The organism is Lysobacter sp. yr284 (assembly GCF_900107375.1).
GTDB lineage: Bacteria > Pseudomonadota > Gammaproteobacteria > Xanthomonadales > Xanthomonadaceae > Lysobacter.
This window is the reverse complement of record NZ_FNPT01000013.1, coordinates 18,004-74,449: the sequence shown is the minus strand read 5'-3', so window position 1 is coordinate 74,449 and position 56,446 is coordinate 18,004. Positions and strand designations below refer to the sequence as shown.

At 72.0% G+C, this 56,446-nt stretch carries 53 protein-coding genes and 1 pseudogene (1 of these 54 cut by a window edge); 16 read left to right on the top strand and 38 right to left on the bottom strand.

Features of this window, described 5'->3' with window-relative positions:
* Positions 1-543, bottom strand: the beginning of a protein-coding gene (locus BLV01_RS17650; RefSeq protein WP_175486064.1) for a DUF1302 domain-containing protein. 1,314 nt of this gene lie to the left of the window's left edge; only the first 543 of its 1,857 coding nucleotides appear in the window; the start codon lies at positions 541-543; its stop codon lies beyond the left edge, outside the window.
* A gap of 230 nt (positions 544-773) precedes the next feature.
* Between BLV01_RS17650 and BLV01_RS17645 the strand changes: the two genes are divergently transcribed.
* Positions 774-2,090, top strand: coding sequence for an MFS transporter (locus BLV01_RS17645; RefSeq protein WP_091802833.1), 1,317 nt, complete (start codon positions 774-776; stop codon positions 2,088-2,090).
* A 7-nt stretch (positions 2,091-2,097) separates the two neighbouring features.
* Here the strand turns inward: BLV01_RS17645 and BLV01_RS17640 are convergent, their stop codons facing one another.
* The 3 genes from BLV01_RS17640 to ubiH are packed head-to-tail and all read right to left on the bottom strand — an operon-like array spanning position 2,098 to position 4,931.
* Positions 2,098-2,430, bottom strand: coding sequence for a hypothetical protein (locus BLV01_RS17640; RefSeq protein ID WP_091802709.1), 333 nt, complete (start codon positions 2,428-2,430; stop codon positions 2,098-2,100).
* A gap of 30 nt (positions 2,431-2,460) precedes the next feature.
* Positions 2,461-3,660, bottom strand: a complete 1,200-nt coding sequence (locus BLV01_RS17635; protein WP_091802706.1) for an FAD-dependent oxidoreductase — start codon at positions 3,658-3,660, stop codon at positions 2,461-2,463.
* A complete protein-coding gene (ubiH, locus tag BLV01_RS17630; RefSeq protein ID WP_175486076.1) occupies positions 3,657-4,931 on the bottom strand; it encodes a 2-octaprenyl-6-methoxyphenyl hydroxylase in 1,275 nt (424 codons plus the stop codon). The genes BLV01_RS17635 and ubiH overlap by 4 nt, the downstream gene beginning before the upstream one ends.
* A gap of 324 nt (positions 4,932-5,255) precedes the next feature.
* Between ubiH and BLV01_RS17625 the strand changes: the two genes are divergently transcribed.
* From BLV01_RS17625 to BLV01_RS17615, 3 genes are read left to right on the top strand one after another with little or no spacing between them, the layout of a single operon-like run.
* On the top strand, positions 5,256-5,846 hold the full coding sequence (locus tag BLV01_RS17625; protein WP_091802699.1) for a hypothetical protein: 591 nt from the start codon (positions 5,256-5,258) through the stop codon (positions 5,844-5,846).
* 25 nt (positions 5,847-5,871) lie between these two features.
* A complete protein-coding gene (locus tag BLV01_RS17620; RefSeq protein ID WP_091802696.1) occupies positions 5,872-6,426 on the top strand; it encodes a cob(I)yrinic acid a,c-diamide adenosyltransferase in 555 nt (184 codons plus the stop codon).
* 4 nt (positions 6,427-6,430) lie between these two features.
* On the top strand, positions 6,431-7,345 hold the full coding sequence (locus tag BLV01_RS17615; RefSeq protein ID WP_091802693.1) for a histone deacetylase family protein: 915 nt from the start codon (positions 6,431-6,433) through the stop codon (positions 7,343-7,345).
* Positions 7,346-7,464: 119 nt separating this feature from the next.
* On the opposite strand, the gene msrB is transcribed toward BLV01_RS17615, so the two are convergent.
* The gene (msrB, locus tag BLV01_RS17610) at positions 7,465-7,893 is read right to left on the bottom strand and encodes a peptide-methionine (R)-S-oxide reductase MsrB (RefSeq protein ID WP_091802830.1); all 429 of its coding nucleotides are present in this window, start codon (positions 7,891-7,893) and stop codon (positions 7,465-7,467) included.
* 175 nt (positions 7,894-8,068) lie between these two features.
* Between msrB and lptD the strand changes: the two genes are divergently transcribed.
* The 8 genes from lptD to BLV01_RS17570 all read left to right on the top strand — a co-directional run bounded on the left by lptD (position 8,069) and on the right by BLV01_RS17570 (position 16,756).
* Positions 8,069-10,630, top strand: coding sequence for an LPS assembly protein LptD (lptD, locus tag BLV01_RS17605; RefSeq protein WP_091802690.1), 2,562 nt, complete (start codon positions 8,069-8,071; stop codon positions 10,628-10,630).
* Complete coding sequence (locus BLV01_RS17600; protein WP_091802687.1) at positions 10,627-11,985, top strand: peptidylprolyl isomerase; 1,359 nt, start codon at positions 10,627-10,629, stop codon at positions 11,983-11,985. Before lptD ends, BLV01_RS17600 begins: the two co-directional genes overlap by 4 nt.
* A 1-nt stretch (position 11,986) precedes the next feature.
* On the top strand, positions 11,987-12,994 hold the full coding sequence (gene pdxA, locus BLV01_RS17595; protein ID WP_091802685.1) for a 4-hydroxythreonine-4-phosphate dehydrogenase PdxA: 1,008 nt from the start codon (positions 11,987-11,989) through the stop codon (positions 12,992-12,994).
* Positions 12,991-13,836, top strand: coding sequence for a 16S rRNA (adenine(1518)-N(6)/adenine(1519)-N(6))-dimethyltransferase RsmA (gene rsmA / locus BLV01_RS17590; RefSeq protein WP_091802682.1), 846 nt, complete (start codon positions 12,991-12,993; stop codon positions 13,834-13,836). The genes pdxA and rsmA overlap by 4 nt, the downstream gene beginning before the upstream one ends.
* Positions 13,837-13,975: 139 nt before the next feature.
* Entirely contained in the window at positions 13,976-14,359 is a 384-nt protein-coding gene (gene apaG / locus BLV01_RS17585) for a Co2+/Mg2+ efflux protein ApaG (RefSeq protein WP_091802679.1), read from the top strand.
* A 13-nt stretch (positions 14,360-14,372) separates the two neighbouring features.
* Positions 14,373-15,236, top strand: coding sequence for a symmetrical bis(5'-nucleosyl)-tetraphosphatase (locus BLV01_RS17580; RefSeq protein WP_091802676.1), 864 nt, complete (start codon positions 14,373-14,375; stop codon positions 15,234-15,236).
* Between the two features lie 177 nt (positions 15,237-15,413).
* Positions 15,414-16,076, top strand: coding sequence for a DUF1287 domain-containing protein (locus BLV01_RS17575; RefSeq protein WP_254782678.1), 663 nt, complete (start codon positions 15,414-15,416; stop codon positions 16,074-16,076).
* Positions 16,073-16,756, top strand: coding sequence for a hypothetical protein (locus tag BLV01_RS17570; RefSeq protein WP_091802670.1), 684 nt, complete (start codon positions 16,073-16,075; stop codon positions 16,754-16,756). Before BLV01_RS17575 ends, BLV01_RS17570 begins: the two co-directional genes overlap by 4 nt.
* Positions 16,757-16,777: 21 nt before the next feature.
* Here BLV01_RS17570 and BLV01_RS17565 read toward each other — a convergent pair whose 3' ends face one another.
* From BLV01_RS17565 to BLV01_RS17485, 17 genes are all read right to left on the bottom strand, one after another.
* The gene (locus BLV01_RS17565; RefSeq protein WP_091802667.1) at positions 16,778-17,287 is read right to left on the bottom strand and encodes a dihydrofolate reductase; all 510 of its coding nucleotides are present in this window, start codon (positions 17,285-17,287) and stop codon (positions 16,778-16,780) included.
* A gap of 70 nt (positions 17,288-17,357) precedes the next feature.
* Entirely contained in the window at positions 17,358-17,885 is a 528-nt protein-coding gene (locus BLV01_RS17560; RefSeq protein ID WP_139178823.1) for a YqhG/Tai3 family protein, read from the bottom strand.
* Positions 17,886-18,040: 155 nt separating this feature from the next.
* On the bottom strand, positions 18,041-18,835 hold the full coding sequence (locus BLV01_RS17555) for a thymidylate synthase (protein WP_091802661.1): 795 nt from the start codon (positions 18,833-18,835) through the stop codon (positions 18,041-18,043).
* Positions 18,836-18,838: 3 nt separating this feature from the next.
* Positions 18,839-19,735, bottom strand: a complete 897-nt coding sequence (gene lgt, locus BLV01_RS17550; RefSeq protein WP_091802657.1) for a prolipoprotein diacylglyceryl transferase — start codon at positions 19,733-19,735, stop codon at positions 18,839-18,841.
* A 194-nt stretch (positions 19,736-19,929) separates the two neighbouring features.
* The gene (locus tag BLV01_RS17545; protein WP_091802653.1) at positions 19,930-20,421 is read right to left on the bottom strand and encodes a TPM domain-containing protein; all 492 of its coding nucleotides are present in this window, start codon (positions 20,419-20,421) and stop codon (positions 19,930-19,932) included.
* Positions 20,421-21,329 (bottom strand): TPM domain-containing protein, encoded by a 909-nt coding sequence (locus BLV01_RS17540; protein ID WP_254782677.1) that lies wholly within the window; start codon positions 21,327-21,329, stop codon positions 20,421-20,423. Before BLV01_RS17540 ends, BLV01_RS17545 begins: the two co-directional genes overlap by 1 nt.
* On the bottom strand, positions 21,323-22,531 hold the full coding sequence (locus tag BLV01_RS17535) for a TPM domain-containing protein (protein WP_175486063.1): 1,209 nt from the start codon (positions 22,529-22,531) through the stop codon (positions 21,323-21,325). The genes BLV01_RS17540 and BLV01_RS17535 overlap by 7 nt, the downstream gene beginning before the upstream one ends.
* Before the next feature lie 182 nt (positions 22,532-22,713).
* The gene (locus BLV01_RS26370; protein WP_175486061.1) at positions 22,714-23,727 is read right to left on the bottom strand and encodes a TPM domain-containing protein; all 1,014 of its coding nucleotides are present in this window, start codon (positions 23,725-23,727) and stop codon (positions 22,714-22,716) included.
* Positions 23,728-23,743: 16 nt separating this feature from the next.
* A complete protein-coding gene (locus BLV01_RS17525; RefSeq protein ID WP_091802644.1) occupies positions 23,744-24,376 on the bottom strand; it encodes a LemA family protein in 633 nt (210 codons plus the stop codon).
* A gap of 279 nt (positions 24,377-24,655) precedes the next feature.
* Complete coding sequence (locus BLV01_RS17520) at positions 24,656-25,381, bottom strand: TerC family protein (RefSeq protein ID WP_091802641.1); 726 nt, start codon at positions 25,379-25,381, stop codon at positions 24,656-24,658.
* A 148-nt stretch (positions 25,382-25,529) separates the two neighbouring features.
* Positions 25,530-25,925, bottom strand: a complete 396-nt coding sequence (locus BLV01_RS17515; RefSeq protein WP_091802638.1) for a diacylglycerol kinase — start codon at positions 25,923-25,925, stop codon at positions 25,530-25,532.
* Between the two features lie 374 nt (positions 25,926-26,299).
* A complete protein-coding gene (locus BLV01_RS17510) occupies positions 26,300-27,559 on the bottom strand; it encodes a hypothetical protein (protein ID WP_175486059.1) in 1,260 nt (419 codons plus the stop codon).
* 84 nt (positions 27,560-27,643) lie between these two features.
* Positions 27,644-28,882 carry an ABC transporter permease gene (locus BLV01_RS17505; RefSeq protein ID WP_091802635.1) on the bottom strand — a complete coding sequence of 413 codons (1,239 nt, stop codon included), beginning with the start codon at positions 28,880-28,882 and terminating at the stop codon, positions 27,644-27,646.
* The gene (locus BLV01_RS17500; protein WP_091802632.1) at positions 28,879-29,592 is read right to left on the bottom strand and encodes an ABC transporter ATP-binding protein; all 714 of its coding nucleotides are present in this window, start codon (positions 29,590-29,592) and stop codon (positions 28,879-28,881) included. The genes BLV01_RS17505 and BLV01_RS17500 overlap by 4 nt, the downstream gene beginning before the upstream one ends.
* On the bottom strand, positions 29,589-31,178 hold the full coding sequence (locus tag BLV01_RS17495; protein WP_091802629.1) for an efflux RND transporter periplasmic adaptor subunit: 1,590 nt from the start codon (positions 31,176-31,178) through the stop codon (positions 29,589-29,591). The genes BLV01_RS17500 and BLV01_RS17495 overlap by 4 nt, the downstream gene beginning before the upstream one ends.
* Before the next feature lie 197 nt (positions 31,179-31,375).
* Entirely contained in the window at positions 31,376-32,710 is a 1,335-nt protein-coding gene (locus BLV01_RS17490; protein WP_091802824.1) for a sensor histidine kinase, read from the bottom strand.
* 24 nt (positions 32,711-32,734) lie between these two features.
* Positions 32,735-33,445 (bottom strand): response regulator transcription factor, encoded by a 711-nt coding sequence (locus tag BLV01_RS17485; protein ID WP_057948657.1) that lies wholly within the window; start codon positions 33,443-33,445, stop codon positions 32,735-32,737.
* A gap of 109 nt (positions 33,446-33,554) precedes the next feature.
* On the opposite strand from BLV01_RS17485, the gene BLV01_RS17480 reads away from it, so the two are divergent.
* Together BLV01_RS17480 and BLV01_RS17475 are read left to right on the top strand one after the other, a co-directional pair.
* Positions 33,555-33,908, top strand: a complete 354-nt coding sequence (locus BLV01_RS17480; RefSeq protein ID WP_091802626.1) for a DMT family protein — start codon at positions 33,555-33,557, stop codon at positions 33,906-33,908.
* Between the two features lie 43 nt (positions 33,909-33,951).
* Complete coding sequence (locus tag BLV01_RS17475) at positions 33,952-34,608, top strand: hypothetical protein (protein WP_091802623.1); 657 nt, start codon at positions 33,952-33,954, stop codon at positions 34,606-34,608.
* A 43-nt stretch (positions 34,609-34,651) separates the two neighbouring features.
* On the opposite strand, the gene BLV01_RS17470 is transcribed toward BLV01_RS17475, so the two are convergent.
* From BLV01_RS17470 to nudE, 7 genes and pseudogenes are all read right to left on the bottom strand, one after another.
* Complete coding sequence (locus BLV01_RS17470) at positions 34,652-35,221, bottom strand: hypothetical protein (RefSeq protein ID WP_139178821.1); 570 nt, start codon at positions 35,219-35,221, stop codon at positions 34,652-34,654.
* 64 nt (positions 35,222-35,285) lie between these two features.
* Positions 35,286-35,591, bottom strand: coding sequence for an Mpo1-like protein (locus BLV01_RS17465; protein ID WP_091802617.1), 306 nt, complete (start codon positions 35,589-35,591; stop codon positions 35,286-35,288).
* 119 nt (positions 35,592-35,710) lie between these two features.
* Positions 35,711-36,073, bottom strand: coding sequence for a hypothetical protein (locus tag BLV01_RS17460; protein ID WP_091802614.1), 363 nt, complete (start codon positions 36,071-36,073; stop codon positions 35,711-35,713).
* Between the two features lie 160 nt (positions 36,074-36,233).
* Entirely contained in the window at positions 36,234-36,560 is a 327-nt protein-coding gene (locus BLV01_RS17455) for a YnfA family protein (RefSeq protein ID WP_091802612.1), read from the bottom strand.
* Positions 36,561-36,781: 221 nt separating this feature from the next.
* Entirely contained in the window at positions 36,782-37,618 is an 837-nt protein-coding gene (mazG, locus tag BLV01_RS17450) for a nucleoside triphosphate pyrophosphohydrolase (RefSeq protein WP_091802609.1), read from the bottom strand.
* Positions 37,611-38,426, bottom strand: a complete 816-nt coding sequence (cysQ, locus tag BLV01_RS17445; protein ID WP_091802821.1) for a 3'(2'),5'-bisphosphate nucleotidase CysQ — start codon at positions 38,424-38,426, stop codon at positions 37,611-37,613. The genes mazG and cysQ overlap by 8 nt, the downstream gene beginning before the upstream one ends.
* An 86-nt stretch (positions 38,427-38,512) precedes the next feature.
* A pseudogene (gene nudE / locus BLV01_RS17440) lies at positions 38,513-39,058 on the bottom strand (ADP compounds hydrolase NudE); the annotation flags it as partial.
* Positions 39,059-39,165: 107 nt separating this feature from the next.
* Between nudE and bioA the strand changes: the two are divergent.
* Together bioA and BLV01_RS17430 are read left to right on the top strand one after the other, a co-directional pair.
* On the top strand, positions 39,166-40,560 hold the full coding sequence (gene bioA, locus BLV01_RS17435) for an adenosylmethionine--8-amino-7-oxononanoate transaminase (protein ID WP_217633532.1): 1,395 nt from the start codon (positions 39,166-39,168) through the stop codon (positions 40,558-40,560).
* Positions 40,557-41,294, top strand: a complete 738-nt coding sequence (locus BLV01_RS17430) for a 16S rRNA (uracil(1498)-N(3))-methyltransferase (RefSeq protein WP_091802602.1) — start codon at positions 40,557-40,559, stop codon at positions 41,292-41,294. Before bioA ends, BLV01_RS17430 begins: the two co-directional genes overlap by 4 nt.
* Positions 41,295-41,514: 220 nt before the next feature.
* On the opposite strand, the gene BLV01_RS17425 is transcribed toward BLV01_RS17430, so the two are convergent.
* The 9 genes from BLV01_RS17425 to BLV01_RS26365 all read right to left on the bottom strand — a co-directional run.
* Positions 41,515-43,860, bottom strand: a complete 2,346-nt coding sequence (locus tag BLV01_RS17425) for an ATP-binding protein (protein ID WP_091802599.1) — start codon at positions 43,858-43,860, stop codon at positions 41,515-41,517.
* Between the two features lie 228 nt (positions 43,861-44,088).
* Positions 44,089-44,550, bottom strand: a complete 462-nt coding sequence (locus BLV01_RS17420; RefSeq protein ID WP_091802596.1) for a chemotaxis protein CheX — start codon at positions 44,548-44,550, stop codon at positions 44,089-44,091.
* Positions 44,547-44,915 (bottom strand): response regulator, encoded by a 369-nt coding sequence (locus BLV01_RS17415; protein ID WP_091802593.1) that lies wholly within the window; start codon positions 44,913-44,915, stop codon positions 44,547-44,549. The genes BLV01_RS17420 and BLV01_RS17415 overlap by 4 nt, the downstream gene beginning before the upstream one ends.
* 12 nt (positions 44,916-44,927) lie before the next feature.
* Positions 44,928-47,084, bottom strand: a complete 2,157-nt coding sequence (locus BLV01_RS17410) for an ATP-binding protein (RefSeq protein WP_091802590.1) — start codon at positions 47,082-47,084, stop codon at positions 44,928-44,930.
* 67 nt (positions 47,085-47,151) lie between these two features.
* On the bottom strand, positions 47,152-48,297 hold the full coding sequence (locus tag BLV01_RS17405; RefSeq protein ID WP_091802586.1) for an OprO/OprP family phosphate-selective porin: 1,146 nt from the start codon (positions 48,295-48,297) through the stop codon (positions 47,152-47,154).
* Positions 48,298-48,984: 687 nt separating this feature from the next.
* On the bottom strand, positions 48,985-50,103 hold the full coding sequence (locus BLV01_RS17400) for an acyltransferase family protein (RefSeq protein WP_256375616.1): 1,119 nt from the start codon (positions 50,101-50,103) through the stop codon (positions 48,985-48,987).
* Positions 50,100-50,570: a chemotaxis protein CheW gene (locus BLV01_RS17395; protein WP_091802815.1), complete on the bottom strand. Its 471-nt coding sequence runs from the start codon at positions 50,568-50,570 to the stop codon at positions 50,100-50,102. The genes BLV01_RS17400 and BLV01_RS17395 overlap by 4 nt, the downstream gene beginning before the upstream one ends.
* A 336-nt stretch (positions 50,571-50,906) precedes the next feature.
* Complete coding sequence (locus BLV01_RS26910) at positions 50,907-53,210, bottom strand: chemotaxis protein CheB (protein WP_254782676.1); 2,304 nt, start codon at positions 53,208-53,210, stop codon at positions 50,907-50,909.
* Positions 53,203-56,446: response regulator (locus BLV01_RS26365; RefSeq protein WP_175486057.1), on the bottom strand; the 3,244-nt coding region annotated here is incomplete at its 5' end. The genes BLV01_RS26365 and BLV01_RS26910, both read right to left, overlap by 8 nt.

The following is a 56,446-nucleotide window of genomic DNA, read 5'->3' as shown; positions in this document are numbered from 1 at the left end:
GCCCCACTTCACCGTCTGCTTGCCGACGCGCACGTCCAGCGCGCGGTCATCGTCGAGGGTCAGGCGGCCGTAGAGGTAGGCGTTGAGCCACAGCAAGCCGGAGAATTTGTTCGAGCGCGAAAACCCGGCGTCGCTGAGCGGCGCGGACGCAGCGAAGCCGTTGGGCACGTTGCCCTGGCGCACTTCGCCGCGGTCCAGGGCGGCGTCGTACCAGGTGCGCGCGCTCAGGTCGAGGCCGACGTCGCCGACCTTCAGCTCCACCGACTGGACGATCTTGAACAGGCTGGAGAACGCGTCGCCGCGGCCGAAGTTGAGGTTGCCGTCGTCGGCGGTGTCGGCGCCGCTGCCGCCCTTGGGTCGGCCATCGGAGGCGTAGCCCTTGCCGAGCAGGTGCGGCTGCGCCTGGCCCGTGCGCACCCCGGTGGCGGCGACGATGCGGGTGTTCCACTGGCCCTGGATGCGGCCGTCGGCCAACTCGAAATCGGCAGCCGCGGCGGGCGCGGCAGCGAGCGCGGCGAGCGCCGATGCGGACAGGCAGCACATTCGATGCGTGAACGAACGACGCGAAAAAATACCGGAAAACAGCGGATAAAACGCCATGCGAACCGATCCTGCGAAACTTCCGCAGCGTTTCTAGCACCGCCCCGGCGACGCCCGCACTACTACTTTAGACTGTGTTCCGCCGCGCCCCGGTTGTGCGCGCGCGCAGTTGCGGCATAGTGCGATGCCAGCCCCGCCCGAGTCCGCCGCAGTCCATGAATCCGCCGCAGCCGATGCATTCCGACGCCGTCGCCGCCACGCCCGCCGGCGCCGCGCCGCTGAGCCGCAAGGACACCCGCACGCTGCTGCTGTCGGCGCTCGGCGGCGCGCTGGAGTTCTACGATTTCGTGATCTTCGTCTTCCTGACCGAGACCCTGCGCCAGCTGTTCTTCCCGGTCGGCACGCCCGAATGGCTGGGCACGCTGCAGATCTACGGCATCTTCGCCGCCGGCTACCTGGTGCGGCCGATCGGCGGGGTGATCATGGCCCACTTCGGCGACCGCTCCGGGCGCAAGCGCATGTTCACCCTGAGCGTGTTCCTGATGGCGCTGCCGACGCTGTTCATCGGCCTGCTGCCGACCCATGCGCAGATCGGCATCGCCGCGCCGCTGCTGCTGCTGTTCCTACGCGTCGTCCAGGGCATCGCCATCGGCGGCGAAGTGCCCGGCGCCTGGACCTTCGTCGCCGAGCACGCGCCGCGCGGCCGGGTCGGCTTCGCCTGCGCCTCGCTGTCGGCCGGGCTCACCGCCGGCATCCTGATCGGCTCGCTGATCTCCACCGCGATCAACACCTGGCTGGCGCAGGCGCAGGTGCTGGACTGGGGCTGGCGGGTGCCGTTCGTGCTCGGCGGCGTGTTCGGCTTCCTCGCCGTGTACCTGCGCCGCTGGCTCAGCGAGACGCCGGTGTTCACCGCGATGCGCGAGAGCCGCCAGCTGGTGCGCGAACTGCCGCTCAAGCAGGTGCTGCGCGACCACCTGCCCGGGGTCGCGCTGTCGATGCTGGTGACCTGGCTGCTGACCGCGGCGATCGTGGTGATCATCCTGATGACCCCGACCATCGTGCAGCAGAAGTTCGGCATGGCGCCCTCGCGCGCCTTCCTCGGCAACAGCCTGGCGGCGTTCTGCCTGACCCTCAGCGCGATCGGCGGCGGCTGGCTGACCGACCGCATCGGCCGCGGCCGCGCGCTGTTGATCGGTTCGCTGGGCGTGCTGGCCAGCAGCTTCGCGCTGTACTACGACCTCAACCACGGCGCCCACAACTTCCTGCTGCTGTACGCGCTGGCCGGCGTGTTCGTCGGCGTGGTCGGGGTGATCCCGGCGGTGATGGTGGCCGCGTTCCCGGCGCCGGTGCGATTCTCGGGGCTGTCGTTTTCCTACAACGTCGCCTATGCGGTGTTCGGCGCGGCCACGCCGCCGCTGATCGGCGGATACCTCGCCCCGCACTTCGGCGGGATGGCGCCGGCTTACTACGTGATGGCGGTGGCGCTGGTCGGGGTGGCGGTGTCGGCGTACCTGCTGAGCGATCCGCGCCAGCAGTTCCACGAAGACTGAGCGCGCGTCAGCACACCATCACGAAGTACACGCCGAAGATCCACAACCCGGCGATCCAGCAGCCCAGCATCGCCAGGCAGGCGAGCAGTATCCAGGCCGCGCGCACCCAGCCGCCACGGCCGAGCGTCCAGCGCGCGGCGAGCACCGGCAGGGCCATGCCGAGCACCGCGAACAGGCCCACCACGCCCCAGCCCAGCGCCCAGAACGCGGTGGATTTTTCGCCGTATTCCGGCGGGCACCGGGCCATGGCCGAGGCCAGCGACGGCCACAGCGCGGCGGCCGCCGCGATCAGCGCCGCGCCGCGGCGCCGCGAGTGTTCCAGCACGATGGCCTTGAGCATCCCCGCCTCCTTGCGTGTCGATGGTGCGGCTTACACGCCCGCCGCGCGGCGCCAGAAGAAATGCGCCAGCGGCGGCAGCTTGCCGGCCAGCCCCAACAGCGGCCCGCGCAGCAGGGTGGCGGCGAGGTCGTCGTTGGAGAACAGCCTGTTCAAGCCGTCGAAACCGTAGGCCGCCAGCGCGTTCTCGCTGCGCCGCTCGCGCGCCCAGCGCGCCAGCCGGTGCGGCGAGCCCGGATCGGCGCCGCGGCGACGCGCCTGCTGCAGGCTCGCGCGCAGCCCGGCGACGTCGCGCAAGCCCAGGTTGACGCCCTGCCCCGCGAGCGGATGAACCACGTGCGCGGCATCGCCGATCACCGCCACCCGCCCGGACACATAACGCTGCGCCAGTTGCCGGCGCAGCGGGAACGCGGCGCGCGCCGACACCTTGGTCAGCGCGCCCAGGCGGCCGGCGAAGGCGCGTTCGAGTTCGACCAGGAACGCGGCATCGTCCGCCGCCAGCAAGCGCTCGGCTTCGGCCTCGGGCAGCGTCCACACGATCGAGCTGCGCCGGTCGCGCGCGCCCTCGTCGCCCGCCACCGGCAGGAACGCGATCGGCCCGCCCGGCAGGAAACGCTGCCAGCAGGTCGCCTCGTGGCTGCGTTCGCTGTCGACGTAGGCGACCAGGCCGCGCTGGCCGTAGTCGTGCGCGGGCGCCTGGATCCCGGCCAGCCGGCGCAGCTTGGATTCGGCGCCGTCGGCGGCGACCACCAGCCGCGCGCGCAGGCGCCGGCCGCCGGCCAGGGCCAGGCCGACGCTGTCGCTGCCGTCGCGCTCCAGCGCCTCGACCTGCTCGGGGCAATGCAGTTGCACCCCGGCCTGCGGCAGCGCCGACCACAGCCGGTCGACCAGCAGGCCGTTCTCGACGATCCAGCCCAGTTCGCGGCGGCCGAACGCGTCGGCGTCGAAAGCGATCTCGCCGCCGCCGGCCGCATCCCACACCCGCATCGCGCGATACGGCTGCGCGCGCGCATCGCGCACCGCGCCCCACACGCCCAGGTCCTGCAGCAGCGCGGCGTTGTCGGGCGCGAACGCGTATACGCGCAGGTCCGGCCGCGGCGGCGACCACGGCGCGGGTTCGCGCGCTTCGACCAGGGCGACCTCGAAACCGTCGCGGGCGAACGCCAGCGCCGCGGCCGCGCCGACCACGCCGGCGCCGACCACCGCCACATCGAGAATCTCGCGCCGGCTCATGCGCGGCCTCCGCGTTCGCCGGCGAAACCCCCGGCGGCCGGCGCCGTCGCGGCGCGGTCGTTGCGGCACAGCGCCGGCACGTCGCCGCGGTAGCCCATCGCCCCGCCGACCAGGAACGACTGCGCGCTGGCCAGGCGGTCGAACGCGAACAGGCCCAGGCTGCGCAGCGGCCGCATCAGGTCGGTGTCGTTGGCGCTCAGCCGCGCCAGCCCGTCGGAGAAACCCACGGTGCGCTCGCGGTCCTCGCGCCGGCGCTCCAGGTAGCGCGCCAGCAGCGCCTCGCCGCCGCAATCGGCGTCGCCGCCGCGGCGCTGGTCTTCGATCAGTTCGGCCAGGGTCATCGCATCGCGCAGGCCCAGGTTGAAGCCCTGCGCGCCGATCGGGTGGATGGTCTGGGCGGCGTTGCCGACCAGCACCGCGCGCGCCGCGACGGTGCGCTGCGCCAGCACCCGCACCGCCGGATACAGGCTGCGCGCGCCGCAGCTGAGCAAGCGCCCGGCGCGCCAGCCGAACGCGTCCTGCACGCGCGCCAGGAAGCCGGCTTCGTCGAGCGCGGCGACCGCGTCGGCATCGACGCTGGCGACGCCGTGGATCAGGCCGTAGTGGCGGTCGCCGCGCGGCAGCAGCGCGGTCGGGCCGTCGCGGCCCAGGCGCTCGTAGGCGGTGCCGTCGGGGGTGCGCTCGCCGCGCAGGCGCGCGACGAACAGGGTCTGGCCGTAGTCGTGTTCCTCGGTGCCGATCCCCAGCGCCTCGCGCACGCCGCTGCGGGTGCCGTCGGCGGCGACCAGCAACCGCGCCCGCACGATCCGCTCGCCGGCGCCGTCGGCCACCCGCACCGCGCGCCAGCCGTCGCCGCCGTCGGCCAAGCCGACGAAGCGCACCGGGCGGTAGCGCAGCAGCCGCGGCAGTTCGGCCAGCCGCGCCTCCAGCGCTTCGCCGAAGTCGCGCGCCACCACCACCCGGCCGAATTCCTCGCGGCCGTAGCGCTGCGCGTCGAGCACGGTGCGGCCGAAATCGCCGCGGCGGCTGATGTGGATGCGCCGGATCGGCCCGGTCGGCGCGCGCAGCTTGGCCAGCACGCCGAGCGCGTCGAGGGCGTTGAGGGTGGCTTCGGCGAAGCTGAGGTTGCGTTCGTCGAACACCGCCGGCAACGCCCCGGGCGGGGCGGCCTCGACCAGGCCCACGTCGAGGCCGATACGGTCCAGGGCGATGGCGAGACTGGCGCCGACCAGGCCGCCGCCGACGATCAGGACATCGTGGCTGGCGTGAATGGCGGGGTCGGGCGCGCCGGCGGAAGAATGCGGCGTGGCGTCGGAAGTCATGGGGTTCATGATACGTCGGCGCTTGCGAAGCGTCTGTCGCGAAGGCGCGGCGGCGCGGCGGGCCGAGACAAAAGCACCGGGCCTGAAGGCCCTCCCACAAGAGCGATGGCGATGGCGAAGCCCGCGCCTTCGTGGGAGGGCCTTCAGCCCGGCGCTTCCGCCTCAACCTCCAGAATCAACCACTTAGCCCTGCCCCCTGCCCCAACCGGCGCATTCGCCCGCAAGCTTCTTTAGAATGGCCGCATCGACGCCGCCGCGTCCGGAGCCCGATCCATGAAGCCGAACACCCGCAACAGCCTGATCCTCGCCCTGCTGGCCGTGTTGATGGTCGCCACCCGCGTCAATCACTGGACGCCGATCCCCGACGCCTCGTGGGCGGTGTTCTTCATCGGCGGCTTCTACCTGCGCAACTGGACCCGCTGGGCGTTCCCGGCGCTGATGGCGCTGGCGGTGCTGATCGACTACGCGGTGATCAGCCGCATGGGCATCAGCTTCTGGGACCACTACTGCGTCTCGGCCGCGTACTGGTTCCTGGTCCCGGCGTACTTCGCGATGTGGGCCGGCGGCCTGTTCGTCGCGCGCAACTACAAGCGCAGCTGGAGCACCGTGGGCGTGGCCGCGGTCGCGCTGCTGGCCTCGGTCGCGCTGTGCCAGTTGCTGAGCCAGGGCAGCTTCTACTGGATCTCCGACTCGGTGCAGAACAAGAGCGTGGCCGGCTGGGCCGCCAACTACTTCGAGTGGCTGCTGCCGTACCTGCGCACCACCGCGACCTATGTCGGCATCGCCGCGGTGGTCCAGGCGATCGCCGCCTCGGCCAGCAAGACCGCGCTGCCGGCGCAGTCCGACGACGCGCGCAAGCGCTGATCCGCCGCGAGGACGGATCGACCCGATGGGCAACCGCCTTTCCAAGATCTACACCCGCACCGGCGACGACGGCTCCACCGGCCTGGGCGACGGCAGCCGCATCGGCAAGGACTCCGCGCGCGTCGGCGCCTACGGCACGGTCGACGAAGCCAACTCGACCCTCGGCCTGATCCTCGCCGCCGAATTGCCGGCCGACGTGCGCGAACAACTGGTGTCGATCCAGCACCAGATGTTCGACCTCGGCGCCGAGCTGTGCATCCCGGGCCACGCAGCGATCTTCGCCGCCGACATCGACCGGCTCGAGCAGTGGCTCGACGCGCACAACGAGCACCTGCCGCCGCTCAAGGAGTTCATCCTCCCGGCCGGCGGCGAGGCCGCCGCGCGCTGCCACATCGCCCGCACCGTGGTCCGCCGCGCCGAGCGCGAGACCGTGGCTTTGGCGCGGGTCGAGGACATCCGGCCCGAAGCCGTGCGCTATCTCAACCGCCTGTCCGACCTGCTGTTCGTGATCGCGCGCGTGCTCGCGCGCGCCAGCGGCCACGGCGAGGTCACCTGGAACCACGAGCGCCGCAAGGCCTGACCGCGTGCGCGTCTACACGCATCCGGCCTGCACCCGCCACGACCCCGGCCCGGGTCATGCCGAGCGGCCGCTGCGGCTGGTGGCGGTGACCGAATCCCTGCGCGAGGCCTTCGCCGAGCGCCTGCACTGGCACGAGGCGCCGGCCGCGAGCCGCGGCCAACTGCTGCGCGCGCACTCCGACGAACTGCTGGCGCTGGTGCTCGACACGCCGGTCGACGGCCCGGTGCAGCTCGACCCCGACACCGTGCTGGCGCCGGGCTCGGCCGAGGCCGCGCTGCGCGCCGCCGGCGCCGGCGTGGCCGCGGTCGACTGCGTGCTCAAGGGCGAGGACCGCCGCGTCTTCTGCGCGGTGCGTCCGCCCGGCCACCACGCCACCGTGCACGCGGCGATGGGCTTTTGCCTGTTCAACAACATCGCCGTCGCCGCCGCCCACGCCTGCGACAAGCACGGCCTGGCGCGGGTCGCGGTGATCGACTTCGACGTCCACCACGGCAACGGCACCCAGGCGATCTTCGACAGCGACCCGCGCGTGCTGTACGTCAGCTCGCACCAGCTGCCGCTGTATCCCGACACCGGCTACGCCCACGAGCGCGGCGTCGGCAACATCGTCAACGCGCCGTTGCCGGCGGGCACCGGCAGCGCGGGCTTCCGCCGGGTCTGGCGCGAGCGCCTGCTGCCGATCGTCGACGGCTTCCGTCCGCAACTGGTGCTGATCTCGGCCGGCTTCGACGCGCACAAACGCGACCCGCTGGCGCAGATCGAACTCGACGGCGAGGATTTCGCCTGGCTCACCGCCGAACTGGTGGCGATCGCCGAGCGCCATGCGGCCGGGCGGGTGGTGTCGATGCTCGAAGGCGGCTACGACCTGGCCGCCCTGCGCGAAAGCGCCGTCGCCCACGTCGGTGCGATGCTGGCCTGAGCGGACCGCCCCGGCGGGGGCGACGCGGGTCGCGGCCGCGATACTCGGCTTGCGGCGCGACCGGCCACCCTGCGGTCGCGGCTTGCGCCGCTCCTACAGGGGGACGTCGGCCGGCTCGATCAGGCTTCGGGCTTGGCCTGGAAGTCCAGGGACGCCGAATTGATGCAATAACGCAACCCGGTCGGGCGCGGCCCGTCCGGGAACACGTGCCCCAGGTGCGACTGGCAACGCGCACATTTGACTTCGATCCGGCGCATTCCGTGACTCTCGTCGGACTGTTCGCTGACCGCTTCGGGGCGGATCGGCTGGTAGTAGCTCGGCCAGCCGCTGCCGGAGTCGTACTTGGTGTCGGAGGCGAACAGCGGCTCGCCGCAGGCCACGCAGGTGTAGGTGCCGGCGTCCTTGTGGTTCCAGAAGCGGCCGGTGAACGCCCGCTCGGTGGCCGAGCAGCGGCAGATCGCGTACTGCTCCGGCGACAGCTGCTCGCGCCATTCAGCTTCGGTCTTCTCGACCGGGACGGCGGGATCGGGGACGGGGTGCTGGCTCATGCTCTCCTCCTGGGTGGACGGCGCCACGTTGCCGGCGCGATCGGCGGGGAATCCCGGCCGGTCCGGCGAAACTTGCAAGATGAACGCCGATGACTCCCAGATGGCGTTCGCGTTGCCCGCTTGCAAGGGATGGGGCAAGCTAACCGCCGTTTTTCCCCGTCTGCCGGATGCTCGCGTGCGCAAACCCCTCCGCCTGCTCCCGTTGTCGCTCTGCATCGCCATCGCCCTGCCCGCGTACGCGGCGGACGACAACGAGAACTGGGGACTGTGCCCGCTGATCGATGCGGTCCCGTCCTTCAACGACGCCCCCGCCCCGACCGGCACCGCCGACCAGCGCGCCAGCCAGCCGACCGCGATCGACGGCGGCACCCTGGAGCGCGCCGGCGACGAGCAGAACATCGTCGTCCAGGACAACGTCCGGCTCAGCCGCGGCGACCAGTTCCTCGGCACCGACAAGCTCAGCTACAACCAGGAAAGCGGCAAGTACACCGCCGAGGGCCACGTCCGCTACCAGGACTCGAGCATGCGCCTGGTCGCCGAGCACGCCGAGGGCGACCAGAACGCCGACAAGCACCAGATCGACGACGTCGAGTACCAGCTGACCTCGCGCCGCGGCAACGGCGGCGCCGAGCGGATCGAGCTCAACGGCGCCAAGGGTTCGCTGCTGAGCTCCACCTATTCCACCTGCGCGCCGAACCAGCGCGCCTGGGAACTGCGCGCCCACCGCATCGACATCGACACCGAGGAAGGCATGGGCGTGGCGCGCAACGCCACCCTGCGCATCGGCAAGGTGCCGGTGCTGTACGTGCCGTGGTTCATGTTCCCGGTCGACGACCGCCGCCGCACCGGCCTGCTGTATCCGAACATCGGCATGTCCGGCAAGAACGGCTTCGACTGGCGCCAGCCGATCTACCTCAACCTGGCGCCGAACTACGACGCGACCCTGTTCCCGCGCTACATGAGCCGGCGCGGCGAGAGCCTGGGCGTGGAGTTCCGCTGGCTGTACGAGAACGGCTCGGGCGAGACCTACGTCAACTGGATGCCCAAGGACGACCTCTCGCGCAAGGACCCGGACCGCTACACCTACTACATCCGCACCGGCGACCCGCTGCCGACCATCCCCAAGGACGACATGCCGCGCGACAACCGCGGCGAGTTCGCGTTCAAGGGCGTGCACCGCTTCGACGGCACCTGGTACGCCGGCGCCAACCTGGCCTGGGTCAGCGACAAGTACTACCTGCAGGACTTCAGCAACAGCCTGTACGGCCAGTCGACGATCTCGCTGCGCAGCGAAGTCGGCCTGTACGGCCGCGGCCGCTACTGGGACGCGAGCATCATCGCCGACCACAACCAGCTCGCCGACTTCACCCTGCGCGAGAACTCGCTGGCCTTCGACCGCCTGCCGCGCGCGACCTTCCATTGGGCGCAGCCGGTGCAGCCGTGGCTGGAGACCGGCGTGGACACCGAGGCGGTGCGCTTCCAGCACGCCGACCTCAAGTTCGTCGCCAACGATCCCACCCCGGGCATCCCGGAAAGCCGGCGCCAGAGCATTCCCGGCGGCAGCCGCTTCGACGTCAAGCCCTACATCAGCTTCCCGCTGGAGGGCGCGGCCTGGTTCATCCGGCCCAAGCTGGCCTGGCGCTACACCGCCTACGAGCTCGACGGCGAGATGGCCGCGCAGATCGCCGACGCCCGCGCCAACAGCTTCGTCGCCAACAACCCCGGCACGGTCAAGACGCCGGAGCTGGTGCGCAGCTTCTACGACAAGTCGCCGACCCGCAGCCTGCCGATCACCTCGATCGACGCCGGGCTGTACTTCGACCGCGAGACGGTGATCCGCGGCGACAACTACGTGCACACCCTGGAGCCGCGCGTGTTCTACCTGCGCGCGCCGTACCGCGACCAGGATTCGATCCCGCTGTTCGACACCAACCCGATGTCGTTCAGCTGGGGCGCGCTGTTCCGCGACAACCGCTACTCCGGCGCCGACCGCCAGACCGACGCCAACCAGCTGACCACCGCGCTGACCACGCGCCTGATCAACTCCGAGGACGGCCGCGAGCGGCTGGCCGCGAGCCTCGGCCAGATCCAGTACTTCGACGACATCCGCGTGGTCGCCGGCGCCGAAACCCCGATCAAGCAGGGCAAGTCGGCCTGGGTCGCCGACGTCAGCGTCTCGCCGACCGACCGCTGGACCATCAACGCCACCTACCAGTGGGACCCGCGCCTGCGCAGCGAGGACGTCGCGACCCTGCGCGCGCGCTACCTGTTCCGCAACACCGGCGTGGTCAACTTCGCCTACCGCTACCGCCGCAACCTCGCCGCGCCGCCCGGCTCGCCGAGCGACATCGCCGACCAGTACGAGCAGGCCGACGTGTCGTTCCTGTACCCGATCAACAACAACTGGAGCGTGGTCGGGCGCTACTACTACTCGATCAAGGACAGCCGCTCGCTCGAGCAGATCGCCGGCGTGCAGTGGGAAAGCTGCTGCCTGGCCGTGCGCGCCATCGCCCGTCGCTACCAGCGCAACCGCTCCGAAGAGCTGAACAGCTCGTTTCAGGTCGAGTTCGAACTCAAGGGCCTAGGCTCGGCGGGCCAGAACACGGAGCGGGTGTTGCGCCGTGCTATTCTCGGCTACAACCGCGACGACCTCTATTTGACGCCTCCGTCCCCCTCGGTCAGCCGCGAAAACCGCGGTCCGGGCGGCGACGAGGCCATCCTCGACCCGACCCTATGAACAATCGTTTTGCCCGCGCCCTGACCGCTGGCGTCCTGGCCACCGGCCTGCTGATCGGCGTCGCCCAGGCCCAGGAGCTGCAGCCGATCGACCGCATCGCCGCGGTCGTGGACGAGGACGTCATCCTCAAGACCGAGCTCGATCGCGCGGTCGCCAACATCCTCAGCCAGTACGCCGGCCGCAGCGAACAGCTGCCGCCGCGCGACGTGCTCGAACGCCAGGTGCTCGAGCGCCTGATCCTGCTCAAGCTGCAGGTCGCCCAGGCCCAGGGCACCGGCGTACGCGTGACCGACCAGGAAATCGAGCAGGCCATCGCCGGCATCGCCCAGTCCAACCGCATCAGCGTCGACCAGCTGCGCCAGCAATTGGCCCGCGACGGCAGTTCCTACGCCGACTTCCGCAACTCGATCCGCGACGAACTGCTGGTCCAGCGCTTGCGCCAGCGCTTCGCCCAGACCCGGGTCTCGGTCAGCGACGCCGAAATCGACGCCGCCCTGGCCGCGCAGGCCAGCACCGGCACCCAGTACCACCTGGCCCACATCCTGATCGCCCTGCCCGAAGGCGCCACCGCCGAGCAGATCGCCACCGCGCAGAAGAAGGTCGACGGCGTCAAGGCGCTGATCGACAAGGGCGAGATGGACTTCAACGCCGCCGCCGTGCGCTATTCCGACAGCCCCAACGCGCTGGAAGGCGGCGACCTGGGCTGGCGCAGCGTGGACGAGATCCCGGCCGCGTTCGCCGACATGATGAAGTCGATGAAGGCCGGCCAGGTCACCACGCCGCTGCGCGGCCCGAGCGGCTTCCAGCTGCTCAAGCTGGTCGAGGTGCGCGACGCCTCGCAGTCCGGCCCGCAGATGGTCACCCAATACCACGCCCGCCACATCCTGGTGCGCGTCGGCGACCAGGCCACCGAAGCCCAGGCCAAGGCGCGGGCCGAGACCCTGCGCGCGCGCATCGCCGGCGGGGCCAAGTTCGAGGACGTGGTCAAGGAAAGCAGCGAAGACCTCGGCACCCAGAGCAAGGGCGGCGACCTGGGCTGGTTCATGCGCGACGAATTCGGTCCCGAGTTCGGCGGCGCGGTCGCGGCCCTGGCCGACAACGAAGTCTCGCAGCCGATCCACACCACCGCCGGGTACCACATCGTCCAGCGCCTGGGCACCCGCGAGAGCGACGTGTCCAACCAGAGCAAGCGCGCCCAGGTCCAGGAGACCATCGGCCGGCGCAAGCTGGAAGAAGAATGGAACCGCTTCCTGCGCGAGAAGCGCAGCGAGGCCTACGTCGACTTCCGCATGGGCAAGGGCTCGGAAGGCAACCAACCGGGTACCGAGACCACGCTGCCGACCAAGGGCAGCTGACGTGACCCCGCCCCGGCTCGCGCTGGTGCCGGGCGAGCCGGCCGGCGTCGGGCCGGAGCTGAGCGTGCGGCTGCTGCAACAGCCGCGCGACTACGACCTGATCTGCTACGCCGACCCGCGCAGCCTGCGCGCCGCGGCCGACGCCCTCGCCTTGCCGCTGACCCTGCTGCCGCCGGACCGCCCCTCGCGGGCGCCGGGCGAAGTGGCCGTGGTCGAGATCCCCAATCCCGTGCCCCCGGCCTTCGGCACGCCCGAGCCGGGCAACGCCGCGGCCGTGATCCAGGCCCTGCGCGACGCCGCCCAGGCCTGCCTGGACGGACGCCTGGACGGCGTGATCACCGGCCCGGTGCACAAGGCGGTCATCAACGAAGGCGGCATCGCCTACACCGGCACCACCGAGCTGCTGGCACAGCAGGCCGGCTGCGAGGTGGTGATGATGCTGGCCAACGACATCGTCCGGGTCGGCCTGGCCACCACCCACCTGCCGCTGCGCGAGGTCGCCGACGCGATCGCGCCGCAGCCGCTGGCGCGCACCCTGCGCATCGTCCATGCCGCCCTGCGCGGCGACTTCGGCCTGGACCGCCCGCGCATCGCCGTGCTCGGCCTCAACCCGCACGCCGGCGAAGCCGGGCACCTGGGGCGCGAGGAGATCGAGGTGATCGAGCCGGTGCTGGCCGCGCTGCGCGGCGAAGGCCTGGACCTGGTCGGCCCGCTGCCGGCCGACACCGCGTTCCTGCCGGCCAAGCTGCGGGGCTTCGACGCCGTGGTCGCGATGTACCACGACCAGGGCCTGCCGGTGCTCAAGTACAGCGGCTTCGAGCGCGCGGTGAACCTGACCCTCGGCCTGCCCTACCCGCGCGTCGCCGTCGACCACGGCACCGCGCTCGACCTGGCCGGGCGCGGCCTGGCCGACCCGTCCAGCCTGATCGCCGCGGCGCAGACCTGCGCGCGCATCGCCCACGTCCGCACGACCCGCAGCGACCGCAACCCGCCCGGAGGCTCGCCATGACCGGCACCGCCAAGACCCACGCCAAGGGCTTCAAGCCCGAGGCCAAGAAGCATCTGGGCCAGCACTTCCTGCACGACGCCAACATCATCGCGATGATTGTGCACGCGGTGGACCCGCAGCCCCACGACCGTCTGGTCGAGATCGGCCCCGGCCAGGGCGCGATCACCTTCCCGCTGCTGGACCGCCACGGCGAGTTGACCGTGATCGAGTTCGACCGCGACCTGATCTTCCCGCTGACCGAAACCGCGCGCGCGCACGGCACGCTGGAAGTGATTCATCGCGACGTGCTCACGGTCGATTTCAGTGCCCTGGCGCACAACGGCGGGCCGATCCGGCTGGTCGGCAACCTGCCCTACAACCTGTCCTCGCCGATCCTGTTCCATGCTCTGGAGCACGCCGCGGCGATCCGCGACATGCATTTCATGCTGCAGAAGGAAGTCGTCGACCGCATGGCCGCCGGCCCCGGCAGCAAGGTCTACGGCCGCCTGAGCGTGATGCTGCAGGCGTATTGCCAGGTGATCGCGCTGTTCGACGTGCCGCCGGGCGCGTTCCGGCCGCCGCCGAAGGTCGATTCGGCGGTGGTGCGGATGATCCCGCTGGCGCCCGACCGAATCGGCATCGACGACCGCGCGCTGTTCGCGCGGCTGGTCCGCGACGCCTTCGGCCAGCGCCGCAAGACCTTGCGCAACGCGCTCTCGCTGGTCTGCGACGGCGCCTCGATCGAAGCCGCCGGCGTGCGTCCCGACGCGCGCGCCGAACAACTGGAAGTGGCGCAGTTCGTGCGCCTGGCCAATTGGCTGCGCGCCCACGACAAGGTCCTCCCCGATCCCTCCGCGACCTGAGGGCGACGCCCTCGCCCGCGCCGCCGCGGCGCCTGCCCGCACGGCGCCGCCGCAGCCGCGTTTTTCGCCCGCCCGCGGCGTCGCGCATCGCCGCGACGACTCATTCCCGCTTCATCCCCGCTTTGCTTAAACTGCCGCCATGAACCGCCCCACCGAATACGTCTTCGACATCGACGTGGCGACCCGCTACCTGGACGACCAATCCGCTCCGGAGCAGGATCGCTACGTGTTCGCCTACACCATCCACATCCGCAACGCCGGTACCGTGCCCGCGCGCCTGGTCTCGCGCCATTGGGTGATCACCGACGCGAACGGCAAGGTGCAGGAAGTGCGCGGCGACGGCGTGGTCGGCGAGCAGCCGTGGCTGCGTCCGGGCGACGATTACGAATACACCTCCGGCGCGGTGCTGGAGACGAGTCTGGGAACGATGGAAGGCACGTACGCGATGGTCGCCGACGACGGCACCTGCTTCGACGCGCCGGTGCCGACGTTCACCCTGACCATCCCGCGTACCCTGCACTGAGCGCGGACGGCACATGAGCGTTTGGGCAATCGGCGACCTGCAGGGCTGTTACGACGCCACCCAGCGACTGCTGGAGCGGCTGAAGTTCGATCCGGCGCAGGACAAACTCTGGTTCTGCGGCGACCTGGTCAACCGCGGCGGACAATCCCTGGAAACCCTGCGGCTGGTGCACTCGTTGCGCGAGCACAGCACCGTGGTGCTCGGCAACCACGACCTGTCGCTGCTGGCGATCGGCCAGCGCACCGAGGAAGAGAAGCGCAAGGTCAATCCCGACCTGCAGCGCATCGTCCTGGCGCCCGACGGCGAATCGCTGCTGGACTGGCTGCGCATGCAGAAGCTGGTGCATGCCGACCGCAGCCTCGGCTGGATGATGGTGCACGCCGGCATGGCGCCGAAGTGGACCACCTCGATGGCCGAGCGCCATGCGCGCGAGGTCGAGGAACGGCTGCACGGCGACCAGTACCGGCGCCTGCTCAAGAACATGTACGGCGACCGCCCGGCCTGGAATCCCAAGCTGGCCGGCATCGACCGCCACCGCGCGATCATCAACATCTTCACCCGCCTGCGCTATTGCACCCCGCGCGGCCGCATCGCGTTCGAGGACAAGGGCGCGCCGGGCACCCAGCCGGTCGGCCTGTACCCCTGGTACGAAGTGCCGGGCCGGGCCGAGCGCGACCTCAAGATCGTGTGCGGGCACTGGTCCACGCTGGGCTTGTTCATCGGCCACGGCGTGCACGCCATCGACACCGGTGCGGTCTGGGGCGGCAAGCTCACCGCGCTGCAGTTGGACACCGACGAGCTGCGGCTGGTGCAGGTGCCCGGCCGCGACGTGCCGGCGAATCCGCCGCGGCCGCGGCCGCCGCGCCAGCCGGGCTGACGGGGAACGCGCATGCGCCAGGGACGGTCGCGATCGCAGCAGCCTCCGCAGCAGCCGCGGGCCACGCGGCCCAGTCGCGCGATCGCGCCTGAGCCGGCGCGCGCGGCATCGCTCGCGGCCGCGACGCGGCCGTCCGCAGCGCCGGCGCGCGCGTCCACGCGCGACTGGTCCGCGCCGTTGCGGCTTCTCGCCCCGTTGCTGCTGCTCGCCGCGCTCGCCGCTGGCTGCTCGCAACCCGCCGCACCGCCGGCCGGACGCACGGCCGCCGAGGCTGCGCCGCCGGCTTCCGCCGAACCGGCGACGCCGTCGCCGCCGTTGGTCGCCGCCGCGCGCGCCCAGGTCGGCGTGGTGCGCCTGTACGACCCGGCCTACGTGCGACTGGCTTACCCCGGCGGCGACGTCGCGCCCGACCGCGGCGTCTGCACCGACGTGGTGATCCGCGCCCTGCGCGTGCAGGGCCTGGACCTGCAACAGCGCGTGCACGAGGACATGCGCGCGGACTTCGCCGCCTACCCGTCGCTGTGGCGGGCGAGCGCGACCGACCGCAGCATCGACCACCGCCGCGTGCCCAACCTGCGCCGCTGGTTCGAACGCCAGGGCTGGTCGCTGCCGGTCAGCGCCGACGCCGCCGACTACCGCGCCGGCGACGTGGTGACCTGGGACCTCGGCCGCGGCCAGACCCACATCGGCATCGTCTCCGACCGCCGTTCCCGGGACCGCCGCCGGCCGCTGGTCCTGCACAACATCGCGCGCGGGACGCAGGAGGAAGACGTGCTGTTCGCCTACACCGTCACCGGCCGTTATCGCCCGCAGCTGCCGCCGGCGGTCGCGAACAGATGACCTCGCCCGAGACGCCCACGCCGCAGACGCCGGCGCCGGTCAAGGGCGGGCCCAATCGTCGCCTCGCCGCGCAGATCGATGCGCGCGAGTACACCCGGCACAGGCCCGGCCCGATCCTGCTGATGGGCGCGGCGGTCATCGTGGCGCTGGTGTTGACCGACATCGTGCGCACCAACCTCAGCCACTCGCAGACCGAGGCCGAGGCTGCCGTAGAAGCTGCCGCGCAACGCGCCGCGGCCGCAGCAGCAGCCGCCGCCGGACCCGCCGCGACCGCGACCGGCCCGAACGCCACCGACCGCATCGTCGAGCGCGCCTTCGATACGACGCTGGCCGAACTGCGCGAGCAAAGCGCCGCCAGCAACGAGGCGCGCGAACGCACGGCGGGCTTCCGTTCGCAGTTGCAACGAACCATCGCTGCGTCCCGACTCGAACTCGCGATCGAGCAGTTCGAATGCGGCCCGCACCTGTGCATCGGCTCGCTGCTCGGCGACGCCGCGGCCTATGCCCGCTTCGGCGACGCGATCAGGCAGGCGCAGCCGCCGATCTCCGCGTTCGCCGACTGGTCCGCCGCAGCGGACGCCGACGCCACCCGCCATCGCTTCCTGCTGCCGTTGAACGCAGGCGCCGATGCGGATGACGCGCCTGCGCCGGCCCGCGGCGAAACCGATCCCCGCCCCTGAGCGGCGCCGCCTGCGCGTGGGTCAGTCCATACCCAGGCGAGCGTAATCCACGTACTCGAAATCGAATTCGTTGCGCTCGTCGGCGCGATGGCGCTCGCGCGCGGTTTCGCGCCACTCGGCCGGGTCGAAGCGCGGGAAGAACGCGTCGGCGCCTTCGACTTCGGTATCGACCCGGGTCAGATACAGCCGCGTCGCCGACGGCAGGCACAGCGCATAAATCTCGCCGCCGCCGATCACGCACAGCTCGGCGGCGCCGTCGGCCGCGGCGAGTTCCAGCGCCCGTTCGGTCGAACCGACCGCCTCCATGCCGGCGAACGGCACCTCGCCGGAACGGGTCAGCACCAGATTGCGCCGGCCCGGCAATGCGCGGCCGAGCGATTGCGCGGTCTTGCGCCCCATCAGCAGCGGCTTGCCCAGGGTCAGCGCCTTGAAGCGCTTGAGGTCGTCGGACAGGCGCCAGGGCAGCGCGTTGTCGCGGCCGATGGCGTGGTGGCGGTCGAGCGCGGCGATCAGGCTGAGCTGAGGGGTCATGCGGAACTCCTTGCGTTGCGGCGGCGCGCGCAGGCGCGCGGTGTGCGCCGCCGGGCCGGCCGGCGGACGCTCATTCGAACCAATCCGCCAGGCGTCCGCTGCGCACGAATTCGCCGGTCGTGCCGGCGTCGAAATCGCCGTACTCGACGTCGTCGAGCTTCCAGCGGCCGTCCTCGCGCAGCATCAGCGCGCGGCCGCGCCAGCGCACCGGCGGCTCGGAACGGTCGTAGACGAATTCGAGTTCGACGCGTTCGCGGCCCGGCCCCAGCGCGGTGCGCGCGCCGACCCGGTAGCCGGTCGCGCCCTCGCCCAGGCCGGTGAACATGTCGCCTTCCAGGTAAGGCGGCTTCAGCCCGGGCTGTTCGGCGATCATCCGGTCGCGCTCGCGCGCGGCCGGCGCCATCCGCGCCAACAGGTGCCGGGACAGGTAGGGCCGGTAGCGCGCGAGGTCCTCGCCGACCGGCAGGCCGCTGGCGTGCAGCTGCATGTGCAGGTCGTAGAACCCGCGCACCGCGTCGGTCGCGCTGCCGTCGGGCAGAGAGCCGACGGCTTCGGGCTCGGCGCGCACGCCCGGTTCGGGCACGGGGGGCAGCGTCATGGGCGGTTCCGGCGGCCGCGGCGAAACGGTGGCGGCCGCGGGCGCCTGGCGTTCGTCCTTGGCCGCCGGCGCCGCCGGGCGCGCGCACGCGGCCAGGCCCAGCGACAACAGCAGCCACGCCGCCAGCGGCAGGCCGACGCGCGCCATCGGCCCGCTCAGACCGCGACCGGCGCCTTGATCGCCGGCGCCGGGTCGTAGCCTTCGATGGCGATGTCGTCGTAGCCGAACGCGAACAGGTCGGTCACCGCCGGAGCGAGCTTCAGCCTCGGCAGCGGCCGCGGCTCGCGCGCGAGCTGTTCGCGCGCCTGCTCGAAGTGGTTCGAGTACAGATGCGCATCGCCGAGCGTGTGCACGAAATCGCCGACGCCCAGCCCGCACACCTGCGCGATCATGTGGGTCAGCAACGCATAGCTGGCGATGTTGAACGGCACGCCGAGGAAGATGTCGCCGCTGCGCTGGTACAGCTGGCAGCTGAGCTTGCCGTCGACCACGTAGAACTGGAACAGCGCGTGGCACGGCATCAGCGCCATCTGCGGCAGGTCGGCGACGTTCCAGGCGCTGACGATCAGCCGGCGCGAGTCGGGATTGCGCTTGATCTCCTCGACCACCCAGCGGATCTGGTCGATCTCGCCGCCGTTGCCGTCGGCCCAGCGCCGCCACTGCTTGCCGTAGACCGGGCCGAGTTCGCCGTCGGCGTCGGCCCACTCGTCCCAGATGCCGACCTTGTTCTGTTTCAGGTAGGCGATGTTGGTCTCGCCGCGCAGGAACCACAGCAGCTCGTGCACGATCGAGCGCAGGTGCAGCTTCTTGGTGGTGACCAGCGGGAAGCCCTGGTTCAAGTCGAAGCGCATCTGCCAGCCGAACACGCTGCGCGTGCCGGTGCCGGTGCGGTCGGACTTCTCCGCGCCGTGTTCGAGTACGTGCCGCAGCAGGTCGAGGTATTGGCGCACGGCTCAGCCCTTGGCCGGCTCGGCGGCCGCCGGCAGTTGCGGTTGCAGGGTCGGCGAACGGGTCGACAGCCACAGCCAGAACAGGCCGAGCACGATCAGCGGCACGCTCAGCACCTGGCCCATGGTCAGCCAGCCGAAGGCCAGATAGCCGTGGTCGCCGAGCTGCTGGTCGGGCATGCGCACGAATTCGACCAGGAAGCGGAAGCCGCCGTACAGCAGCGCGAACAGGCCCGAGACCGCATAGCGCGGGCGCGGCTTGCGCGAGAACCACCACAGCAGCGCGAACATGGCCAGCCCTTCCAGCGCCGCCTGGTACAGCTGCGAGGGATGGCGCGCGTAGCGCTCCAGCGCGCCGGCGGCGAACTGGGTCTGCAGTTGCTGCGCGCTCCAGTTGGCGAACTCCGGCGCGCGCGGGAACACCACGCCCCAGCCGCCGTCGGTGAACTTGCCCCACAACTCGCCGCCGATGTAGTTGCCGAGCCGGCCGAAGCCCAGCCCCGGCGGCACCAGCGGGGCGATGAAGTCGGCGGTGTCGAAGAAATGGGTGCGGTGGCTGCGCGACCACCACCACATCGCCGCGACCACGCCGAGCAGGCCGCCGTGGAAGCTCATGCCGCCTTCCCAGATGCGCAGCAACATCAGCGGGTCGCGCATCAGGTCGGCGAAGCCGTAGAACAGCACGTAGCCGATGCGGCCGCCCAGGACCACGCCGAGCATGGCGTAGAACAGCAGGTCGCCGTAGGCCTGCTCGCCGACCCCGGGCAAGCGCCCGGCGCGGATCCGTTGCCGCCCCAGCCACCAGGCGGTGACGAAGCCCAGCAGGTACATGATCCCGTACCAGTGGACTTGCAGCGGGCCGAGGGAGATCGCGATCGGATCGATCTGGTGCAGGATGATCATGCGGCGGGACGGGCTCGGAAAGACGCTCGACGGAGCGGGAGACCGACCTATTGTGCCCCAGCGCGCCCGCGCGCAGGGTGCGGGCTGCGGCCGCTGGCGCGCAGGCCGCGTCGCGTTCGGGCGGCGTTCGGGCAACGCCTGCTAAAGGCCGTCCGGGTTCGCGCCGACCGGCGCCGGGCGCGGACGGCGCCGCGCTACAGCAGCACCGGCGCGTCCGGCAATTCGTTGCCGGCGCCGTTGCTCGCGCCGCTGCGCGGGAAGGCCTGGGCCATGATCTCGTTCAACGCGGCGATGCCGCCGAGCACCGCCGCCTCGGCCTCGCCGGCCGCCAGCGCGCGCTGGATGCCGTCGCACACCGCCTGCCAGCGCTCGTCGCCGATCCGGCGCGCGTAGCCGCGGTCGGCGACGATCTCGATGCGGTGGTCGGCCAGCAGCAGGTACAGCAGCACGCCGTTGTTGCCGGCGGTGTCCCACACCTCGAGTTGGGCGAACGCGGCGCGCGCGGCCTGGCGCGCGTCGCGCCCGGCCAGCAGGTCGCGCCAGCCCAGCCGCGATTCCACCGCGAAGCGCAGCTGGCCGGCATGGTGCGCCTCGCCGACCGCGATCGCCTCGGCGATGCGACGCAGGCTGGCTTCGGGGAAACGCCAGCGCGCCGACGGTGCGAACAGGTGCCGCAGCGCGCGCATCACCAGCTCCCCGAGGCGCCGCCGCCTCCGCTGGAACCGCCGCCGCCGGACCAGCCGCCACCGCCACCGCCTCCGCCGCCACCACCGCCGCCGCTATACCCGCCCCAACCGCCGCTGCCGACGTAGTGCCCGCCGCCGCGCCCGAACAGGGAGAACACGAACCCGGCCGCCACCGCCAGCGCGACCAGCCCCCACGACATCGACAGCAGCCACGCGATCGCACCGGCGCCGGCGCCGCCGATCAGCCCGCGCAGCAGCGCCGGCACGCCGCCGAACACGCCGCGGATCAGCGCCGAGCCGATCATCGCCAGCACCAGCGCCATCACCCAATTGCCGCCGGCGGCGCCGTCGCCCACGCCGCCCTGCCCGCCCGCGCCCATCGGCTCGGGCAGCGGTTCGCCGTCGATCAGCCGCGCCAGCATCGCGGTGGCGTCGATCAGGCCGCCGGCGTAGTCGCCGTTGCGGAACTTGGGCCCGAGGTATTCCTGGATGATGCGGCCGGACTGGGCGTCGGTGATCGCGCCCTCCAGGCCGTAGCCGACTTCGATGCGCACGCGCCGGTCGTCCTTGGCCACCACCACCAGCACGCCGTCGTCGACGCCCTTGCGGCCGAGCTTGAACTGCTCGAACGCGCGCACGGCGTATTGCTCGATCTCCTCCGGCCGCGTGGTCGCCACCATCAGCACCTGCAACTGGCTGCCCTTGCGCTGCTGCAGCGCGCGCGCCTGCGCGTCCAACTGCGCGCGCGCGGTGGCGTCGAGGGTGCCGGTGGTGTCGACCACCGGCGAATCCAGCGCCGGGATCGGCGCGAGCTGCTGCGCGAACGCGGTCGCGGCCAGCAGCCACAGGCCCAGCGCCAGCAGCGCGCGGCGCAGGCCCGGCGCGGCCATCGCGCCCAGGTTCACCATGATCCGCTCGCTCCGCCGCCGCCGCTGCGCCCGCCGCCGCCGGACCAGCCGGTGTCGCCGGTGTCCGAACCGCCCGAATCCGAACGGCTCGACGCCGCGGCGCCGGAACGCTCCCGGCGCTCGCCGTCGCCGCGTCCGCGCGCGGCACGCGCGTCGCGCTTGCGCGAACGCCCGCTCCAGATCTCGCCGCTGAGCAGGAACACCAGCACCCAGGCGAAGTAAGCGAACAGGCCGACGCCGAGCCATCCGCCGCCACTGAGGCCGGACAGGTCGCCGTCGGTCATGCGCAGCAGCAAGCGCCAGGTCAGCCAGGCGAGCGCGGCCAATATGCCGGCGCGCAACGCGAAGCCGAGCCGGCCGCGCTCCTGCCAGGCGATCATCGGCGGCGCCACCGCGCCGACCAGCAACGGCGTGGCGAACAGCACCGCCACCGCGCCCAGGCCGATGTCGGCGGGCGCGGGCACGCCGCGCCGCACCAGCGCCGCGCCGATCGCCGCGACCGCCAGCCCCACCGCCGCCGCGCCGGCCACGCTGCGCAACCAGCGCCAGCGCGGCAAGGCCAAACCGAGCGCGCCGCCGGCCGCGCCGCACAGCAGCGCCAGCCCCAGCCAGACCGGCCCGCTCCACACCCAGGCCGCCACCGCCGGCGGCAGCAACGCCGCCGGCGCGGCCGCGGCCAGCGGCCAGCCGCGCCGCTGCGCGCACCAGCCCAGCACCAGCGCGAACGCGCCGCCCAGCGCGCAGATCCGCGCGATCGGGCTCCACGCCGGCGCCCGCGCGGACGCATACGCGTCCGCGGCCGGCGCCGGCAACGGCTCTTGTTCGATCAACGCCACCAGCGCCGCGCTGGCCGCGTCCACGCCCGCGTCGTACTCGCCGCGCGCCAGTTGCGGCAGCAGGTAGGCCGACAGCACGTCCTGCGCGGCCGCGTCGGGAATGCGCCCTTCCAATCCGTAGCCGACCTGGATGCGCGCGCGGCGGTCGTCGCGCGCGACCACCAGCAGCACGCCGTCGTCGACCCCGCGGCGGCCGAGCGCCCAGGCGTCGAACACGCGCTGGGCATAGGCATCGATGGATTCCGGCGCGGTGCTGGCGACGATCAGCACCTGCACCTGCGCGCCCTTGCGTTCGCGCAACTCGCGCGCGCGCGCTTCCAGGCGTGCGCGGGTCTGGGGCCGCAGCGCGCCGGCTTGATCCTGCACCGGCGAATCCAAGGCCGGCGCATCCAGCACCGGAACCGTATTCGCCGGAGCCGTACTCGCCGACGCGGGCGCGCGCGCCTGTGCCGATAGCGCCAAGGCCCATGCGAACAGGCACAGCAAGGCGACGGCCATCGCGCCACACCGCTGCGGCCGCGCGCGTAGCGATGCGCCGACGGCCGCCATCACCAACGCCCCGAGGCGCCGCCGCCGTCGCTGCTGCCGCCGCCGCCCGAGTAACTGCTGGAATCGCTCGAACTGGACGAACTCGACGAAGACCGCCTGCGCCGGCGCTCGTCCTCGTCGCGATCGTCCCAGGGCCGTCCGCGCCTGCGTCCGCCGTCGCCGCCGGCGAACGCGCTGACCCAGGCGAAGGCCGACACGATGTAGGTCAGCAGCGCCATCGGCATCCACCGCTGCCACTCGGGCAGGTCCGGCGCGAGCTTCGGCACGGTGAAGAAATAGGCGGCCACCGCGACCACGGCGATCAGCGCCCAGCGGCCGAAGAACGCCGCCGGCCCTGTGCGCCACGCCGCGCGCATGCCGAACAGCGGGATCAGCAGGAACGGCGAGACCATGACGCCGGCGAACACCAGCAGCGGCCACGGCAGGCGATCGGGCTCGGGCTCGGGCAGCGGCGTGCCGTCGACCAAGTCGATCAGCGCATCGCTGGCGCGCTCCAGGCCGCCGGCATAATCCTCGTCGCGGAACGCCGGCGCGAGGATCTCGTCGATCACCCGCTGCGCGGTGTCGTCCGCGATCGTCGCTTCCAGCCCACGTCCGAGGTGGATGCGCATGCGCCGGTCGCGCTTGGCCACCACCACCAATACGCCGTCGTCGATGCCGGCGCGGCCGGGCTGCCATCGCGCGAACACCCGGCCGGCGTAGGCGGCGATGTCTTCGCCATCGGTGCTGTCGAGCATCAGCAGCATCAACTGCGCGCCCTTGCGCCGCTGCAGGTCCAGCGAGCGCTCGCTCAAGCGCGCCACCGCGTCCGCATCGAGCGTGCCGGTGAGGTCGACGACCGGGCCGGTCAGTTCCGGCACCGGCACCTGCGCGTCGGCCGCGACGGTCTCCACGCCCTCGGCCGGCCGCACCGCCGTGGTCGGCGCCGGCTCGCGCGCGGCCAGCGGCGCCGCGCACAGCCACAGCGCCATCAGCACTGCCGCCCACGGCCGCGAGGTTCGGCGCGGAGCCATGTTCATCGCCGGACGGTCAATGCTGCGGCGCGGGCTGCTGCGGCGCCGGCGCCGGCGGTTGCGCGGCCGGCGGCGCCGAGCCGAAGTCCACCGTCGGCGCCTGCTGGATCTGCGCCTCGTTCTCGACCGTGAAGTTCGGCTTGGTGGCGTAGCCGAACATCTTCGCGGTGAGGTTGGTCGGGAACTGGCGGATGTAGGTGTTGTAGTCCTGCACCGAGGCGATGTAGCGCTGGCGCTCCACGGTGATGCGGTTCTCGGTGCCTTCCAGCTGGGTCTGCAGGCTCAGGAAGCTCTGGTCGGCCTTGAGCTGCGGGTAGTTCTCGCTGACCACCAGCAGCCGGCCGATGGCGCCGCGCAGTTCGCCCTGGGCCTGCTCGAACTGCTGCAGCGAATTGGGATCGTTGGCGTTGACGTTGATGCTGCCGACCTTGGCGCGCGCTTCGGTGACCTGGGTCAGCACCTGCTGCTCGTGGCTGGCATAGCCCTTGACCGTGGCGACCAGGTTCGGCACCAGGTCGGCGCGGCGCTTGTAGACGTTGAGCACCTGCGACCAGGCCGCCTTCACCGACTCGTCCTTCTGCTGGATGGTGTTGTAGCCGCAGCCGCTCAGCAGCACGGCCAGGGCGAGCACGATCAGGGGACGGAACATGGCGGCGGCACTCCGGCGGGATGACGGCCGCATTGCAGCACCGGGCGCGGGGCGGCGCAATGGACGGCGCGTGATGAAGGCCGCGGCCGCGGTGAGGAACTTCTGTGGAAGGAACTGCTTTTGTGGGAGGGACTTCATCCCGATGCGTTTGTGCCAGAGGCCGGCGGCCTGACAGCGAAGCATCGGGACTCAAGCCCCTCCCGCAACAGCCCCGGCCTCGCACCAACGAAAAGGCCGGCGATCGCTCGCCGGCCTTCGCGGTCGCGCGCAGGCTCGCGCTTACTCGGCGGTGAGCCGCTGCGCCGCGCGCTTCTTCGCCCACAGGTTCAGGCATTCCACCAGCGCCGAGAACCCCATCGCCGCGTAGATGTAGCCCTTCGGGATGTGGATGCCCAGGCCGTCGAGGATCAGGAACGCGCCGACCAAGACGATGAAGGCCAGCGCCAGCATCTTGATGGTCGGGTTGGAGTCGATGAACTGGCCCAGCGGACGCGCCGCCAGCAGCATCACGCCGACCGCCAGCAGGATCGCGGCGACCATCACCGGGGTGTGGCTGGCCATGCCGACCGCGGCGATCACCGAGTCCAGCGAGAACACGATGTCGATCACCGCGATCTGGGCGATGACCATCATGAACGACGCCGCCGGCTTGGTGTGGACGTCGTCGGAGTCTTCCTCGCCGACGATCAGGTCCTTGATCTCCATCGAGCCCTTCACCAGCAAGAACGCGCCGCCCAGGATCAGCACCAGGTCGCGGATCGAGATGCCGATGCCGGCGACGGCGAACAGGTCGCTGGTCAGGCCGGCCAGCCAGGCCAGGGTCAGCAGCAGGGCGATGCGGGTGATGCAGGCCACGGCGATGCCGAACTTGCGCGCTTTCTCGCGCTGGTCGAACGGCAGCTTGCTGACCGCGATCGAGATGAAGACGAGGTTGTCGATACCCAGCACGATCTCGATCGCGCTCAGGGTGAACAAGGTGATCCAGACTTGCGGATCGCTCAGCATTTCAATCACGTGCGGCCTACCTCTAAGAGTGTTGGGTGTAGCGCCCGCGGCGAGGCCGCAGGCACGGGCGCGCCGCGGCGGGCGGCCCGGGACGGACGGCGCGGGGGCGCCGTCCTTGCGATGGGCGATGCGCTCCCTGCCGGGGCGATCAGCCCATCAAGTGGTGCCACAGGCGCGGGCCGAGGATCGAGGCCCACACCAGCAGCACGTTCATCAGCAGCACGAACACCGCGGCCGAGCCCATGTCCTTGGCGCGGCCGGCGAGTTCGTGGAACTCCGGGCCGTAGCGTTCGATCACCGCCTCAACCGCGGAATTGAGCAGTTCCACGCTCAGCACCAGCAGGATCGAGCCGATCAGCAGCGAGCGCTCGACCCCGGTCTCGCCGAACCACCAGCCCACCGGCGCCAGCACCAGGAACAGGTAGACCTCCAGCCGGAACGAGGACTCGTGCAGCCAGGCCGCGCGCAGGCCCTGGAACGACCAGGTCGCGGCCTTGAGGATGCGGCCGGGACCCCGCGGCAGGTGCCCGTATTCGTCAGCCATGCCGGCGCACCTCGGCGGAACGTACCTCGACGGAAGCAGAGGCCGCGCGGGGGCGCGCGGTCGGGAACGACGGGGTGGTCGGCATGGGCGGGCGTTCTCGGTGCTAAGGCCGGGGCCGGCCCGGCGACGGCGGCCGGCGGCCGCCACAAGGCCGCGATTTTGCCACAAGGCCAGGGCCGTCGCCCCGAGGACGGGGGTGCGGGCGGCCGACGGCGGCGCGCCGGGCGGGGGCCGGGGCGGCCCGGAGCCGGCCGGGACGGTCCTGCGGCTGGACCTGTCGACCGCGCGCAGCGGTTCAGCCAGCTAACCGCGCCGCGGCCGCAGCTCCCTGCAGGCGTGGTGCGAGCCGCGACCGCGAAGCCTCGCTTGCGCCGTCAGCCGGAGGTCGGGGTCGCGGCTCGCGCCGCGCCTACAGGGACTCCGGCCACCGGCGGCGTGGCTGGGGCGATATCGCGCTGCCAATAGCCGCGCAGTTGCGCCTGCTGGCGCGGGCTCAGGCCCGCCGCGCAGGCGTCGAGCCAGCCGGCCGCGGCCGCCGCATCGCCGCCGGCCTGGGCTTCGCGCGCCGCCTCCAGCAGCGCGCGCCGGCGCACGTCGAGGTTGCCGAACGGGTCGAACCAGGAATCCACCCGGGTCGCGTCCTTGACCCCGGTCCAGGCGAACCGCGCATCGCCGGCCTCGGCGGCGATGGCGCGGTAGCGGGCGACCGCCTCGGCGCGGCCGATCCGCCCCTGCAGCCGTTCCAGCCGCACCCGCAGCAGCCGCGTCTGCGGCGTGGCGCCGGCCGCCTCCAGCGCCGCCAGGGCGCGGCCGACGAAGGCGTAGTCGACCGCGCCGCTGGCCGCCTGCACGCCGAGCAGGTTGAAGCCGGCGATCGCCGCCTGGTACTCGGGCCGGTCGTGCGCGGCGGCCTCGGCCTCGCTTGGCCGGCCGAGGCTGGACGGCTGGACCACGCGGATGCCGGCCGCGTCGGCGAGGATCGCCTCGATGTCGCGCTTGTGGAACTCGCCGACCACCACGACCACCCGCCCGCCCGGATGCGCGCGCGCCGCCGCGGCGATGCGCTGGGCCTGCAGGTAGGTGCGGTACAGATACAGCCGGCGCGGCAGGTCGTTGCCGGCCTTGGCCGCGGGCGTCGCCGCCCAGTGCGTCACTCTCTCCAGCTTGGCCGGATCGTCGGCGTGGAACAGGTCGCGCTGCAGGCTCGCCCCGGCGAAGCTCAGCAAACCGAACAGGCCCTTGAGCGGACGCAGCTCCGGCGGCGCGTCCAGCGCCAGGCCGAACCCAAGCCGCTGGTCTTCCACCGGCGGCTCCCAGTCGATCGGACACAGCTCGATGCCGTGGCGGCGCGCGAACGGCACCGCCAGGTCCTGGACCTCGTAGGTGAACTCGTAGAAATCGCCGCGGGCGAAGGCCTCGGGCGTGCGCTCGATGCAGATCGCATCGGGCTTGGCGCGGTCGAGGAAGGCGTCGAGCAAGGCCGGGCGGTCGCGCGGCGACACCAGTTGCGCGGCGTGGTCGACGCCGAGCACGACGACCGTGGTCGGCGACGGCGGCCGCGCTTGCGGCGCGGGCGCCGCCGCGGCCAACGCGGCGAATCCATACAACAGCGTTCCCAGCCACCCCGTCTTCATCGCGCGTTCCCGAGCTGCCGACCGAGCGCGCACCATGTCACGCCGCGCCGGCGCGCACCCGTGTCGATTGTCGTAGTCGGCGCCTTACTGTTGCCGCAGCGCCTCGATCGGGTCCAGCTGCGAGGCCTTGCGCGCCGGGTAATAGCCGAAGAACAGGCCGGTGGCGATCGAGAACCCCGCCGCCAGCGCGATCACCTGCCCGTTCAAGGCCACCGGCAGCGCGCCGATGCGGCCGACCAGCAGGGTGCCGACGATGCCGATGGCGATGCCGAGCGCGCCGCCGATCAGCGAGATCAGCATCGCCTCGGCCAGGAACTGGCGCTGGATGTCGCCCGGCCCGGCGCCGACCGCCATGCGCAGGCCGATCTCGCGGATGCGCTCGGTCACCGACACCAGCATGATGTTCATGATGCCGATGCCGCCGACGATCAGCGAGATCGTCGCCACCGCGCCGAGCAGCAGCGACATCAGCCGCGTGGTCTGGGTGCGGGTGGCCACCACTTCGGCGATGTTGCGCACGCTGAAGTCGTCGTCGCTGCCGGGCTGGATCTTGTGGCGCTGGCGCAGCAGCCCTTCGATCTGCTCCTGCGCGTAGGACACGTCCTCGGCGCGGCCGACGCCGACCGCGATCTGCATCACCGCGCCGTTGGGCAGACCCATCGCGCCGAGCATGCGCCGGCGCCCGGTTTCCAGCGGCACCAGCACAACGTCGTCCTGGTCCTGGCCGAAACCGCCCTGCCCCTTCGGGTTGAGCGTGCCGATCACCGTGTACGGCACCCGGCCCAGGCGCACGGTCTGGCCGATCGCGTCCTCGTCGCCGAACAGCGAGCGGCGCACGGTCTCGCCGAGGATTACCGACTTGGCGCCGCTGCCGTAATCGCGCGCCTCGAAATTCGAGCCCGCGCCGATGGTCCAGCCGTTGATGTCGAAGAAGTCCGGCTGCACGCCCTGCCACTGGGTCGACCAGTTGTTCTCCGCGTACACCGCCTGGGTGCCGCCGCGCAGCGAGGCGGCGACGTACTGCACCTCGGGCACTTCGTTGCGGATGGCCTCGGCGTCGGCCTCGGTCAGGGTGAAGAAGCTCGACGAACTCAGCCGCACGCCGCCGGTGCCGCGCCCGCCGCCGCCGGAGCTGATGTCCAGGCGGTTGGAGCCCAGGCCCGAGACCAGCTTGTCGATTTCCGACTGGGTGCCCTGGCCGACCGACACCATCACGATCACCGCGGCGATGCCGATGATCACGCCCAGCGAGGTCAGCGCGCTGCGCAGCCAGTTGCCGCGCAGGGCGAACACCGCGGTGTGCAGCGTTTCCAGGAAGTTCATGCGTCGCGCTCCTGCTCGTGCAGTTCGCCGTCGCGCATCACGAAGATGCGGTCGGCGTGCGCGGCGACGTCGGGGTCGTGGGTGATCAGCACCACGGTGTGGTCGTGCGCCTGCAGGCTCTTGAACAGCGCCAGGATCTCCTCGCCGGTGCGGGTGTCGAGCGCGCCGGTGGGTTCGTCGGCGAGCAGGATCGGCGGGCGGTTGATCAGCGCGCGCGCGATCGCCACGCGCTGCTGCTGGCCGCCGGACAGTTCGCTGGGCCGGTGCCCGGCGCGCTGGCCCAGGCCGACCGCGTCCAGCGCCTCCTGCGCGCGCTGGGCGCGTTCGTCGCGGCGCACGTTGGCGTAGCCCATCGGCATGGCCACGTTCTCCAGCGCGTTCATCCGCGGCAGCAGGTTGAAGCCCTGGAACACGAAGCCGATCTTGTCGCGGCGCAGGATAGCGCGCTCTTCCTTGTCGAGCGTGGCGACATCGACGCCGTCGCACAGGTACACGCCGCTGGTGGGCGTGTCGAGGCAGCCGATCAGGTTCATCAGGGTCGACTTGCCGGACCCCGAGGGCCCCATGATCGCGACGAACTCGCCGCGGGCGATGCGCAGGTCGACGCCGTGCAGCGCGATCACCTCGGCCTCGCTGCCGGGCGAATAGACCTTGCCCAGCGCGCGCGTCTCGATGACCGCGGCGGCCGGCGTTGCGGCCACGGCGCTCATTTCGCGCCGCGTCCGCTGCCGACGACGACCTCGTCGCCTTCCTCGATGTTGCCCGAGACCTCGGTCCAGCTGCCGTCGCTGGCGCCGACCCGCACCGTCACCGCTTCGGGCTTGCCGGCGACCAGCTTGTACAGCGGCGCCCGCCGCGCGCTGACCAGCGCGCCGACTTCGCTGTCCCAGGTCTGCTTCTGGGCGTCGCTGAGCGTCGCCCGGAACGCGCCGAACTGCTGGTTGAAACGTTCCAGCATGCGCTGGCGCGCGGCGCCGGAAACCGCGCCGGCGGCGCGATTGCGGTTGTTGTTGTTGCCGCCACCGCCGCCCGGCCCGCGCCCGCCCATGATCAGGTTCGGCGCGGCGCCCGCCGGCGGACCGCCGCTGGCGCCGCCCGCGGCCGCGCCGCTGCGCGCGGCCATGCGCTGCTTCATCTGTTCCAGCGCGGCGTCGAACGCGGCGCGCTGGTTGGCGTCGAGCTTGAGCTGCTCGGCCACCCGCGGCAGGTCGTTGCCGAGGCCGCCGCGCTGGCCGCCGGCGCCGCCGGCGGGCGCGCCGGCCGCGGCCGCGGCATCGTCGTCGGGCTTGTAGCGCAGCGCGGCGTTGCCGACCCGCAGCACGTCGTCGCGGTGGCTGACCTCGATCTCGGCGTTGGCGGTCATGCCCGGCAGCAGCACGCCGTCGGCGTTGTCGACCGCGACCACCACCGGATAGGTGATCACGTTGCTGGTGTTGGTCGCCGACAGCCGCACCTGCTGCACGGCGCCGCGGAACTTGCGGTCGGGGAAGGAATCGACGGTGAAGTTGACCGCCTGGCCCGGCTTGACCTGGCCGATGTCGGCCTCGTCGATGGCCAGCACGATCTCCATCTTCGACAGGTCCTCGGCGATCTGGAACAGCACCGGCGCCTGCAGGCTCGCGGCCACGGTCTGGCCGGGCTCGATGCTGCGGGTCAGCACCACGCCGTCGACCGGCGCGCGGATCACCGTGCGCTGCAGGTTCAGGCGCGAGGTCTGGGTCGAGGCCAGTTGCTGTTCGATCTGCGCCTGGGCGCCGTTGAGCTGGGCGCGGGCCTGCTCGAGCGCGGCGCGGGCCAGGTCGGCGTCGCTGCGCGCGATCAGCTGGTCCTTCACCAGCGAGGACTTGCGCTGGTAGTCGAGCTCGGCGTTGCGCAGGGTCGCCTGCGCGGTGGCCAGCGAGGCGCGGGCGTTGGCGACCTGGGCGTTGCCCTGGTTGATCTGCGCTTCGTAGGTGGCCGGGTCGATGCGCGCGATCACCTGGCCCTTGGTGACGTGGTCGTTGTAGTCGGCCAGCACGTCGATCACCTGGCCGGAAATCTGGCTGCCGACATCGACGGTGGAGATCGCCGACAGCGCGCCGGTGGCGGAGATGGTCACGCGGATGTCGCCGCGCTCGATCTTGGCGGTGCGGTAGGCGCCCGCCGCTTCCTGCGCGCTGCGCTGGCTGTAGAAATGCCAGCCGACCCCGGCCAGCGCCAACACCGCCACGGCGATGGCGGCGCGCTTGGGCCAGGGCGACTTGCGCGGGCGCACGGTGGGCGCGGGGCGGGGCGAGGACGGCTTGGCTGCGCTCATGGGCTCGGGACGGTGGGTTCTGCGGGTGCCAACGCGCATGGTCGGATCGGGTTGACAGCGTAGCGCCGCGCCGCGCCGCGCACGGTGACGGCATTCAGTTTGGCCGGCGGCAACCGGCCGCGGCAAGGCGATGTCGGCTGATGGATGCGGCGACGCGGGCGAGCGTCGCGCGAGCGCCAGGATCGGCTAGTTGCCGATCACGCCTCGGGCACCCGCGGCGCCGGCGCGAGCGGCACCGCCGGCGGGGGCGGCGGCAAGCCCGGCTTGAACCGGATCACCGCGGTCGTGCCCTGCCCTGGCGCGCTGGTCAGGGTCACCGGCCAGCCGAAGCGCTCGCCGAGCCGGCGCACGATCGACAGGCCCATGCCCTTGCCGTCGCCGGCGGAAAAGTCGGCGCGGTAGAACGGGGTGAAGGCCTTGGTCAGGGTTTCCACCGACATGCCGATGCCGGTATCGCGGATCTCGATGCTGTCGCGGCCCAGGCGCACATCGATGCGGCCGCTGTCGGTGAAGCGCACCGCGTTGCTGAGCAGGTTGCCGATCATCACCCCCAGCGCGTGCGGCGGCGCGGTCAGGCGCGGGCCGCCCTCGTCGTAGAGGTGCAGCTCCACCGGCTTGCCGTTGAGCAGCGGCAGGATCCGCTCCATCTCGTTGTCGACGATGTCGCGCACCGCGAATTCCTCCGACTGCGGCTCCACGTCGGATTCGCGCGCCAGGATCAGGAAGGCGTCGATCACCGCCTCCATGTCGCGCCCGGCGCGCTGCACCCGCAGCAGCGAGCGCTGCGCGCGCACCGGCGTGTCCGGGTCGGCCAGCATCAGGTCGGTGGCGACCCGGATCACGGTCAGCGGCGTGCGCAGTTCGTGGCTGGCGTCGCGGGTGAAATCGCGCTCGCGCTGGACGAAGTCGCTGACCCGTTCGGCCAGGCCGCTGAGCGCGCTCGACAGCCGGCGCACTTCGCTGCCGGGGTCGTAGGGGAATTTGATCGGCTCGATCAGGCTGGTGTCGGGATCGCGCGGGTCCCATTGCGAGACCACGTTGGCCAGCCAGCTCACCGGCGAGACCAGCCGCTTGGAGGTACGGTAGGTATGCCAGGAGATCAGGTACGTGGTCAGCAGCGAGAACAGCAGCGAGAACAGGCCGGTGTAGAGGATCGCCTCGTCGATCAGCGAGGTCGCGTAGACCAGGTAGAAGCTGCCGGCCTCGCGCCGGTCCACCAGCACCACCTTGCCGCCGCCCGGCAGGTTGTGCAGGCCCGAGCCGACCCCGCGCATCTGCGCCGGCAGCACCGAGTCGCTGGCGCCGGTCGGCACGAAATGGCCGCGCGTGGTCGAGGTGCGCGGCAGCGGGTAGGCCGGGTCGTGCTTGCGTCCGTCCCAGAAGTCGTCGGCCTCGCGCTGCATGCGCTGCTCGAGGACCACATGGCGCACCGCCAGGCCCGCCAGGAGAATGCCCAGCGTGATCGCTATGCTGCCGATCAAGGCCTGCAGAATGAACGCAAGCTTGATCTTGCGCGGTAGCCCTTGCGGCATGGCGGTGGCGGCGAACCGGTCCAATCAGTCCGGCGGCTGCGAAATATCCGCTACCCGGTATCCGGCGCTCTGCACGGTGTGCAGCAATTGTTTGTCGAAGGGCTTGTCGATGGTCTTGCGCAGGTTGTACAGATGGCTGCGCAAGGTGTCCGAGTCTGGCAGGCCGTTGCCCCAGATCTCGCGCTCGATCTCCTGCCGGCTGACCACGCGCGGCGATTCGCGCATCAGGATGGTCAACAGGCGCAGGCCGATCGGCGAGAGCTGCAGTTCGCTGCCGCCGCGGGTGACCCGCAGGCTGGCCGGGTCGAGCACCAGGTCGGCGACCTTGAGCACCTCGCCGCCGACCTGGCGGCGCTCGCGCCGGATCAGGGCGCGCAGGCGCGCTTCCAGTTCCTGGATCGCGAACGGCTTGGTCAGGTAGTCGTCGGCGCCGGCGCTCAGGCCGGTGAGCTTCTCGTCGAGGGTGTCGCGCGCGGTCAGCATCAGCACCGGCGTCGACTTGCGGGCCTCCTCGCGCAGCTTCTTGCACACCTCGATGCCGTCCATGCGCGGCAGCATCAGGTCGAGCACGACCACGTCGTAGCTGTTCTCCGTCGCCAGCCGGTATCCGTCGAGACCGTCGGCGGCGTAGTCGACCTCGAAGCCGCGGCTTTCCAGGTACTCGCCCACCATCTCGGAGATATTGCGGTTGTCTTCGACGATGAGGACCAGGCCCCCGTCTCTCGTACCCTGCATGCAGCCCCTCCGGCGTCCTTCAGTTTTGTGAAGAGTGCCCTCCACAAGGTGGACGGTTCGTGAAGGCGATACTGTAGGGCCATCACACACCACCCCTTCCGGCCCTTGCATGCCCGCCGATCGTCTCTCTTCCCTGGTCTACCCCGTCCTGCTCCTGCTCGGCTCCAACATCTTCATGACCTTCGCCTGGTACGGGCACCTGAAGTACAAGTCCGCGCCGCTGACGGTCGCCATCGCGGTCAGCTGGGGCATCGCCCTGTTCGAGTACTGCCTGCAGGTGCCGGCCAACCGGCTCGGCAGCGCGGTCTATTCGGCGCCGCAGCTCAAGGGCATGCAGGAGGTCATCACCCTGCTGGTGTTCGCCTGTTTCTCGATCTGGTACCTGGGCCAGCCGCTGAAGTGGAACCACTGGGCCGGGTTCGGGCTGATCGTGGTCGCGGCCTGGCTGATCTTCCTGGACTGACCGCCGCGCCGACGCCCCCCCCGCACCCGCACCCGAGCCGACGATGGCCCGCCTCGACCCGCCCCCGGCGCCGCTGCGCATCGGCCTGAGCCTGCGGGCCGTGGTCGGGGAGTACCTGCGGCACGGCCGGCTGCTGTCGACCGCCGCGTTCGGGCTCGACCCGCAGCGGGACCTCGACGCCGCGCTGGCGCAGGGCTGGGAGCGTTCCACCGACCAGGCATCGGCGACCGAACAACTCGAACGCGACCTCCGGCTGCGCCACCGCGGCGGCTGGCGGCCGCTGACGCTCAAACCGTTCTACCTGCGCGGGCATTACTTGGGTGCGAGCCTGGACCTGTGGCGCGGCCTGCCGCTGGCGCAGGCGCTGCCCTGGCTGCGCGGCCTGCGGCCGGCACCGACGCTGGAATGGTTCCACTTCGTCGGCGCCGACCAGGGCGCCGTGCTGGTCGACGGCCGCACCGGCCTGCATTTCCTGCGTCGCGGCCGGCGTTTCGCGCTCACTGCCGTGGACGCCAGTCTCGCGGCCGCGGCCGACGATCCGGACCTGCCCGGCGGCTTCGACAACGGCCGGTGGCTGCGCAGCCTGATGACGCCCTGCGACGACCCGGCGCACTGGCGAGCGCTGGCCGCGCAGGACGCCGATCCGCGCGCGGCCTTGCAGGCGATCCGCGAGATCGCGCCTTACCTGCCGCGACGTTGAGCGCGACGGCCCGGCGCCCGATCCCGCGGCCGGGCGGGCGTCGTCACGGCCCGCAGGTCGAGACCACCTCGACGTCGCGTTCCCAGGCGCGGCCGCGGAGATCCAGGCTGAGCCGGCCCTTCCACACCGTGCGGGTCGACTCCTCGCCCTGACGCGCGCGGGCCGCCTCGGCCGGCGCCACCGCGCGCCAACCCTCGCCGGTCTCGACATACAGACGCGGCGCCTGCAGCTGCAAGCGCGCCGACACCCGTTCGGCCGGTAGCGTCCAGCGCAGCAGCGCGCCGCGATGATCGCGCAGGGTCTGCGATTCGACATCGCCGGCGCCCTGCCGGCGCAGCGCCAGCGGCTTGCCGCCCAGCGACAGGTAGAGCGCCGGCCAATCCGACAGTTCGCCGGTCTCGTCCTCGCGCGCGCGCCACACCGTCGCCACGCGCCGGCCCGAGCCGATTTCGCCGTTGCCGTCGGCCCACACGTCCACCAGCGGACAGGTCTTGCTGTCGGTGGCCTGCTCCAGCCACGTCGAGACACGCAGCGGCAGGTCCGGCGCGGCGGGGGCGGCCGCGTTTGCGGTGACGCAGGCCAGGCCGAAAGCGAGCGAGATCGGGATTTTCACGGACGGCATCCTTGCAGGGCGCGCACGGCGCGGCGCCGCCATTTTCGTACGAAACCCGCGGCGGTCAGAACCTGATCTTCCCGGTCAGGATGTCCTTGAACATCACCCAATCGCCGGCGAAGGAATACAGCGGGTGCTTGAAGGTCGCTGGCCGGTTCTTCTCGAAGAAGAAATGCCCGACCCAGGCGAAGCCGTAGCCGCACACCAGCGCGGCCAGCAGCAGCCACGGCCGCCCCTGCGCGATCGCCAGCGCCAGCAGCGCCAGCACCCCGCAGCTGCCGATGAAGTGCAGGCGGCGGCTGGTGCGGTTGCTGTGTTCGCTGAGGTAGAACGGGTAGAACTCGCGGAACGTCTGGAAGCGCTGGCTCATGTGCGGCTCCTCGCGCCGGCGGCGCACCGTAGTCTCATTGCCTCACCATAGCGCGGCCGGCCGCGCCGGAGTGTCGTCGATGCGACATTCGCCCGGCGCCAGGGCGACGCGGCCGCCGCTCAGCGCAACTGTCGCGCCACCTGCCGCTGGCGCAGCCACATCGCCACGCCGAACAGCATCAGCAACGCGCCCATCGCGGTCACCGCGTTGAACCAGTCGCGCTCGCCGGCCACGCCGAAATACACCAGCACCGCGCCCAGCAGCAGCGGGAACCCCACCGCGACCGCACTGCCGCGCCGGGCCAGGCGGTAACCGACTTCGCCGTTGGCGATCAGGGCCTCGGTGCGGCCGACCCGCCGCTCGCATTCCTCGCTGCAGGCCAGCGGCGGGCCGAGATCGCGCGCGCATTGCGCGCAGACGCCGCGGCCGCAGGAGCGGCAGATGCCCAGCGCGGGTTCGGGAGCGTGGCGAAAGCACTGCATGGATGCGACTTCGGCGGCGACCGGCCCATCCTGCGCCCGCGCCGTGGGCGGTTCAAGCCGCGACGGTCGGAGCCGGCAGAACCCGCATCGTCGTGCAGTCCGACCGGGCCGCCGCCCTCTGCGACGAACGTGTCGGGACCGGCCCCCTTCCCACCAAAGCTCAGGCCGTGCGCGGCGCGAACATGATCACCGCCATGCCGGCAAGGCATAGCGCGGCGCCGAGCAGGTCCCAGCGGCTGGGCTTGACCGCATCCACCCACCACAGCCAGAAGATCGCGACGGCGACGTAGACGCCGCCGTAGGCCGCGTAGATCCGGCCCGAGGCGGTCGGATGCAGGGTCAGCAACCAGGCGAACAGCGCCAGGCTGGCGGCGGCCGGCAGCAGCAGCCAGGCGCTGCCGCCCTTGCGCAGCCACACGTACGGCAGATAGCAGCCGACGATTTCGGCGACGGCGGTGAGCAGGAACAGCAGCAGGGTCTTGAGCATGGCGGCGACCGGAAAGGAGAGCGTCGGGCCTGAAGGCCGTCCCACAAGAGCGGCGACGCGGGCAGGCAAGCGGGCACTGCGGCGACGGCGATTCCGGTAGCGCGCGAAGGCCCGGCGGCCGTGTCGGAACGTTAGCGCGCGACGCGAAAGCCACGCCGCCCTGGCGGGAGGGCCTTCAGGCCCGACGCCTTACGCTCAGGTCGCCGGCCGCCCCACCGCGCTCACTCGCCGCGTTCGGCCCGCTTGGCCTGTTCCCAGTATTCGTCCTGCCGTTCCAGCGGCAGTTCGGCCAGCGCCATGCCGTCCTGCGCGGCCTGCAGTTCCATCGCGCGGAAACGGCGTTCGAACTTGAGGTTGGCGCGGCGCAGCGCGGCGCCGACATCGACCTTGGCGTGGCGGGCGAGATTGGCGCAGACGAACAGCACGTCGCCGATCTCCTCCTCCAGCCGGTCGCGCGCGGCCGCATCCTCGGGCGCGGCGGCGACCGCGTCGAATTCGACCCGCACTTCCTCGATCTCTTCGTGCAGCTTGGCGATCACCGGCGTCGGCGCCGGCCAGTCGAAACCGACCGTGGCGGCGCGCTTTTGCAGCTTCACCGCGCGCTGCCATTCCGGCAGGCCGCGGGCGATGCCGGCCAGGGCCGAGGCGTCGGCCTCGCCGGAGGCCGCGCGCTCGCGCCGCTTGAGTTCTTCCCAGGCCAGCGTCTGCGCCTGCGCGTCCTCGACGCTGGCATCGCCGAACACGTGCGGATGCCGGCGCACCATCTTGTCGCTGATCGCCGCGACCACGTCGTCGAACGCGAACGCGCCCTCCTCCTGGGCCATGCGCGCATGGAACACCACCTGCAGCAGCAGGTCGCCGAGTTCGTCCTTGAGCGCGCCGCGGTCGCCGCGGTCGACCGCGTCGGCGACTTCGTAGGCTTCCTCGATGGTGTACGGCACGATGCTGGCGAAGGTCTGCTCGATGTCCCACGGGCAGCCGCGCTGCGGATCGCGCAGCCGCGCCATGATCTCCAGCAGGCCGGCGAGGCCGGGCGGCAGGTTCAGCACCTCAGCCATCCTGCCAGGCCCTCCACGGCAGCGCGGTGTCGCCCACGGCGATGAAGTCGCCGTTGAGCAGGCCCTGGCGCTGGTTGTAGCGGAACGGCCGGCCCTGCGGGTCCACCAACGCGCCGCCGGCGGCTTCGAGCACGCACTGGCCGGCGGCGGTGTCCCACTCGCTGGTCGGGCCGAAACGCGGATACAGGTCCAGCGAGCCCTCGGCGATGCGGCAGAACTTCAGCGACGAGCCCAGGCTGACCATGGCGATGCCGCCGGGCGCTTCGCGGTGGGCGCGGGCGAGGAAATCGTCGCTGCGCTGGCTGTGGTGCGAGCGGCTGGCGGCCACCCGCAGCGGCTGCGCCGGCGGCGCCTGCACCTGGATGCGGCGCTCGTCGTCGCCGTCGCGGCGATAGGCGTGGCCGCCGCGCGCGCCGTGCCACAGCGCGCCGCCGACCGGCGCCAGCACCAGCCCGAACACCGCCTCGCCGTTCTCGATCAGGGCCAGATTCACCGAGAACTCGCCGTTGCGCTTGACGAACTCGCGGGTGCCGTCGAGCGGATCGACCAGCCACAGGCGGTCCCAGCCGTGGCGCTGCTCGGCGCCGACTTCGTCGGCCGATTCCTCCGACAGCACCGGAATGTCCGGGGTCAGCCGGGCCAGGCCGGCGACGATGGTGTGGTGCGCGGCCATGTCGGCGGCGGTCAGCGGCGAGGCGTCGGCCTTGCGCTCGACCGCGAACTCGCCGTCGTAGATCTCCAGGATCGCCGCGGCGGCGGCGCGGGCGATGGCGACGGCGCCTTCGACCAGCGCGGCGTCGACGACCAGGGGGGCGGCGGCGCTCACGGCGCGATCTCCGCGCCGGCCGCCGGATCGACGGCCTCGGCCGGCGGCGGCGCGGGCTCGCCGTGGCTGAGCCACTCGCGGGCGATGAACAGCGCGGCGATGCTGCGGCCTTCGGAGAAGTCCTCGCGCAGGATCAGTTCGTGCAGGCGGTCGAGCTTCCACGGAATCACGTCCAACTCCTCCGGTTCGTCGCCGGGCAGGCGCTCGGGATACAGGTCGCGCGCCAGCACCAGGTAGGCCTGGTGGATCATGTAGGTCGGCGCCAGGCTCAGCGAACGCAGCACGGTCAGCGAACGCGCGCCGTAGCCGGCTTCTTCCTTGAGCTCGCGGTCGGCGGCCTCGATGGCGCTCTCGCCGGCGTCGATCCGGCCCTTGACCAGGCCCAGCTCGTAGCGGTGCACGCCGGCGGCGTACTCGCGCACCAGCAGGACGGTTTCATCGTCGAGCATCGGCACCACGATCACCGCGCCGGGGCCGGCCGCGCGCGGGCGGCCGAGCAGGCGCTCGTAGCGGCGGCGTTCGCCGTTGGAGAACTCCAGGTCGAGCGATTCCATCCGGTAGCCGGAGGCGTCGTGCTCGACGACGTTGTGGACGATCGGCAGCCGCCGGCTCACGGCGCGGCTCCGGACGGCGCGCGCAGCGGCGCCACGGGCGGAAGGCGGAAAGGCACCATAGGGGATGCGAGAATAGGGGGATGCGAGAGATCACTCACGACCCCCAGATGCTAGCAGAGCCCGGCAACGCTGCGGCGGACGCCTGGCGCGAACGCGACTTGAACGTGCTGTGGCACCCGTGCACCCAAATGCGCGAACACCCGCACACCCTGCCCTTGCTGCCGATCGCCAGCGGCCGCGGGCCCTGGCTGATCGGCCAGGACGGCCAGCGCTACCTGGACGCGATTTCCAGTTGGTGGACCAACATCTTCGGCCACGCCGAGCCGCGCATCGCCGCGGCCATCGCCGAACAGGCGCGGACCCTGGAACACGTGATCCTGGCCGGCGTTTCGCACCCGCCGGCGGTGGAACTGGCCGAGCGCCTGCTCGCCATCGCTCCGCGCCAGGCCGGGCGCGCGCCGCTGGCCAAGGTGTTCTACGCCGACAACGGCTCGGCCGGGGTCGAGGTGGCGTTGAAGATGGCCTTCCACTGGTTCCGCAACCGCGGCGAGGACCGGCGCACCAAGTTCGTCGCCCTGGAGAACGGCTACCACGGCGAGACCCTCGGCGCGCTGGCCGTCGGCGACATCCCGCTGTACCGGCGCATCTACGCGCCGCTGCTGATCGAGTCCCTGTTCGCGCCCTCGCCCGACGCCTACCAATGCGAACCCGGCCAGAGCCCGGCCGAGCGCGCGCGCCAGGCCGCCCAGGCTTTGCGCGAACTGCTCGAACGCCATGCCGGACAGGTCTGCGCGATGATCCTGGAGCCGCGCGTGCAGTGCGCCGGCGGCATGCGCATGCACGATCCGCAGTACCTGCGGCTGGCGCGCGAGATCTGCGACGAGCACGGCGTGTTCCTGATCGCCGACGAGATCGCGGTCGGCTTCGGCCGCACCGGCACGATGTTCGCCAGCGAGCAGGCCGGGGTCATGCCCGACCTGCTGTGCCTGTCCAAGGGCCTGACCGGCGGCTCGCTGCCGCTGGCGGCGGTGCTGGCCACCCAATCCATCTACGACGGCTTCCTCGACGACTCGCGCGAGCGCGCGTTCCTGCACTCGCACAGCTACACCGGCAACCCGCTGGCGTGCGCGGCGGCGCTGGCGAGCCTGTCGATCTTCGCCGAAGACGATGTGATCGAGCGCAACCGCGCCACCAGCGCGCGCATGGCCGAACTGGCCGCGCCGCTGGGCGCGCACGCGCACGTGGCCGAGCTTCGCCAGGCCGGCATGATCGTCGCGTTCGAACTGACCCGCGGCGGCGACAAGCGCACGCCGTTCGACCCGGCCGCGCGCATCGGCCTGCGCGCCTACCGCGCCGCGCTGCAGCGCGGCGTGCTGCTGCGCCCGCTCGGCGACGTGCTGTACTGGATGCCGCCGTACTGCGTCGACGAAGACGCCCTGCAACTGCTCGCGCGGACCACGCGCGAAGCCATCGACCACGCCATCGCCGAGGCCGACGCATGAGACTGACCCGCGTGCACGTCGAAACCGAACTGGCGCCCGGACGCGAGGTGGCGTTGCCGGAAGGCCCGGCCACGCATCTGGCGCGGGTGCTGCGCCACGAGGTCGGCGACGCCTGCGTGCTGTTCAACGGCGACGGGCGCGATTACCACGGCCGCATCAGCGCAGTGGGCAAGCGCGAGGTGCGGGTAGAGATTGTTTCGGCCGAAACGGTCGCGCGCGAATCGCCGCTGCGGTTGGTGCTGCTGCAGGGCGTGGCGCGCGGCGAGAAGATGGACCTGATCCTGCAGAAGGCGACCGAACTGGGCGCGAGCGCGTTCCATCCGCTGTGGTCGCAGCGCAGCGAGGTCAAGCTCGACGCCGCGCGCGCGGACAAGCGCCTGGCGCATTGGCGCAGCGTGGTCGCCTCGGCCTGCGAGCAGAGCGGCCGGGCGGCGGTGCCGGAGGTGGCCGCGCCGCTGGCGCTGGCCGCGGCGCTGGCGGCGCTGGCGCCGGGCGGGCTGCGGCTGATCCTCGATCCGGACGGCGAACTGGGGTTCTCGACCCTGCAGGTGGACGCAGCCGCGCCGGTGCTGCTGGCGATCGGGCCGGAAGGCGGCTGGTCGCCGTCGGACCGCGAGCAACTGCGCGCCGCGGGGTTCCAGGGCTTGCGCCTGGGGCCGCGGATCCTGCGCACCGAGACCGCGGGATTGGCGGCGATCGCGGCGCTGCAGGCCAGGTTCGGCGATCTGGCTTGAGGGACTGTCGCAGCCGACAGGAAAGCGTCGGGCCTGAAGGCCCTCCCACCAAGCGTTGGGCCTGAAGGCTTGCCACGAACTCATGAGGCTTGAAGGGCCCGCGAAGCATCGGGACTGAAGGCCGTCGCTGGGCGCGACTGCGACTGCGACTGCGGACCGGAGTCTTGCGCGGTGGGAGGGCCTTCAGGCCCGACGCCCTCCGCTCGGTTCGCCGCGAACCTCACCCCGGCGGCCAAGCGATCCGCACCTCGGTCGAACGCCCCGGCACCGTCACCAGCGATACCCGCGCCTGCAGGCCGCGCAGCCGCTCGACCGCGTTCGGCAGCCCCAGGCCGTGCCCGCGCGCGCCGTCGGCGCGCATCGCCGTGGTGACGCCGGGTTCGAACACTTTCACGATCGCCTCGCGTTCGCTGAGCCGCTGCGCTTGGTCCGGCGTGCACGCACCGCTGCTAACCAACGCGGCGCGCAGCCGCGCCAGATCGACGCCGCGGCCGTCGTCGCGCGCGCAGAACAGCCAGCCTTCGCGTTCGTCGAAGCCCAGGGTCAGGCGGACCGCGCCGACCGGGTCCTTGCCGATCCGGCGCCGCGCCGACATCGGCTCGATCCCGTGCAGCACCGCGTTGGCGACCAGTTCCATGCCGACGTCGCGCAACATCGCCGCCCGCGCCGGCGGCAGGCGCAGGAACGGGTCGAGCACCGCCTCCACCCGCACCGCCTTGCCCTGTTCGCCGGCAAGGCGGCGCGCCAGCGCGGCCCAGTCGGCGAAGGCGGCCCGATCCGCTGGCAACCCGGCCTCGCCGCCGCCGGACAAGGCCAGCAACGGCACCAGCGCGAACGGATCGGCGGGATCGGCCGCAATCGCAGCGAGAGCGTCCGCCGCTGGCGCTGGCGACGTGGGCGGGCCTTCAGGCCCGACGCTTTCCGCTGCGCCCGCGCCGAGGCTCCCACCGCGCGGCGAAAACGCTAAGCGCGCTGCGGCCGCATCGCAGCGCTGCGGATCGCTGCGCTGCGGCGAGAGCACCAACGCAGCGACGGCGGCGTCGGCCAGGCGCGAAGGCGGCGGCGATACCGAAACCGCAACCGGAGCGGGAATCCTGCGCTCGGCGACCGGCGTAGGCGCGATCGCGGCCGACGGCGCGGACACAGGCCGCGGCGAGGGTGTCGCGGAGGTGGGTTCGCTCGGGCGCGGCGCAGGAGCGGGAGCGTCCGCCGACTTCATCGGTCCATGCGCCGTTGTCGCAGCCGGCATCGCTTCGTCCGCCGCAGCCATCGCCGGCGCAACCGCCGCCGCGCCCGCATCGTGCGGGGCCTCATCCGATCCGGGCTCGCCGGTGTGGCGACGCAGACGGGCGACGAACGCGGCTCCCTCTCCGGGTTCCGCTACCGTCGCCGCCGGCACCGACGCAGGCGCGACCGCGGCAGCGCGCGGCGCCGGCACGACGGCCGCGGCTGCGCCGCTTTCCGACCGCTCGCCCGCGCGTTCGTCGATGCTCTTGCGCGCGCCGCGCGCGTCCAGGCCGACCACGAAATCGCGCACCATCGCGATGCGCTCGGCCAACAGCTCCAGGTGTCCCGCCAGGCGCGCGCCCTCGTCGCCGGCCGGCGCCGCGGCCGCGCGTTCGAGCAGGTCCAGTTCCAGATGGTGGGCCGGCGTCTCCAGCAGTTCCAGTTCGATCTCGGCCGCCTCGCGCTTGATCGTGCGCGCCTCCTGCAACAGGCTGCGCAGCGAGGCCTCGCGCTCGGCCGCGCCGACCGCGGCGCGCAGGCGCGGCAGGCGCACGCGGGCGCGTTCGAGCGCGGCGTCGGCGTGGCCGAGGCAACTGCGGATCTGCAAGCCGTCGCGCAGGCAGGCGCGCAGCAGGCCGTCGATCTGCGCGCGCAGGCGCATGCGCGCGCCGGCCAGTTCGCGGGCGATGCGCTGGCGCTCGCCGATGTCGGTCGCGATCACCAGCAGGTAGGCGACGCGTTCGCCATGGCGCACCGGCTCGAAGCGGAAGCCCCAGTGCGACGGCCGCGACGGCGGCCCCGGAAACGTCGCCTCCGCCAGCGGATTGCGCCCGGCCGGCGCGGCGCCGGCGCGCGCCGCGAAGCATTGGCGCAGGTGCGCGCGCAGGGCCTCGACGGTCTCGGCGGCGAGCAGCGGCCGCAACGCCTCGACCAGATCCATGCCCGGCCACAGCTTGCACCGCAGCGCCGCCGACAGCGACGGCGACACCGGTTCGCAGACGATGAAATCCGCATCGATCAGGCACACGCCGTCGGGAAGCGCGTGCAGCAGGTCTTCGCAACGCTCGCGCCACTGCGCGCGCTCGGCCTGCGCTTCGCGCTGCCGGCGCAGCGGCCCCAGCGCCAGGAACGCGACCGAACCGATGGTCGTGATCGCGCCCATGAGCGCGGCCAGACCCAGGCAATAACGCACCGACGCCAGCCGCACCGCCGCCGCCAGCCCCTCGGCCGAATACGCCGTCAGCGCCGCCGCCATCGTCGCCAGCCCGAGCGCGGCAACGGCGAACGCGGCCAGCGGCGGCCGCAGGCGGTCATCGGGATCGTTGCCATGTTCGGACATCGCTTGCTCCTTTTGCGCCGCTGCACCGGCGCGGCGAATGCGGCGCCGGCGGCGCGACGTCCGCCGCCGCGGCCGCCGCCAGTCGCGACGCTCGTCGCATCCATTGCAGATCGCGAAGACCGGCCCCGACCGCGCGGCAGGGTTCGGCCCCGCACGGCGGCCGCATCAGGGGGGATTCCGCCCGCCGACAGCGCCCGGCCGGAGCCGGCTTCGCGAAACGTCCGCGGCTTATTCCAGCCGCTCGATATCCACCACCAGCGAAGCGCTGTAGGTCTTCCAGCTCACCATGATCACGTACGGCCGCTTGCGCGAGCCGGCGGTGCCGATCGCGCCGGCGGCGGTGCGCGGCACCGAGATCTCCATCTCGCCGCCGAAGTGCTTGCGCGCGTTGCCGGCCAGGGTGTTGGCCAGTTCGCCGATGGTGTCGCGCAGGTTGGCGTCGGATTGGTCGCTCTCGTTGAGCGCCAGCAACAAGTGGCGGATCATCGCCCGCGGCGCCGACACGGTGATGGTGCCGCGGAACTGGCCGCTGACCGCGATCTGGCCGCTGTAGTCGAACACCGGCGCGGTGCCGCCGTTGTCGTCGAGGAACGCGCCGCGCACGCTCGCCGGCTCATGGGTGAGCTGGTTGAAGTAGTTGGTGACCGCGTCGATGAAGACCTTGATCTCGGTTTCGTTGAGGTCGCTCATGTCGGCAGCATCTCCAGCAGGGCCTCGACCAGTTGGTCGTCGGTGAAAGGTTTGTAGAGGAATCCGCGCGCACCCTTCTTGAGCGCGGTGATCGCGGTGGTTTTGTCGCTCAGCGCCGAGACCACCAGGATGTTGACGTCGTCGTCGATGGCGACGATCTGTTCGGTGCATTCCACGCCGCCCAGTTCGGGCATGGTCAGGTCCATGGTCACCACGTCGGGGCGGTGGCGCACGAACAGGCTCAGCGCTTCGGCGCCGTTGCGGGCCTGGCCGACGATCTCCAGGTTCGGCAGCCGCGCGTCGCCCGCCAGCCGCGCGATGCGTTGGCGGATCACGTTGGAGTCGTCCACGATCAGCAGTTTCATCCGGCCCCCGGATCAGAAAGTGAGTTGGAAATCGCCGCCCTCGGCCGCGGCGGCGGGCGCCGGCCTGGCCTCGGCCACCGGCAGGCGGATGCGGAATTCGGTGTAGGCGCCGACCTTGGTCGACATCGAAATGGTCCCGGCCATCGCCCGCACCTGCTTCATCACCAGGTCCATGCCGACGCCGTGGCCGGCGTCGCGGTCGCCGCGATCGGCCGCGGTCGATACGCCCGGCTCGAAGATCTTCATCATCGCGTCGCGGTCGCTGAGCGAGTCCAGTTGCTCCGGGCTGTAGCGCCCCGACGCCGCCAGCGCCGCGCGCACCCGCGCCACGTCGATGCCGCGGCCGTCGTCGCGCACGCTCAGCTCGATCTGGCGGCTGCCGGCGTCGGCGCTGCGGAAAGCGACAGCGCCGGTCGCCGGCTTGCCCAGCGCCGCGCGCTCCTGCGCCGGCTCGATGCCGTGCGCGACCGCGTTGCGCAGCAGTTGCAGGCCGATCGCGCGCAAGGCGGTCAGGGTTTCCGCCGGCACCCGCTCCAGGCCATCGAGCTGCATCTGCAACTGCACCTGCTTGCCCTGCTCGCGGGCGATGCGTTCGGCCAGCCCGCCCCAGCCTTCGACCAGGCGCTGCGCCGGCGTCGCCGCGGCCGCCGCGCGGGCGTTGTCGCCGCCGCCGATGCGGTCGAGGAACTCGCGGATCGTCGCCGCGCACTCGAACATGGCGTCCAGGTGCACGGTCATCTTGACCATGTCGGCGCCCTCGACCTCGCCGCGGTCGCGCAGGCCGATCAGGTCGACCTCGAAGTTGTGCGCCAGCGCCTCCAGCATTTCCAGGTTCAGCGCCGCCGCCTCGCTCTTGAGCGAGTGCACGTCGCGGAAGACCGCGTGGACCAGTTCCAGATAGTCGGTGCCGCCGCGGCGCGCGGCGGCCTGGCGCAGATCGTCGTTGATGCGTTCCAGCACCACGCCGATGCGGTGCAGGAAGAAGCGCACTTCGGCCGAGTCGCGGCTGAGCACGCGCAGCAGGCTCTCCATCTCCTCGCGGGTGCGGGTCTTGGCGGCGGCGATTTCCTGGGTCAGGCGCACCCGCTCGGTCGCGTCCGACACCGTCACCAGCAGGTGCACGGTGCCCTCGCCTTCCTGCACGCGGTTGAACTGGAAATTGAGGTAGCGCGGCTGGGCCTGGCCGCGCCCGTCGCTGCCGCCGGCCACCGGCACTTCCGACAGCGGGTTGAGGCTGGCGACCAGGTTCTCCTTGACCCGCTTGCCGAACAGCAGGCCGAGGTAATCGCGGGCCGCTTCCAGGGTTTGCGCGGCCACCATCGGCCGCAGCAGCTCGATCAGGTCCATGCCCGGCTCGACCCGGCGCTGCATGATCTGCGGCAGCGACTGCGACATGCGGTCGCCGATGCTGAAGTCGCTCGACACCAGGAACAGGCCTTCCTTCACCGTCGCCAGGATGTCCTGGGTCTGCTTGTTGGACTGGACCACGGCGCGGTCGCCGGCGCGCAGGCGGCCGAGGGCGACGAACACGGTGAACAGGAAGTTCAGCAGCAGCGCGGCCGCGCCGCCGTACTGCACTTCCGCCAGCAGCAGGCTGTTGGCTTCGGTGCGCTCCTGCACGATGCCGATCAGCGCGGTCATTTCCTGCAGCAGCGGCTCGATGTTCGTCAGGCCGTATTGAACCGCGTCGGCCACCTGCTCCGGCGGCAGCTCCGGCGCGTCGAGCAAGCGCTGGATGCGCTGCTCGAACGGCCGCCACAGGGCATCGACCTTGGCGTTGCTGTCGGCGAATTCCTTGCTGAACCATTCCGGCCGCAGCGGCTTGCGCTGACTTTCCTCGGGCATGCGGCCGCCTTCGCGGAACACCTGGATGGTGTGGCCGATGCGCTCGGCGCGCGCGCGCAGCGTCTTGGCCAGTTCCGGCGACGGCGCCCGGCCGGCTCGCTGTTCGCGCTCCATCTGCATCAGCGCGCGCAGCGCGATCTGGATCGAGGTGCGCTCCTGGCCAGCCAGGTCGCGCACGATCACGCGCTGGCCGATCTCCTCGCCGAGCCGCACGCTGACCACCACCATCACCGCCGCGATGACCAGCGACGACGCCACCGACACCATGATGGCCGAGTAGCGTCCCCACAGACCGCCGCTGTCCACCCGCTTCATCACACGCATGAGCTTGCTCCCCTGTCTGCCTCGCCGGCCCGGACGGACCGGCGGTTGCGCCCCGGCGCGCTGCGGATCAGAAATAGATCTGCGCGCGCAGCTGCGCGATCTGCGGATCGAGTCCGGTTCCGCGCCGGCGCGCCTCGGCCCACACGTAGTTGAACTGCAACCGGAAATGCTGGCCGAGGTACCAGTTGGCGCCGAAGGTCCAGTCGCGCTGGCGGCCGCCGAGGGCGACGCCGGCATCGTCGAGGTCGATGTGCGAATAGCGCGCGGCCAGTTCCACCGCGCCCCAGTCGCGGCGCGGCTTGAGGTTGCCGAAGGCGGCGCTCTTGTAGCCGCGCTTCTCGCCGGTCAGCACCCACGAGGCGGCGAGGTAATAGCCGTCGGCGCTGTAGTCGGCGACGCCATCGCGGTCGACGCCGATGCGCAGGTATTCGCTCTGCAGCAGCAGCGGGCCGCGTTGCCAGATCGCTTCCACGCCATAGCGGGCGATGCCTTCGACCCGGTTCAACGCGCCGGTATCGACCAGCCGGCGCGCGGCCAGGAACGCTTCCGGGCGCACTTGCAGGCGCAGGCTGTCGTCGTCGCGCTTCTCGTTCGAGGCCGACAGCCCCAGGTGCAGCACCTGGTTCTCGTCCTTGACCGGGTTGAACACCGCGCGCGCGCCGAGCGTGCGGCCGCGGTTGTCGCCGAGCAGATCGCCGCCGGCCTGGACCGCGGCGTTGAGATACCAGTTCGGGATCTTCTCGTAGGTCCAGTCCGCGCCCAGGCGGCGGCCGGCGTAGAACGCGGTCACCGGCAGCGCCCGCTCCATGAACGTGGTCGCGGTGGTGCTGACCGCGCTTTCCTCGTAGCCCACCGGGGTCTTGAACTGGCCGATGCGCAGGTCGCCCGCGGCGCCGGAGATGCGCACGAAGTTGTCGAGCCAGACCTCGTTGCGGAAGTCGTAGCCCAGGGCCAGCTCGAACATGCCGGGCTTGCGCACGAAGGCGCTGAGTTCCTGCCGGCGCCAGGCGTCGTCGTCGGCGAACGCGCCGCCGTCGGCGCCGCCGAAGCGGGCGACGTCGTAGCTGAGGTTGCCCTTGAGCCCGGCCTCGATCCCGGATTCGCTCGTCGCCTTGACCGGCCAGTCGCCCAGCACGCTGTAGCCGTCGGCGGCCCACGCGGGCGACGCCGCCAGCAACGACAGCGCCCCCCACCACACTCGTTCGAATCGCATGCAGCCTCCCGGGCCGTAACTGGACGTCGATGCCGGCGGGCTGGAACGATCGCGGCGGGCGCCGCGTCGGCCTGGCCGACGCGGCGCCTTCCGCACGGCGCGGCCGACGTCTGCCACCGGCGCCTGCGCGCCGCCGTCGTGCCGCTCCCCTCCCCTTGCCCCCTGTGTCTCGCGATGCGCGTTGCGCGGCGGCGCGAAACCATTGATTGCGAGGTCCGAGATAACGAGGCGAAAAAGCCTTGTCCAGACGGGAAAAACCGCGATGCGCGGCGGATGCACAGACTTGGCGTTGTTTGCGTAGCTGCGATCGGCTCATATGGTGCGATCGCCCTGTCGTCGCGGCCGCAAGGCGGCCGCGACGAGTCCGCATACTGCGGCGTGCGGTTCGACCCGAAGAAACAGCGATGCATCAACGCGCCGGGGCATCGAGCACGAGGATGGTGGCGTTGCCGCGACGCTCGCGTCCGGCGCATGGGCGGCCGCGTGCGGCACCTGCAGCGCGCGCGGCAGGCACGCAAAGGCGTTTAGGACTTGTTCGAACGAAAAATCCGCGTCGCGATAGTTACATCGACAACTAAAACGTGACGCACATCACTCACGATTCATCTTGAGCGCGGGCCTTGGCCTCTCGTTTGTGCACCAAAGGCACTCGAAATCCGCGCGTTTCGCGCAGCCGCAACGGCCCGGCTAGATCTTGAAATAGATCCGCCGCGCGTCGAGCGCGCGCACCACCAGCCACCACAGCGCGACGAACGCGAGCGCGAACGCCAGCGACGGCAGGTAGGGGCCGAACCGCGGCGTCATCCAGTCGGCGAAGCCGTGGCGGTACAGCGGCTCCAGCCAGCCCGTCGCCATCAGCAGGTACAGCAGCAGCGCCGAACCGGCGTACGCGGCGATGGCGTTGACGCCGAACGCGCGGCCCAGCGGCGGCCAGCCCTTGCGGTCGACCAGCACATGGCACAGCGCGAGGATCCAGCACGACCAGCCGCCGGCCCACAGCACGTAGGCGGGCGTCCACAGGTTCTTGTTGATCGGCTGCAGCAGGTCCAGCGCGCCGCCGGCGGCGAGGCCGACGGCGCCGGCGATCAGCAGCGCGCGCATCCGGCCGCGGCGCAGCCAGTCGCCGGCGCGCAGGCCGAGCAGCGTGGTCGCCAGCGCGCCGAGGGTGGAGACCAGCCCTTCCGGATCGTGGCCGCGGCCGCTGGCGGGATCGATCTGGTAGACGTGCGCGCCGAAGATCGCGAAGTCGGTGCGGCTGGCGATGTTGACCAGCGGCGCATAGCTGCCGCCCGCGGCGAGCAATCCGAAATAGCCCAGCAGCAGCGCGCCCCACAACGCCCATTGCGCGCGCGCCGGCAGGTACAGGGCGACCCACGCGGCCGCGGCGAAGCACAGGCCGATGCGTTGCAGCACCCCGGGCACGCGCAGGAATTGGCGATCGACCACCCACATCGCGATCAGGTGCAGCAGCAGGCCCAGGGCGAAGATGCGCAGCGCGCGCCACAGCGCCGGGCGCAGCAGCGCCGGCCGCGGCGTGCCGGCATCGAGCCGCGGCAGCATCGCCAGCGCGATCGACGCGCCGACGATGAACAGGAACATCGGGAAGACCAGGTCGGTCGGGGTGAAGCCGTGCCAGTCCGAGTGCAGCAGCGGCGCGTAGACGTGGCTCCAGTCGCCGGGATCGTTGACCAGCAGCATCGCCGCGACGGTGAGTCCGCGCAGCGCGTCGACCGAGGCGTAGCGTTTGGGCGACGGCGCGCGCGGCGCGGCGGCGGACGCCGGAGCCTGCGCCGGCGCCGCGCTCACGCGGCTTGCGCGAGGGCTTCGCCGATCATCGCCTCGACCGCTTCCAGGTCCGGCAGCAGCGCGGGGTCGTCGTTGAGCCGCACCCGCGCCTGCACGCCCAACGGCAGCGCTTCGTCGTCGCGGCTCTGCAGGTACAGGCCCGACGGCGACACGGTGACCAGGCGCGGGAAGCCCTGGGTCAGCATCGCGAAGTACGGCAGGCGCGAGGCGGCGCTGAGCGCCTTGAGCACGACCACCTTGCTGCCCAGGCCGCCGGGTTCGCGCGCCAGGCCGGAGAGTTCGCCGAAGGCGATCATCGGCAGGCTCCAGCCGCGCCAGCGGATCTGGCCGAGCAGCCAGCGCGGGGCGTTGGCGATCGGCGCCGGCGGCGCGTACGACAGCACCTCGGCGATGGTGGCGTTGGGCAGCAGCAGGCGCGCGCCGGCCACCTGGATCATGACGCCGCGGATGTCGTTGGCGGCGCTCAGGGCGAGCGCGCCGTCGTCGGCCGCGGCCTGCGCCTGCACGCTGTCGGCGGCCTGGTCGGCCGCAGCGTCGTCGCGATCGGGAATTTCGTTGGACATCGCGCGGTTCCTCGCCGCGTCGCGCGCGGCCGTGTGGCTGAAGCTCCGCCGGGCGGAGCCGTGTGGACGGTGGCGGCGCGCGCGCGCTGCCGGGGTATCGCCGCGCGCCGCATCGCTGCGGCGGCGCGTGGAGGCCGCGACGCGGGACGCGCGTCCCGCGCGGATCGCCGGCCGCGGCCGGCGACGCCGGGCCCGCGCATCCGCACGCCCGTCAGCGGGCGCGCGAAGCCGGACCCGCGATCAGAGCCGCGACCAGCGCGCCGCCAGCCGCGCCGCCAATTCGGCCGGCTGGCCGCTGCCGGCGCCGCGCGCGATCGCGGCGCTGGCCGCAGCCGCGTCGTAGCAACCGTCCGGCGCCTGTCCGACGACCATCGCGCCCTGCGCGGCCAAGGCCATCGCCGCATCGACCTGGGCCGGTTCGGCGCCGCTGAACAACAGCACCGCGCTGTCGCCGGCCGGCAAGGCTTCGAGCACCTCGCCGCCTTCGGCGAACTGGATGCCGTTGTCGGAGACCTCGATGCCGATTCCCGCCGGCAGGATGTAGATCACCCCGGCGATGGTGCGTGCGCCGGCTTCGGCCAGCTTCACCAGCACCGGCGTGGCGCGCTGCATCTGCGCGACCAGCTTGTCGTAGCGGCCGCCGTCCAGGCGCTGTTGCACCAGCACCGGGCGGTCGAAGTTGTCCGGCAGCGCGCCGAGCAGCTGGCGCACCGCGTCCGGGCCGCCGATGCCGGCCAGCACCAGCACCGCGCCGCCACGGCCGCCGTTGGCGACGGCGCCGGCGTCGGCCGGGCTGTCGTCGACCAGTTCCAGGCCGGAGATGCGCCGTTCGATCTCTTCCAGGTCGTGCCGCGGCCCCGGCGGCGCATGCGCGCCGCTCTGGCCGGTCGCGGCCTCGACCAGGCTGGTCTCGTCGGCGAACGACCAATCCGGCACCGACGGCGCCGACGGCGCGGGCCCCTTGGGCTGCGCCGGCGCGGTTTCGTCGCTGGCGAACTCCAGCGTGGTCTCGAAGCTGCGCGCGGGCGTGGCCGCCTGCGGCGGCGGCGCGCGGCTGTCGTCGAAGTCGAGCGCCGCGCCGGCATCGTCGCCGTGCGCGGCGAATGCGGCGTCCAGGTCGACCAGTTCCTGCACCTGGCCCGGCGCCGGCGCGCGCCACATTTCCATCTCGCCCAGCCCGGCCTCGTCGAGCGGCGGCACGCCGGCGTCGGCGCCTTCGGCCTGCCAGTCGTGGTGCTGGGCGTCGAACGGCTGCGCCTGGCCCGGCACCTGGGTCGAGTAGTCGCCGGCTTCCAGGGTCAGGTTGGAGAAGTCGAACGTTACGTCGCCACCGTCGTGCGACGCGGCCGGCGCGTCGGCGCCGGCGGATTCGTCGCTCGGGCCGAGCGCCTGGCGGGCGAAGAACTCGCGCGCCTCGTCGGGCAGCGGCGGCGGCTCGGTGAGCACGCGGTCGCCGGCCGAGCCGATCGGCGCGACGCGGTCGAGCTCGCCCAGCGATTCGCCGCCGAACGACAGCGGATCCACCGGCGATTCGGCCGAGACCGGATCGAAACTGACATGCGCCGCAAGCGCCGGCGGCGGTTCGTCGTCGGGATCGAACGCAGGCAGCGCTTCGACCGCTTCGATTTCCTCGATCTCGCCGAAATCGGCGGAGTCGAAGCGATCGGCGGTGTGGCGGGGCGGTTCGCTTGCCGGCGACTGGAAACCGGCGGACTCGAAGTCGAGCGAGTCCAGGCGGGTCGAATCGAGGTCGGCCGATTCGAGCTCGGTCGATTCGAACTCGGCCGAATCGAGCGCGCTGGAATCCAGGCCGATCGAATCCAGGCCGGCCGCGTCCGGGTCAACCTGCGGCGCGGGCTCGACGGCGTCGAACGTCACTCGCGCGGCGCCCTCGTCGAACCCGATGTACTCGGCTTGCGGCGCCGTCTCGGCGAAGTCGAGGGTGTATTCGGCGGCCGCGGCGTCCTCGCCCTGCGGCGACGGCGCAGCGACCGAGACCTCGGCCGATGCCGGCGCAAGCTCGGCGGCGGCCAGCGCGGCCGCGGCGCCGGGGCGCACGAACGCCAGCACGTTGTCGCTGGCGACCGGCGCCGGCACGTCGGCCGGCTCCTGCGCCAGCGGCGAGCCTTCCTGCACCGGCCGCTGGAACCCTTCGGCCTGCAACGCCGGCGCCGGCGGCTGCTCGGGCTCGCGGCCCGGCGGCAGCACATCGTCGTGGCGATGCAGCTTGGCGGTGAGATGACGCGCCCAGCGCGCCGCGTCCCAGCCCTCGCGCGCGGCGGCCAGTTCGGCCTCCTCGAAAATCACCTCGATCGAGGGATCCACCAGCACGTTCTCGAACCGGTCCAGCGCGTCCTCGGCGGCCGGATCGAGCACGACCACGACCACGTCGGGGTCGGCCGCATCCAGCGCCTTGGGGTCGAGCACGGTCGGATCGCCTTCCAGGACCAACTGCGCGCCGGCCTCGACCAGCGCATTGCGCAGGCGCTCGCAGGCCACGCCCGCGCGCGCCAACAACACTACACGACGATCGCCGTCAGCCATGGTGACGCGCGATTCCCAACAGTTCGAACACGTTCCGAATCAATTCCGGCTCCTGGTATGGCTTGCCGAGATAGCGTTCGACGCCGATCTCGAACGCGCGCTGGCGGTGTTTCTCGCCGCTGCGCGAGGTGATCATCACGATCGGCACGTTGCGCAGGACCGGATCGGCCTTCATCTGCGTGGCCAATTCGTAGCCGTCCATGCGCGGCATCTCGATGTCGAGCAGCATCAGGTCGGGCACGCGCTCGGCCATGCGCTCGAGCGCGTCGATGCCGTCCTTCGCCGCGACCACTTCGAAGTTGTGGCGCTCCAGCACGCGGCCGGTGACCTTGCGCATGGTGACCGAGTCGTCGACCACCATCACCAGCGGCACCTTGCGCGCCTCGACCGGCACCGCCGGCGGCGGCGCGCTCTGGGCGAAGTCCAGCAACTGCGCGGTGCGGCGGCGCACCAGCGGGGCGACGTCGAGGATCACCACCACGCGGCCGTCGCCCATGATGGTGGCGCCGAAGATGCCCGGCACCGAGGCCACCTGCGGGCCGACCGGCTTGACCACGATTTCGCGGTTGCCCACGACCTGGTCCACCGACACCGCCGCGCGCAGGTCGCCCGAGCGGATCAGCAGCAACGGCATCTGCAGCTGGCCTTCGGCCTTGGCCGGCGCGTGGCCGACCAGCACGCCCAGGTCGTGCACGTGGTAGTCCTCGCCGCCGTAGCGGTAGGCCACGTCGCCCTGGTCGAGCAAGTCGCGCGAGAGCCGGCCGACGCCGCGCACCGAGGCGATCGGCACGGCGAAGGTGGTGTCGCCGATGCGCACGAACACCGCCTGGGTGACCGCGAGCGTCTGCGGCAGGCGCAGGGTGAAGCGCACGCCCTGGCCGGGCGTGGACTGGATGTCGAGCGCGCCGCCGAGCTGGCGCACTTCGCTGGCGACCACGTCCATGCCGACGCCGCGGCCGGACAGACGGCTGACCTCGTCGGCGGTGGAGAAGCCCGGCTCCAGGATCAGCATGTCCAGGTCGGAGTCGGACAGCACCGCGTCGCTGCGGACCAGCCCGCGCTCCTCGCCGCGGCGGCGGATCGCCGCGCGGTCCAGGCCGGCGCCGTCGTCGGCGACTTCCAGCACCACTTCCGAACCTTCGCGGCGCACCGCGATGCGCACCGTGCCTTCGTCCACCTTGCCGGCGGCGCGGCGCCTGGCCGGGGTTTCCAGGCCGTGCGCGACCGCGTTGCGCAGCATGTGTTCCAGCGGCGCGGTCATGCGCTCGAGCACGTTGCGGTCGAGTTCGCCCTGGGTGCCTTCCAGCTTCAGCGCGACCTGCTTGCCCAGTTCGCTGGACGCCTGGCGCACCACGCGGCGCAGGCGCGGCAGCAGCGTGTCGAACGGCACCATGCGCGTACGCATGAGGCCTTCCTGCAGCTCCGAGCTCACCCGCGACTGCTGCAGCAGCAGGGTTTCGTACTGGCGGGTCAGGTCGTCGAGGGTGATCTGCAGGCTGTTCTGGTCGGCCGCCGATTCCGACAGCGCGCGCGAGAGCTGCTGCAGGGTCGAGAAACGGTCCAGTTCCAACGGGTCGAAGGAATGCTCGCCGGCATCGCCCTCGCGCTGGTAGCGCGCGATGATCTGCGCCTCGGTTTCGATTTCCAGGCGACGCAGCTGGTCGCGCATGCGCAGGTTGGTCTGGGCCATTTCCGCGATCGCGCCGCGGAACGCGCCGAGCTGCTGCTCCAGCCGGGCGCGGTAGATCGCGACCTCGCCGGCGTAGTTGACCAGGCGGTCGAGCAGGTCGGCGCGGATGCGCACCTGCTCCTGCGGCGCGCGCACGCCGATGTCGTCGTCGTCGGCCAGCGGCGCGGCGTCGGCGATCGGCGCGGACAGCGGCTTGAGGCCGGTGTCGTCGTCGGCGGTTTGCTCGGGCGCGGCGACGGCGGCGGGCGCCTCGATCGCGCCCAGGGTCAGCTCGCCGCGCGAACGCGCTTCGAACGTCGCGATCAGCGCGGCCGGCATGGCGATCGCCTTGCGCTGGCCGACCCGGGTGACCATGGCGTGCAGGCGGTCGAAACCGCGCTCGAGCAAGGCGACGCTGTCGCGGCCCAGTTCGGTGCGGTGGTCGACCACCGCTTCCAGCAGCGATTCCATGACGTGGCCGAGTTCGCCCACGGCCATGATGCCGGCCATGCGCGCACCGCCCTTGAGCGTGTGCAGGTCGCGCTGCAGGCCGACCAGCAGCTCGCGTTCGCCCGGCGTTTCGCGCAGCTGCGCGAGCAGGCCGTCGGAATGGTCGAGTAGGTCGCCGCCTTCCTCGACGAAGATGTCGACCAGTTCGGGGTCGAGCTCGCTCAGGTCCAGCGACTCGTCCGGATCCGGATCGGCGTTGGCGGCGCGGGCGAACGCCGCGGCCAGCGCCGCCGGCACGCCGGCGACGGTCGTCGCGGCGAGGGCGGGTTCGGCTTCGTCGTTGGCGGCCGGCGCAGGCGCCTGCTCGTCCAGGTGCGCGGCGTCGTGCAGGTAGGCCGGCTCCAGCGCATCGGCCTGGGCCTGATCGCGGGCCAGCCGCTCGGCGGCGTACTGCGCTTCCAGGCGTTCGTATTCCAGGCGTTCGGCTTCGGCCTGCTCCGCGGCGACGCATTCGGCTTCGAGACGCTCGGCTTCGGCCTGCTCCGCGGCGACGCGTTCGGCTTCGAGACGCTCGGCTTCGGCCTGCTCGGCGGCGACGCGCTCGGCTTCGAGGCGCTCGGCTTCGGCCTGTTCGGCAGCGACGCGCTCGGCTTCGAGGCGTTCGGCTTCGGCTTGCTCAGCGGCGACGCGTTCGGCTTCGAGGCGTTCGGCTTCGGCTTGCTCAGCAGCGACGCGCTCGGCTTCGAGGCGTTCGGCTTCGGCTTGCTCGGCCGCGAGGCGCTCGGCTTCGAGGTGCTCGGCGGCCAGACGTTGCGCCTCGGCCTTTTCGGTCTCGGCGCGTTCGGCTTCTTGACGCGCGGCTTCGGCCTCGGCGGCGTACTGCGCCTCCAGGCGCTCGTACTCCAGGCGCTCTTCTTCGGCGATGCGGTCGGCCTCGGCCTTCTGCGCCGCGATGCGTTCGGCTTCGGCCTGCTCGGCGGCAGTGCGCTCGACTTCGAGGCGCTCGGCCTCGGCTTGCTCGGCCGCAACACGCTCAGCTTCGAGACGTTCGGCTTCGGCCTGTTCGGCGGCGACGCGCTCAGCTTCGAGACGCTCGGCCTCGGCCTGTTCGGCAGCA

Coding starts and splice junctions, on each gene's coding strand:
- BLV01_RS17645 (WP_091802833.1), top strand. CDS start 774: ATGCATTCCGACGCCGTCGCCGCCACGCCCGCCGGCGCCGCGCCGCTG.
- BLV01_RS17640 (WP_091802709.1), bottom strand. CDS start 2,430: ATGCTCAAGGCCATCGTGCTGGAACACTCGCGGCGCCGCGGCGCGGCG.
- BLV01_RS17635 (WP_091802706.1), bottom strand. CDS start 3,660: ATGAGCCGGCGCGAGATTCTCGATGTGGCGGTGGTCGGCGCCGGCGTG.
- BLV01_RS17625 (WP_091802699.1), top strand. CDS start 5,256: ATGAAGCCGAACACCCGCAACAGCCTGATCCTCGCCCTGCTGGCCGTG.
- BLV01_RS17620 (WP_091802696.1), top strand. CDS start 5,872: ATGGGCAACCGCCTTTCCAAGATCTACACCCGCACCGGCGACGACGGC.
- msrB (WP_091802830.1), bottom strand. CDS start 7,893: ATGAGCCAGCACCCCGTCCCCGATCCCGCCGTCCCGGTCGAGAAGACC.
- BLV01_RS17600 (WP_091802687.1), top strand. CDS start 10,627: ATGAACAATCGTTTTGCCCGCGCCCTGACCGCTGGCGTCCTGGCCACC.
- rsmA (WP_091802682.1), top strand. CDS start 12,991: ATGACCGGCACCGCCAAGACCCACGCCAAGGGCTTCAAGCCCGAGGCC.
- apaG (WP_091802679.1), top strand. CDS start 13,976: ATGAACCGCCCCACCGAATACGTCTTCGACATCGACGTGGCGACCCGC.
- BLV01_RS17580 (WP_091802676.1), top strand. CDS start 14,373: ATGAGCGTTTGGGCAATCGGCGACCTGCAGGGCTGTTACGACGCCACC.
- BLV01_RS17570 (WP_091802670.1), top strand. CDS start 16,073: ATGACCTCGCCCGAGACGCCCACGCCGCAGACGCCGGCGCCGGTCAAG.
- BLV01_RS17565 (WP_091802667.1), bottom strand. CDS start 17,287: ATGACCCCTCAGCTCAGCCTGATCGCCGCGCTCGACCGCCACCACGCC.
- BLV01_RS17560 (WP_139178823.1), bottom strand. CDS start 17,885: ATGACGCTGCCCCCCGTGCCCGAACCGGGCGTGCGCGCCGAGCCCGAA.
- lgt (WP_091802657.1), bottom strand. CDS start 19,735: ATGATCATCCTGCACCAGATCGATCCGATCGCGATCTCCCTCGGCCCG.
- BLV01_RS17545 (WP_091802653.1), bottom strand. CDS start 20,421: ATGCGCGCGCTGCGGCACCTGTTCGCACCGTCGGCGCGCTGGCGTTTC.
- BLV01_RS17540 (WP_254782677.1), bottom strand. CDS start 21,329: ATGGTGAACCTGGGCGCGATGGCCGCGCCGGGCCTGCGCCGCGCGCTG.
- BLV01_RS26370 (WP_175486061.1), bottom strand. CDS start 23,727: ATGGCTCCGCGCCGAACCTCGCGGCCGTGGGCGGCAGTGCTGATGGCG.
- BLV01_RS17525 (WP_091802644.1), bottom strand. CDS start 24,376: ATGTTCCGTCCCCTGATCGTGCTCGCCCTGGCCGTGCTGCTGAGCGGC.
- BLV01_RS17520 (WP_091802641.1), bottom strand. CDS start 25,381: ATGCTGAGCGATCCGCAAGTCTGGATCACCTTGTTCACCCTGAGCGCG.
- BLV01_RS17515 (WP_091802638.1), bottom strand. CDS start 25,925: ATGGCTGACGAATACGGGCACCTGCCGCGGGGTCCCGGCCGCATCCTC.
- BLV01_RS17510 (WP_175486059.1), bottom strand. CDS start 27,559: ATGAAGACGGGGTGGCTGGGAACGCTGTTGTATGGATTCGCCGCGTTG.
- BLV01_RS17505 (WP_091802635.1), bottom strand. CDS start 28,882: ATGAACTTCCTGGAAACGCTGCACACCGCGGTGTTCGCCCTGCGCGGC.
- BLV01_RS17500 (WP_091802632.1), bottom strand. CDS start 29,592: ATGAGCGCCGTGGCCGCAACGCCGGCCGCCGCGGTCATCGAGACGCGC.
- BLV01_RS17495 (WP_091802629.1), bottom strand. CDS start 31,178: ATGAGCGCAGCCAAGCCGTCCTCGCCCCGCCCCGCGCCCACCGTGCGC.
- BLV01_RS17490 (WP_091802824.1), bottom strand. CDS start 32,710: ATGCCGCAAGGGCTACCGCGCAAGATCAAGCTTGCGTTCATTCTGCAG.
- BLV01_RS17485 (WP_057948657.1), bottom strand. CDS start 33,445: ATGCAGGGTACGAGAGACGGGGGCCTGGTCCTCATCGTCGAAGACAAC.
- BLV01_RS17480 (WP_091802626.1), top strand. CDS start 33,555: ATGCCCGCCGATCGTCTCTCTTCCCTGGTCTACCCCGTCCTGCTCCTG.
- BLV01_RS17475 (WP_091802623.1), top strand. CDS start 33,952: ATGGCCCGCCTCGACCCGCCCCCGGCGCCGCTGCGCATCGGCCTGAGC.
- BLV01_RS17465 (WP_091802617.1), bottom strand. CDS start 35,591: ATGAGCCAGCGCTTCCAGACGTTCCGCGAGTTCTACCCGTTCTACCTC.
- BLV01_RS17460 (WP_091802614.1), bottom strand. CDS start 36,073: ATGCAGTGCTTTCGCCACGCTCCCGAACCCGCGCTGGGCATCTGCCGC.
- BLV01_RS17455 (WP_091802612.1), bottom strand. CDS start 36,560: ATGCTCAAGACCCTGCTGCTGTTCCTGCTCACCGCCGTCGCCGAAATC.
- mazG (WP_091802609.1), bottom strand. CDS start 37,618: ATGGCTGAGGTGCTGAACCTGCCGCCCGGCCTCGCCGGCCTGCTGGAG.
- bioA (WP_217633532.1), top strand. CDS start 39,166: ATGCTAGCAGAGCCCGGCAACGCTGCGGCGGACGCCTGGCGCGAACGC.
- BLV01_RS17430 (WP_091802602.1), top strand. CDS start 40,557: ATGAGACTGACCCGCGTGCACGTCGAAACCGAACTGGCGCCCGGACGC.
- BLV01_RS17425 (WP_091802599.1), bottom strand. CDS start 43,860: ATGTCCGAACATGGCAACGATCCCGATGACCGCCTGCGGCCGCCGCTG.
- BLV01_RS17420 (WP_091802596.1), bottom strand. CDS start 44,550: ATGAGCGACCTCAACGAAACCGAGATCAAGGTCTTCATCGACGCGGTC.
- BLV01_RS17415 (WP_091802593.1), bottom strand. CDS start 44,915: ATGAAACTGCTGATCGTGGACGACTCCAACGTGATCCGCCAACGCATC.
- BLV01_RS17410 (WP_091802590.1), bottom strand. CDS start 47,084: ATGCGTGTGATGAAGCGGGTGGACAGCGGCGGTCTGTGGGGACGCTAC.
- BLV01_RS17405 (WP_091802586.1), bottom strand. CDS start 48,297: ATGCGATTCGAACGAGTGTGGTGGGGGGCGCTGTCGTTGCTGGCGGCG.
- BLV01_RS26910 (WP_254782676.1), bottom strand. CDS start 53,210: ATGGCTGACGGCGATCGTCGTGTAGTGTTGTTGGCGCGCGCGGGCGTG.